At 64.8% G+C, this 57,002-nt stretch carries 52 protein-coding genes and 1 pseudogene (1 of these 53 running past the window's edge); 25 read left to right on the plus strand and 28 right to left on the minus strand.

The genetic code is table 11. From position 1 onward, the window contains the following. Both ACLFKU_RS32080 and ACLFKU_RS32085 read left to right on the plus strand, forming a co-directional pair. A partial coding sequence (locus ACLFKU_RS32080; protein WP_410851789.1) for a hypothetical protein occupies positions 1-384 on the plus strand: 384 nt, incomplete at its 5' end. Between the two features lie 160 nt (positions 385-544). Beyond that, positions 545-1,582 carry a glycosyltransferase family 2 protein gene (locus tag ACLFKU_RS32085; RefSeq protein ID WP_410851790.1) on the plus strand — a complete coding sequence of 346 codons (1,038 nt, stop codon included), beginning with the start codon at positions 545-547 and terminating at the stop codon, positions 1,580-1,582. Between the two features lie 146 nt (positions 1,583-1,728). Here ACLFKU_RS32085 and ACLFKU_RS32090 read toward each other — a convergent pair whose 3' ends face one another. From ACLFKU_RS32090 to ACLFKU_RS32185, 20 genes are all read right to left on the minus strand, one after another. Then, complete coding sequence (locus tag ACLFKU_RS32090) at positions 1,729-2,394, minus strand: class I SAM-dependent methyltransferase (protein WP_410851791.1); 666 nt, start codon at positions 2,392-2,394, stop codon at positions 1,729-1,731. Between the two features lie 73 nt (positions 2,395-2,467). Beyond that, complete coding sequence (locus ACLFKU_RS32095) at positions 2,468-3,775, minus strand: N,N-dimethylformamidase beta subunit family domain-containing protein (protein WP_410851792.1); 1,308 nt, start codon at positions 3,773-3,775, stop codon at positions 2,468-2,470. 760 nt (positions 3,776-4,535) lie between these two features. Beyond that, complete coding sequence (locus tag ACLFKU_RS32100) at positions 4,536-4,847, minus strand: DUF971 domain-containing protein (RefSeq protein WP_410851793.1); 312 nt, start codon at positions 4,845-4,847, stop codon at positions 4,536-4,538. Further along, entirely contained in the window at positions 4,844-5,839 is a 996-nt protein-coding gene (locus ACLFKU_RS32105; RefSeq protein ID WP_368585166.1) for a HEAT repeat domain-containing protein, read from the minus strand. Before ACLFKU_RS32105 ends, ACLFKU_RS32100 begins: the two co-directional genes overlap by 4 nt. Positions 5,840-5,868: 29 nt before the next feature. After that, positions 5,869-6,660 (minus strand): ABC transporter ATP-binding protein, encoded by a 792-nt coding sequence (locus ACLFKU_RS32110; protein WP_410851794.1) that lies wholly within the window; start codon positions 6,658-6,660, stop codon positions 5,869-5,871. After that, the gene (locus tag ACLFKU_RS32115) at positions 6,657-7,502 is read right to left on the minus strand and encodes an ABC transporter permease (protein ID WP_410851795.1); all 846 of its coding nucleotides are present in this window, start codon (positions 7,500-7,502) and stop codon (positions 6,657-6,659) included. The genes ACLFKU_RS32110 and ACLFKU_RS32115 overlap by 4 nt, the downstream gene beginning before the upstream one ends. Positions 7,503-7,537: 35 nt before the next feature. Continuing rightward, the gene (locus ACLFKU_RS32120) at positions 7,538-8,965 is read right to left on the minus strand and encodes an ABC transporter substrate-binding protein (RefSeq protein WP_410851796.1); all 1,428 of its coding nucleotides are present in this window, start codon (positions 8,963-8,965) and stop codon (positions 7,538-7,540) included. A gap of 55 nt (positions 8,966-9,020) precedes the next feature. After that, a complete protein-coding gene (locus ACLFKU_RS32125) occupies positions 9,021-9,266 on the minus strand; it encodes a ferredoxin family protein (protein WP_018433236.1) in 246 nt (81 codons plus the stop codon). 14 nt (positions 9,267-9,280) lie between these two features. Further along, complete coding sequence (locus ACLFKU_RS32130; protein WP_410851797.1) at positions 9,281-11,047, minus strand: fumarate reductase/succinate dehydrogenase flavoprotein subunit; 1,767 nt, start codon at positions 11,045-11,047, stop codon at positions 9,281-9,283. Continuing rightward, a complete protein-coding gene (locus ACLFKU_RS32135; RefSeq protein ID WP_410851798.1) occupies positions 11,047-11,835 on the minus strand; it encodes a GntR family transcriptional regulator in 789 nt (262 codons plus the stop codon). Before ACLFKU_RS32135 ends, ACLFKU_RS32130 begins: the two co-directional genes overlap by 1 nt. 106 nt (positions 11,836-11,941) lie before the next feature. Beyond that, positions 11,942-12,121: a hypothetical protein gene (locus tag ACLFKU_RS32140; RefSeq protein ID WP_410851799.1), complete on the minus strand. Its 180-nt coding sequence runs from the start codon at positions 12,119-12,121 to the stop codon at positions 11,942-11,944. A 94-nt stretch (positions 12,122-12,215) separates the two neighbouring features. Beyond that, entirely contained in the window at positions 12,216-14,225 is a 2,010-nt protein-coding gene (locus ACLFKU_RS32145) for a hydantoinase B/oxoprolinase family protein (protein ID WP_410851800.1), read from the minus strand. 30 nt (positions 14,226-14,255) lie between these two features. Next, positions 14,256-16,295, minus strand: coding sequence for a hydantoinase/oxoprolinase family protein (locus ACLFKU_RS32150; protein ID WP_410851801.1), 2,040 nt, complete (start codon positions 16,293-16,295; stop codon positions 14,256-14,258). A 116-nt stretch (positions 16,296-16,411) separates the two neighbouring features. After that, the gene (locus ACLFKU_RS32155) at positions 16,412-17,740 is read right to left on the minus strand and encodes an NAD(P)/FAD-dependent oxidoreductase (protein ID WP_410851802.1); all 1,329 of its coding nucleotides are present in this window, start codon (positions 17,738-17,740) and stop codon (positions 16,412-16,414) included. 55 nt (positions 17,741-17,795) lie between these two features. Then, positions 17,796-18,140, minus strand: a complete 345-nt coding sequence (locus ACLFKU_RS32160) for a cupin domain-containing protein (RefSeq protein WP_018435672.1) — start codon at positions 18,138-18,140, stop codon at positions 17,796-17,798. Further along, entirely contained in the window at positions 18,137-19,129 is a 993-nt protein-coding gene (locus ACLFKU_RS32165) for a M14 family metallopeptidase (RefSeq protein WP_410851803.1), read from the minus strand. Before ACLFKU_RS32165 ends, ACLFKU_RS32160 begins: the two co-directional genes overlap by 4 nt. Positions 19,130-19,131: 2 nt before the next feature. Continuing rightward, positions 19,132-20,610, minus strand: coding sequence for an NAD-dependent succinate-semialdehyde dehydrogenase (locus tag ACLFKU_RS32170; protein ID WP_410851804.1), 1,479 nt, complete (start codon positions 20,608-20,610; stop codon positions 19,132-19,134). Positions 20,611-20,699: 89 nt separating this feature from the next. Continuing rightward, positions 20,700-21,794, minus strand: coding sequence for a tartrate dehydrogenase (locus ACLFKU_RS32175; protein WP_410851805.1), 1,095 nt, complete (start codon positions 21,792-21,794; stop codon positions 20,700-20,702). Positions 21,795-21,888: 94 nt separating this feature from the next. Further along, a complete protein-coding gene (locus tag ACLFKU_RS32180; RefSeq protein WP_410851806.1) occupies positions 21,889-22,812 on the minus strand; it encodes a 2-hydroxyacid dehydrogenase in 924 nt (307 codons plus the stop codon). A gap of 6 nt (positions 22,813-22,818) precedes the next feature. After that, positions 22,819-23,700 carry a GNAT family N-acetyltransferase gene (locus ACLFKU_RS32185; RefSeq protein WP_410851807.1) on the minus strand — a complete coding sequence of 294 codons (882 nt, stop codon included), beginning with the start codon at positions 23,698-23,700 and terminating at the stop codon, positions 22,819-22,821. Positions 23,701-23,990: 290 nt separating this feature from the next. On the opposite strand from ACLFKU_RS32185, the gene ACLFKU_RS32190 reads away from it, so the two are divergent. From ACLFKU_RS32190 to ACLFKU_RS32240, 11 genes are all read left to right on the plus strand, one after another. Continuing rightward, positions 23,991-24,605: a cupin domain-containing protein gene (locus tag ACLFKU_RS32190; RefSeq protein WP_368585181.1), complete on the plus strand. Its 615-nt coding sequence runs from the start codon at positions 23,991-23,993 to the stop codon at positions 24,603-24,605. 433 nt (positions 24,606-25,038) lie between these two features. After that, on the plus strand, positions 25,039-26,532 hold the full coding sequence (locus ACLFKU_RS32195; protein WP_368585182.1) for an aldehyde dehydrogenase family protein: 1,494 nt from the start codon (positions 25,039-25,041) through the stop codon (positions 26,530-26,532). A gap of 106 nt (positions 26,533-26,638) precedes the next feature. After that, positions 26,639-27,307, plus strand: a complete 669-nt coding sequence (locus ACLFKU_RS32200) for a haloacid dehalogenase type II (RefSeq protein ID WP_368585183.1) — start codon at positions 26,639-26,641, stop codon at positions 27,305-27,307. 79 nt (positions 27,308-27,386) lie between these two features. Further along, positions 27,387-28,664 carry an NAD(P)/FAD-dependent oxidoreductase gene (locus ACLFKU_RS32205; RefSeq protein ID WP_410851808.1) on the plus strand — a complete coding sequence of 426 codons (1,278 nt, stop codon included), beginning with the start codon at positions 27,387-27,389 and terminating at the stop codon, positions 28,662-28,664. Between the two features lie 77 nt (positions 28,665-28,741). Then, positions 28,742-29,554, plus strand: a complete 813-nt coding sequence (locus ACLFKU_RS32210; protein WP_368585185.1) for a substrate-binding periplasmic protein — start codon at positions 28,742-28,744, stop codon at positions 29,552-29,554. A gap of 114 nt (positions 29,555-29,668) precedes the next feature. Continuing rightward, the gene (locus tag ACLFKU_RS32215; RefSeq protein ID WP_368585186.1) at positions 29,669-30,325 is read left to right on the plus strand and encodes an amino acid ABC transporter permease; all 657 of its coding nucleotides are present in this window, start codon (positions 29,669-29,671) and stop codon (positions 30,323-30,325) included. Between the two features lie 18 nt (positions 30,326-30,343). Further along, the gene (locus tag ACLFKU_RS32220) at positions 30,344-31,120 is read left to right on the plus strand and encodes an amino acid ABC transporter ATP-binding protein (protein ID WP_018435684.1); all 777 of its coding nucleotides are present in this window, start codon (positions 30,344-30,346) and stop codon (positions 31,118-31,120) included. Next, positions 31,117-31,428, plus strand: a complete 312-nt coding sequence (locus ACLFKU_RS32225) for a (2Fe-2S)-binding protein (protein WP_410851809.1) — start codon at positions 31,117-31,119, stop codon at positions 31,426-31,428. Before ACLFKU_RS32220 ends, ACLFKU_RS32225 begins: the two co-directional genes overlap by 4 nt. Further along, positions 31,407-32,783 (plus strand): FAD-dependent oxidoreductase, encoded by a 1,377-nt coding sequence (locus tag ACLFKU_RS32230; protein ID WP_410851810.1) that lies wholly within the window; start codon positions 31,407-31,409, stop codon positions 32,781-32,783. The genes ACLFKU_RS32225 and ACLFKU_RS32230 overlap by 22 nt, the downstream gene beginning before the upstream one ends. Continuing rightward, positions 32,780-33,952, plus strand: a complete 1,173-nt coding sequence (locus ACLFKU_RS32235) for an NAD(P)/FAD-dependent oxidoreductase (protein ID WP_410851811.1) — start codon at positions 32,780-32,782, stop codon at positions 33,950-33,952. Before ACLFKU_RS32230 ends, ACLFKU_RS32235 begins: the two co-directional genes overlap by 4 nt. Positions 33,953-33,963: 11 nt before the next feature. Next, on the plus strand, positions 33,964-34,368 hold the full coding sequence (locus ACLFKU_RS32240; protein ID WP_410851812.1) for a helix-turn-helix domain-containing protein: 405 nt from the start codon (positions 33,964-33,966) through the stop codon (positions 34,366-34,368). Between the two features lie 35 nt (positions 34,369-34,403). On the opposite strand, the gene ACLFKU_RS32245 is transcribed toward ACLFKU_RS32240, so the two are convergent. From ACLFKU_RS32245 to ACLFKU_RS32255, 3 genes are all read right to left on the minus strand, one after another. Continuing rightward, positions 34,404-34,907, minus strand: coding sequence for an Lrp/AsnC family transcriptional regulator (locus tag ACLFKU_RS32245; RefSeq protein ID WP_176110758.1), 504 nt, complete (start codon positions 34,905-34,907; stop codon positions 34,404-34,406). A gap of 88 nt (positions 34,908-34,995) precedes the next feature. After that, a complete protein-coding gene (locus tag ACLFKU_RS32250) occupies positions 34,996-36,396 on the minus strand; it encodes an aspartate aminotransferase family protein (RefSeq protein WP_410851813.1) in 1,401 nt (466 codons plus the stop codon). A 195-nt stretch (positions 36,397-36,591) separates the two neighbouring features. Beyond that, a complete protein-coding gene (locus ACLFKU_RS32255) occupies positions 36,592-37,482 on the minus strand; it encodes a GNAT family N-acetyltransferase (protein ID WP_410851814.1) in 891 nt (296 codons plus the stop codon). Between the two features lie 495 nt (positions 37,483-37,977). Here ACLFKU_RS32255 and ACLFKU_RS32260 point away from each other — a divergent pair, with 495 nt between their 5' ends. The 5 genes from ACLFKU_RS32260 (at position 37,978) to ACLFKU_RS32280 (ending at position 44,009) form a co-directional block, all read left to right on the plus strand. Then, complete coding sequence (locus ACLFKU_RS32260) at positions 37,978-39,558, plus strand: ABC transporter substrate-binding protein (protein WP_410851815.1); 1,581 nt, start codon at positions 37,978-37,980, stop codon at positions 39,556-39,558. A gap of 75 nt (positions 39,559-39,633) precedes the next feature. Beyond that, positions 39,634-40,587, plus strand: a complete 954-nt coding sequence (locus ACLFKU_RS32265) for an ABC transporter permease (RefSeq protein WP_152854452.1) — start codon at positions 39,634-39,636, stop codon at positions 40,585-40,587. Continuing rightward, positions 40,584-41,576, plus strand: a complete 993-nt coding sequence (locus ACLFKU_RS32270) for an ABC transporter permease (RefSeq protein ID WP_410851816.1) — start codon at positions 40,584-40,586, stop codon at positions 41,574-41,576. The genes ACLFKU_RS32265 and ACLFKU_RS32270 overlap by 4 nt, the downstream gene beginning before the upstream one ends. Then, positions 41,576-43,534, plus strand: a complete 1,959-nt coding sequence (locus ACLFKU_RS32275) for an ABC transporter ATP-binding protein (RefSeq protein ID WP_410851817.1) — start codon at positions 41,576-41,578, stop codon at positions 43,532-43,534. The genes ACLFKU_RS32270 and ACLFKU_RS32275 overlap by 1 nt, the downstream gene beginning before the upstream one ends. Before the next feature lie 94 nt (positions 43,535-43,628). Further along, complete coding sequence (locus ACLFKU_RS32280) at positions 43,629-44,009, plus strand: helix-turn-helix domain-containing protein (protein WP_368624218.1); 381 nt, start codon at positions 43,629-43,631, stop codon at positions 44,007-44,009. A gap of 15 nt (positions 44,010-44,024) precedes the next feature. Here ACLFKU_RS32280 and ACLFKU_RS32285 read toward each other — a convergent pair whose 3' ends face one another. Genes ACLFKU_RS32285 through ACLFKU_RS32300 form a run of 4 tightly spaced genes read right to left on the minus strand, consistent with a single transcriptional unit; the run spans position 44,025 to position 48,852 of the window. Next, positions 44,025-45,938 carry a HutD family protein gene (locus ACLFKU_RS32285; RefSeq protein WP_410851818.1) on the minus strand — a complete coding sequence of 638 codons (1,914 nt, stop codon included), beginning with the start codon at positions 45,936-45,938 and terminating at the stop codon, positions 44,025-44,027. Then, positions 45,935-46,867: an electron transfer flavoprotein subunit alpha/FixB family protein gene (locus ACLFKU_RS32290; protein WP_410851819.1), complete on the minus strand. Its 933-nt coding sequence runs from the start codon at positions 46,865-46,867 to the stop codon at positions 45,935-45,937. Before ACLFKU_RS32290 ends, ACLFKU_RS32285 begins: the two co-directional genes overlap by 4 nt. Beyond that, positions 46,864-47,643, minus strand: coding sequence for an electron transfer flavoprotein subunit beta/FixA family protein (locus ACLFKU_RS32295; protein ID WP_410851831.1), 780 nt, complete (start codon positions 47,641-47,643; stop codon positions 46,864-46,866). The genes ACLFKU_RS32290 and ACLFKU_RS32295 overlap by 4 nt, the downstream gene beginning before the upstream one ends. Positions 47,644-47,664: 21 nt before the next feature. Then, positions 47,665-48,852 carry an NAD(P)/FAD-dependent oxidoreductase gene (locus tag ACLFKU_RS32300; RefSeq protein ID WP_410851820.1) on the minus strand — a complete coding sequence of 396 codons (1,188 nt, stop codon included), beginning with the start codon at positions 48,850-48,852 and terminating at the stop codon, positions 47,665-47,667. 192 nt (positions 48,853-49,044) lie between these two features. Here ACLFKU_RS32300 and ACLFKU_RS32305 point away from each other — a divergent pair, with 192 nt between their 5' ends. After that, the gene (locus tag ACLFKU_RS32305; protein WP_410851821.1) at positions 49,045-50,010 is read left to right on the plus strand and encodes a LysR family transcriptional regulator; all 966 of its coding nucleotides are present in this window, start codon (positions 49,045-49,047) and stop codon (positions 50,008-50,010) included. 26 nt (positions 50,011-50,036) lie between these two features. Beyond that, a complete protein-coding gene (gene hutG, locus ACLFKU_RS32310; RefSeq protein WP_410851822.1) occupies positions 50,037-50,831 on the plus strand; it encodes an N-formylglutamate deformylase in 795 nt (264 codons plus the stop codon). Between the two features lie 250 nt (positions 50,832-51,081). Here the strand turns inward: hutG and ACLFKU_RS32315 are convergent, their stop codons facing one another. Then, positions 51,082-51,684 carry a helix-turn-helix domain-containing protein gene (locus ACLFKU_RS32315; protein WP_410851823.1) on the minus strand — a complete coding sequence of 201 codons (603 nt, stop codon included), beginning with the start codon at positions 51,682-51,684 and terminating at the stop codon, positions 51,082-51,084. Between the two features lie 150 nt (positions 51,685-51,834). Here ACLFKU_RS32315 and glnT point away from each other — a divergent pair. The 5 genes and pseudogenes from glnT to ACLFKU_RS32340 form a co-directional block, all read left to right on the plus strand. After that, positions 51,835-53,230: pseudogene (glnT, locus tag ACLFKU_RS32320) on the plus strand (type III glutamate--ammonia ligase). Between the two features lie 11 nt (positions 53,231-53,241). After that, a complete protein-coding gene (locus ACLFKU_RS32325; RefSeq protein WP_410851824.1) occupies positions 53,242-54,150 on the plus strand; it encodes a class II glutamine amidotransferase in 909 nt (302 codons plus the stop codon). Beyond that, a complete protein-coding gene (locus ACLFKU_RS32330; protein ID WP_410851825.1) occupies positions 54,138-54,827 on the plus strand; it encodes a protein glxC in 690 nt (229 codons plus the stop codon). The genes ACLFKU_RS32325 and ACLFKU_RS32330 overlap by 13 nt, the downstream gene beginning before the upstream one ends. Positions 54,828-54,854: 27 nt before the next feature. Then, positions 54,855-56,216 (plus strand): FMN-binding glutamate synthase family protein, encoded by a 1,362-nt coding sequence (locus ACLFKU_RS32335; protein WP_410851826.1) that lies wholly within the window; start codon positions 54,855-54,857, stop codon positions 56,214-56,216. Positions 56,217-56,244: 28 nt separating this feature from the next. Next, on the plus strand, positions 56,245-57,002 hold the 5' portion of the coding sequence (locus ACLFKU_RS32340) for an APC family permease (protein WP_368587659.1). It continues 676 nt past the right edge of the window; the window shows 758 of its 1,434 coding nt (coding positions 1-758); the start codon lies at positions 56,245-56,247; its stop codon lies off the right edge, out of view.

Genomic DNA, 57,002 nt, shown 5'->3' on the forward strand with positions numbered 1-57,002 from the left:
GAAACCCGCACCTTCGTCAGCTTCCATCGCCAGCGTCTGCTGCTTCATCCTGTTCTGCCTTCCTTATCCACTCCGCTCTATAACGCTCCGAGTAGCTATGCGGTGGACTTGATCAGCAATGCCTTAAATTGGCTTCGACCTGTTTTGCATATGTTCGGGCCGCGCCAGGACGGTCAGATTTCATCTGACCTGCGTGTAAAACCGCCGTGGTGTTGGCAGGATCTCACAGGATTCCTCGGCCTGTTTTGCCATCGGCAGTGCTGCATACGTCGCACGCCTATCCAGGACAAACCCGCACCATTCGATCGTTATATGTGGGGGCGCGCACCGAGACCACCAAATATCTGTCGACTCAGCGGGGCTTTGCCTCTATTACTTGGGTAGTCCGACTGCGAGGGCATCGTCGCAGGCAACCCGTCGATCTGGAAAATCTCCACCCTCGCTTTGGGGTGCGATACGGCATCGCCCGCGCTATTTCCGCCTATCCCGACTTCAGCAGAACGCTGTCCGACAATCTTTGCAAACTTGCGTCAGAACTATGACTATGAGCTTAAGGGTCAAAAATCTCGCATCGGCGGCACTTCAAAGCGGTTTCGACGACAAGGAGCCAGCCACCGCGAATCGTACGAGCATTTCCGCGTTGGCACCTTCTGTCACTGTCGTGATGGCCAACTTCAATGGAGAGAACTGGATCGGAGAGGCGATCAGGTCGGTCCAGAGACAAAGCCTCGCGGATTGGGAACTGATCGTTGTTGATGATGCGTCAACCGACGCCAGCACTGAGATTGTCCGCGCCGCTGCTGCTAATGACCCACGTATCGTTCTCCTCACATCTTCTTCCAACGCGGGACCCTCGGTCGCGCGCAACCGTGCGCTGGCATGTGCGCGAGGACGCTGGATCACGATCCTGGACAGTGATGATGTGTTTGCGGACGGACGCCTTCAGTCGATGCTCGCAAGGGCCGAATCGGACGGCGCGGGCATTGTAGCGGACGACTTGCTCATCATGAGCGAAAGCGGCTCGCTGACCGGGTATTCGCTGCTTGGCCTGCGGACCGCGAGGACCGTCGATGCCGTTGCGCTTGTCAAAGCGCCGCAACTCGGCTATCTGCAGCCCATGATCAGAACCGAAATGCTGTCAGAGCTTCGGTATGACGAGCGGGTCCGCTCGGCCGAAGACTTCGATCTTTTGTTGCGCGTGTTGGTCAGGCACGAAGCGGAAATGGTCGTCTATCCGGCTATGGGTTACCACTATCGCAGACGTGATGATTCGCTTTCCACGGACAAGTCAGCGGATCGACGGGCGCTTCGAGGCATGCTCGAAGCAAACGCGCGTTTCCGCGCATCGCACGCGCTGTCAGGAAGGTTAGCCCACGCGTGTGCGCATCGACAGCGAACCCTCGAAACCCAGCTTCGCTGGGTCGATGTCACCGAGGCAGTTCGTGAAAGGCGTTTCGCACAAGCCTTTCGGCACACAATGCATCACCCTTGGGTCCTCAGTTGCGCCGCGCGATTCCTTGCGAAGCATTTTCACTTTCTCGTACTCAGAAACAAACGCCGCGCCGTGACTTTGGGACTTTGAGCTGAGACGCGACGGATGCCGGCACGTCCGCAACGGATGGTGCGGGCGCCCTTTGGGGCGCGGGCGATGCCTGCGATTTTCCAGAACAGCGTGGCTCGAGGCGGCCGCTCAGGGGCGGCATTTGATCAGATGCACGCGTGCAAAATTTACCGCAACTTCAGCACGGCCACGTCCCATTTGAATCGCGTCGACGCGTGTGTGATACGGACACGATCGAGTTCGTCGAAGGCCGCCTTCAACCTGTTCCACGTCCGTATTCCGTCGTCGTGATACCAGATACTGACGATCAATAGCCCACCGGGCGCGAGACAGCGCGCGAGTCGACGAATCTGTTCCTCCGGTTCTTCCAGGTAATAAAGCATCTCGTTGAAGACGATAACGTCGAATATCTGCGAAGGCTCAAAGGTAGCGGCATCGGCGACGGCGAATTCCGCTCCATCGATATTCGCCTGGCGGGCCTGCTCAATGGCGACTTCGGAAAGATCGATGCCGAAATAGCTAGAAATCGAGGCGCCCGAAAGCCAACTTGCAAGAACGCCAGCGCCGCATCCAACGTCGAGCACTCGCGCGGCGGGTTTCAGGTGCTTGCAATACCCGGCGATCACGCTATAGCGGGCAATCTCCGGCGTCGTCCCCAGATAATCCCAGGTGCCCGAGCCGTACGCCTGATTCCACGTCGCATCCGAGATTGAGACGCTGTGAGCCGGCAGTATCCTGGCCCTGATCGCTGGGGGGACAAACCTTTTAACAGGCCACTTTATGGCTTTACCCAGGAATCCGTACACTCCTCTTCTATCTGTCGGATTAAGCATGGTCGGCTCTCATGTCAAACCAACTGACGCTACGTGGCTTCTTCAGGCCAGCACCCGATATCCCCGCGCGACTTTAGGTGCGCGGCAGAATCGTCATTAAGCCTGCTGTAACGGACTGTCTGTCGCGATTACTCGGATTGGCCAGCAAGCGTTCGAATACGTTGCTGGTGATACGGTCGACGACAGCATGACTTTCGGCCTGCGGATCCATGAGGACGCGAGCCCAATCTGTCGTGCCTGCGTTGAAGACGATGCCCGGCTGAACTCCTCTTCCAGCCGCCCGCTGCAGTACGCCAAATACGCCGCGTCCGCCGACGTCCCATCCATTCAGCGCGCTTGTCATGCCAAGCACGTGGAAACCATTGGGGTCCGGCGGCAAGCCGTCTACTTCGTAGCCCACCAGACGATCTTCGGCACCAAAAATGTCTCCGTTGTTCAACTCCGTACCGGCGAGCGCCCAGTGGCTCGCGTCCTCGACCCGGAATCCGGTTGCTGGGCGCTCGCGCCGGATCCAGCCACCACGCAGTAGACGCCATTCTCCCCACCAGCCGCCGCCATAACCATAACTGAGCCCGATCAGGTCGCTTTCGTCGTGACCGGGCCAATTTTCCGCGAGGCGAGTCACGCGCAGATCGGGAGCATCAGGGCTGCCGCGCGAAAATTCGATTGGCCGATAGCAGGTGTTTCCACTAAAGATCGCGTAGTGTCCGCCGTTTGCAATGAAGCTGGCCATCCTGTCACGCATGCGCCTGCTCCAGTATTCATGATGACCCACGCTAAGCACGCAGCGATACTGGGTTAGATCAAGCCGGTCACCATCATCGAGGTCCAGGTCGGAGTAGAAGTCGCAAGCAATGTTCTTCGCCTGCAGCCAGCGCACGAACTTCGCGTCCCAGTGTGGGAACTGTTGGCGCGGGGACCGAGGTTCATAGGGGTCGGCAGGCTCGCCGAACTGCGCCCCGAAGCCGCCACCTGGTCTTAGCAGGGTCACGGTCGTGACAGGTTTCTTACGTCGAACGGGATCGTGATAAAAACCGCCGCCGCCGATCGAGTTGTACGCTTGATACGTCGCGACAGGCACGATGTAAGCGACCGACGCCGATGGTCGCGGAGGGCGCGCGACCAACATTGCCATACTTCTGCTGTCCGGCGGCAGCCCGTATAGAGGCTCATGCGCGGCGCAGTTGCGCCCCAGCGGGCGCACGGGCTCGCCGTTGGCGCGCACCTCGTAAGCCACCGCGACATACACCCCCGACGTCGCATCGGCTCGACCGAAGCGAAACCGGAAGCTCGGCCACCGCCACGCAGCGTCGCAACGCGTTGCGGTTCGTCCGCGCGGCGAAGTCAGCACCCATTGGCCACTCACGCTGTCGCAATCCATCGCGCCGCGGTCCTCTACAAGGATGCCGCAGTGGAACTCGAGCGCTTCTCCGATGCCTTGCCGGTAGATTGCAACAGAAAAGCGGCGCCCTGGCTCGACGGCGAGTTCGAAAATGCCGCCGGCATCGTAGGCGGGCGCGAGCGGATATAACCTCATCGATCACTTTCTCCGATCCTTGACGAAGCTGCACGTGGACGAGATGGCGGGTCATAGTGGCAACCATGTCCCGCACCGGGGCAATTTGACGCGGGGTTACTCTCTGCGACGTGAATGCTTTGGGCGCCCTTTGGGTCTGTTCGGAATTGGCAAAATGATACCTCCCGCGCTCCGCTTTCAATTACACGGTATGCGACATAAGATACGCGGTATGCGCCGAGTGACATCGAAATGCTTGATCACAGGGCTGTTCAACGAGTCGGACTATCCGACGCTTGCCAGCATGTCGGAGAAATTCGCCGTCAGGCTCGCGGTGTTGCTATATTCTGACGCGTCGGGCTGCTCTCGGCCCGATGTGATGCGTTCGCCGTTCGCCCGGCGCCCACCTCCGCACACCTAATTGCTGGGCAGCGAATGTCCGAACGGACACAAATTCCTTTTCAATGAGCCACGGCATCCGGGCTAAGTGCAATCTGTCTGAGCAGATTCAACAGCAGATCGGGAGCGGCACCTTTCTGGCCGTGCGCTGCCGTTCGACGACCGACAAAGCTGTCGTCCGCCCGGACCGGACATTACTGCAAGGTTAAGCTCGCCGTGAGCGTTACTAGGATATGGGGAAGGCTGCTTGCAATTGCGCTGCCGGTTCGGGCAGCCCGGCCACATAGACCCACGGAAAGATGCCACGCTCATGTTTGTCGCTGAACACCAGTTGCATGCCGTAAGCGGCCGGGCGAATCTCCAGAATGACGATATCGGGCGACACGTCGAGCGCCGTTCCATCGAGCCGTCGCCGCCGGCATTCGGCGCAGGGGCACCCCATGCGCAGCGCGCGGGACGTAAGCCGTTGTGCCGGTCCCTCATCCCAATGCAGGGTTAGCGTCTCAGCGTCGAATTCGATCTGCCGCGGACTCTTCATGGTGTCACTGGCTCGAGCTGTTGCAGCGCAATTCTGGCCGCCTTGCGCACTTCGGGATCGCTGTCGCCCGACGCTTCGCGCAGTGCCGCCGCTGTCGATGGGTCGCGCAGTTCCCCGAGCGCGAGCGCCGCTTCCTTGCGCAGATTGCTGATCGCGTGCGCCAGCAGTGCTACGAGCGGCGGTGCCGCGGCACGGTCGCCCAACTGTCCCAACGCGCGCGCGGCACGCAGGCGCACCTGCCAGTAGTCGTCGTCGAGCGCGACGATCAACGCGTCGCGCGCCGATGCGACGCGCAGCTTGCCGAGTGTTGTCGCAGCCTCCTCACGGACTTGCCACACGGGATCACGCAGCGCTTGCAGCAACGCAAGCGGGGTGGCGCAATCGTCTCCCTGTGCAAAACCCAGCGCACCGATCGCCGCGCGGCGAATGTCGGCGCTGCTGTCGGATGCGGCGATACGGCCAAGCGGCGCGAGCGCGCGCGCATCCTTCAGCCATCCGAGCACGCCGACGGCTTCGATGCGCACACTGGGATCGTCGTCAGCAAGGGCTTGCAACGCAGGTGCGAACGCATTGGCGACACGGAGCTCGCGCAACGCGCGCAGTACCGCGGCCTTCACGAACGGTTCGGGTCGATCGAGCCATCCGCAGAGCACCGCGCCCGATGAGGCATCCTTTAGCTCCGACAGACTTAATGCTGCGGCCTGGCGCACCTCCCCATCGACGTCGGTCAGCGCATGACAAAGCGCTTCCACGATTTGCGGGTCTTCCCACGCGCCGAGCACGCGTGCGGCTTCACTGCGCACCGTGGCAGAATCGTCGTGTTTCAGCGCCGCGACAATGGGCTGCAGCGCGTCGGGGTCTTCCAGGTCGGCAAGTTCGATCAGTGCAATGCGCCGGACCGCCGCATCGGCATCCGACAGGCGCGGCAAGAATGCAACGGCTTCCGGTGCAAGCGTTTCGGGATCGTAGGTCAACAAGTTCGGGGCGGACATGAACGGTCGAATAATGGAATCGCGCGGCGTCACTTGGCGTCGCGCAACAGTGAAAGGCATTGGCGCTTGATGTCGACGAACACTGGGTCGAGTGTCGTATCGTCCGACCGGGGTCGAGCAAGCGGCACCGGAATATCCGCGACCACGCGGGCGGGCCGCTTCGATAGCATCAGGATGCGATCCGCGAGAAACAGCGCTTCTTCGATATCGTGCGTGACGAAGACAACCGTCGTGCGTACCTTTGTCCAGATATCGAGCAGCAGCGTCTGCATCATGCGGCGCGTTTGCGCGTCGAGCGCGCCGAACGGCTCGTCCATCAGCAGCACGCGTGGCCGGTTGATCAGCACGCGCGCGATTTCGACGCGCTGCTGCATGCCGCCGGACAGTTGCGCGGGGTAGTGCGAGTCGAACCCGCCAAGTCCAACGAGTTCGAGCAGTTCTGCGGCTTGCCTGCGCCGCTCGTTCGCGCCGACGCCCTTCATCTTGAGGCCGAACGCGACGTTGTCGATCACGCGCTTCCATGGAAACAGCGTGTGTTGCTGAAAGACGAGACCGCGCTCGGGATGCGGGCGTTCGACCGTTTCGTCATCGACGGCGATCGTGCCTTGTGTCGCTGCGATATGCCCCGCGATCGCGGCGAGCAAGGTCGACTTGCCGCAACCGGAAGGACCGAGCACGCAGACGAACTGGCCGGGCGCGATGTCGACGTCGAGTCCGTCGAGTGTCGCGATGCGCGCTTGCGGCGGTCCTACTTCGACAGAAAGCGCGCGCACGTTGACGCGGGCGGGCGCGTTCGCGATTTCGATAGCAACGCTGCTCATCGTTGCTTCTCCTGCAATCGGTACCACGGGGTGAGCGCAAAGCCCAGACGCTTGACGAGCGCGCTACTGCCCATGCCGAGCGCTCCGATCAACGCCATCCCGACGACGATGTCGGGGTAGTTCTGCAACGTGTACGACTCCCACGTGAAATATCCGATGCCATACTGGCCCGCGATCATCTCCGCCGTCACCAGACAGAACCACGCGGTGCCCATGCCGATCGCAAGGCCCGTGAATATAGCCGGCGCAGCGCCTGGCAGCACCACTTCCTTATAAAGCGCGAGCGATTTTGTGCCGAGACTGCGGGCAGTCGCGACGAGCCTCGGATCGACGGCTTCCACGCCATGCACCGTGTTGAGCAGAATCGGAAACAACGCACCGATGAACGTGATGAACATCATGCTGAGTTCCGACGACGGAAACATCAGGATCGCAAGCGGTATCCACGCGACGGCTGGGATCGGGCGCAGCATTTCGAGCGCAGGCAGCGCCGTATCTTCGACCGCGCGATAACGGCCAATCGCGAGGCCCAAACCGACACCCACGACCGCCGCCGCGCAAAAACCCGCGAGCACGCGCCAGATGCTCGCGGCCAGATGCATCGGCAGCTTCGGCGAATGCAGCAGCGACCACAGCGCGGGCAGCGCATCGGTCGGCGCGGGCACGTTGGCAAACGTGATGAAGCCCGTCGATAGCCGGAAGTGCACGGCAAGCTGCCAGAGCGCGACGCATACCGCCAGCGATGTCACGCGCCGCGTGCGGCGCAGGGTCGTAAGCGCGAGGAAAGGAGGGCGCCGGCGCGTCGATGTGCGGTTGCCCTGAAGTTCGAAGGTGGCGGCCATAGTTTGTCCCGATGCTGCGCGACGATGGAATGCGCCTAGCGCGACGCGAGGGCTTGTGCAGCGCCCGATTGCGCCGCGGCGTAATCGACCACCGATCCCGACACCTGTTGCGCGTAACGGTCGGCGCCCGCTCTTAGCAGGAATGCGGTGATCGCGCCGTGCGAATCCATCACGTACCACGCCTGGTTTGCAAACAGCTTCAGGCCGCTTGCGTGGTCATGAACGAACACGGCGCGTGGCTTTGCGCCCGACTGTGCGATCTTGCCGAGCGCCGCGAATGCTTCTTCCGGCGACGCGTAATTGCGGACCTTCTCTTCGTTGTCCAGCCACACCTGGGCCACGTCGTTGAAATCGCGGATCGGTTTTCCTGTGACGGCGTCGTTGGCGATGAGCGGCTGCCTCGCATAGTTCTTCAGCGCAGCGTCGTAGTCGAGGCCGGATTCCTTGAACGCTTCGCGAATGTAGCGGTCATCGATGAACGTGTTCGCGTTCAGATCGACATCCGTTTTCTTTAAAAGCTTGAGCGTTTCTATTGCGGTTGCCGTCGCCTGGCGATATTCGGGCTTCCATGTGAGGTCGCGTGTCTGGATACCGAGCGGACCATGATAGAGATAGTCGACGGGCGCTTCGATACCCGTCGTCTTCTGGATCAGCAGGCTGTACTTCTCCGGGTCCTGCGCGATGAGCCGGTTGGCATCGATGGCGGCGCGCAGATACGCGACGACCACTTCGGGGTACTTCTGCGCATAGGCCGCATCGACCAGTGCGCCGTGATAGGTCGGTGCGTGGCTTTGCGCGCCGTCGTAGATCTTGCGCGCGAAGCCCCGATAGGGGAACAGATCCGCGAACGGCACGAAGTCGGCGTGCGCGTCGATCTTTTTCGCCTTCAGCGCGCTGCCCGCAACCTCGGGCGCCTGCGTGATGATGTTCACGTCCGTGTCCGGGTTCCAGCCTTGCGCCTTGATCGCGCGCAATAGCATGCCATGCGATGTCGAGGCGAACGGCACGGAAATCGTTTTGCCCTTCAGGTCGGCGATGGAATGCAACGGCGAGCCTTCGGGCACGACGATGCCGTTGCCGCTTCCGTCGACGCTGCCCGACAGCACGGCGACGAAGATGCTCTTGCGGCCAGCCTTCTGGAACGCCGCGCCATTGAGCGCGCCGGGGAAGTCGGCCATCGCGCCGAAATCCAGCTTGCCGGCGACCATTTCGTTCGTCATGGGTGCGCCGGATGTGAAGTCTTTCCATTGCACGTCGTATGTCACGCCCTTGTACTTGCCCGCGTGCGGAAGATACTTGTCGAGCAGATGGAGTTCGCGAATCAATAGGCCGCCAGTCGCGCAGTTGATGGTCGTGTCCTGCGTGCCGATGGCGACGCGGATCGTTTCGGCCTCGACGGTGCCCGCGGCAAGGGCGAGCATGGCAGCGGCAAGGAAGCGGGGCAGGGCATGGCGGATGGTCATGAGGCGGCTCTTCGTTGGTCTCGGAAGGAACAGGCTGGATGCTCGCGGCGGCGCGCTAGCGCAGCAGATACGGAATATCGACTTTTACAGCGCCGGTGGGGCAGTCCTGCTCACACGGCATGCAGTACCAGCATTCGTCGAACTGCATGTAGGCCTTGCCTTTACTGATGTCGATCGCGAGCAGATCGAGCGGGCACACGTCGACGCAGACAGTGCAGCCCTTGTCGGCAATGCATCTGCTTTCGTCGATCGTGACGGGGGCCGAGCTTCGATGAAGAATGTCGTGCGGGGTATAAGACATCGCGGGCGCTCCTGTCAGGCGGTGACATCGGCGAGCGGCCGGGGTGCCGCGTGCGTGATGTCGTTGGCGTCGTGAATGCGCAGCTTGCTGTAGGAACCGCGTTCCTCGTCGTCGAGCGGCACGATGTACGGCTCCACGGCGCGCTTTTCGCTGACCATGCGGCCCGTTGCGTCCTTGCGCAGATGGGTATGGCAGAACCAATCGGTGTCGTTGCGCTGCGGATAGTCGACCCGATGGTGATACAGACCCCAGCGGCTTTCCGTACGGAACAGCGATGCACGTGCAGCCATCTCGGCGCAATCGCGGATCGCGCGTACTTCGGCGGCGCGCATCAGTTCGTGAGGATGCGACGCCTTGATCGCTGCGATGTCTTCGGCGATCTCGTCGAAGCGTTGCAGGCCGATTTCCATCTTGCGTGTCACCTTGGGCGGCTGCAGATAATCGTTGACCATGCGGCGCAGCTTGTATTCGACCTGTCCGGGCGCAAGGCCATGTTCGCGATCAAGAGGTGCGTAGACGCGCGCGCGCTCTGCGTCGATCTGCTCCTGATCGAGCGGCGCATGCTCGCGTCCCGCGACATACGCGGCCGCATTCTGTCCGGCAAACCAGCCGTACGTGAAGGCCCCCAGCATGTAGTTATGGGGCACGGCGGCCATATCGCCAGCGGCATAGAGCCCGCGCACGGTGGTTTCCGCCCGCTCGTTCACGAACACGCCCGAAGCGCTGTGTCCGCTGCAAAAGCCGATCTCGGAGATATGCATCTCGATCATCTGTTGCCGGTAGTCGGTACCGCGTCCCGCATGAAAGCGCCCACGGCTCGGTCGCTCGTTCGTATGCAGGATCTGCTCGATGGTCTGGATCGTTTCCTCGGCGAGATGATCGAGCTTGAGAAACACCGGGCCATTACCGCTCTGGAGTTCCTGATAGAACTCCCACATCATCTGCCCGCTCCAGTAATCGCATTCGATGAAGCGTTCGCCCTTGCCGTTCGCCGTGAAGCCGCCGAGCGGTCCGGTCACGTACGCGCATGCGGGGCCGTTGTAGTCCTTGATCAGCGGATTGATCTGGAAGCATTCGAGGTTCGCGAGCGCGGCCCCGGCGTGATAGGCCATCGCGTAGCCATCGCCCGCGTTGGTCGGATTCTCGTACGTGCCCATCAGATAGCCGGATGCGGGCAAGCCGAGCCTTCCGGCTGCGCCACACGACAGGATCACGGCCTTGGCTCGTACCACGTAGAAGTCGGCTGTGCGGCAATCGAAGCCCAGTACGCCGTTTACGTTGCCCTGTGCGTCGGTGAGAAGACGCGTCGCAACGATGCGATTGGTGATCGCGATCCGTGCACGTTTCAACTGCCGGTACAGCACTTTCTTGATGTCGTGGCCCTCGGGCATCGGCAATACATATGAACCCATGTGATGCACTTTCTTCACGGCATAGTCGCCCGTGCCGTCCTTTTCGAACTTGACGCCCCAGCGGTCGAGTTCTTCGATGGTCTTGAAGCTGTGCTTCGCATACGCATAGACGGCGGACTGATCGACGATGCCGTCGTTGGCGATCGTGATTTCGCGCGTGTATTGCTCGGGTGTCGCGTGGCCCGGGATGACGGCGTTGTTCAGTCCATCCATGCCCATGGAAATCGCGCCGCTGCGTTTGACGTTGGCCTTTTCGAGCAGCAGCACCTTGAGGTGCGGGTCGCTTTCCTTAGCCTTGACGGCGGCCATCGGACCCGCTGTTCCGCCGCCAACCACGACGATGTCGTATTCGAGTACGTGTGTATTCATCATGCTTTCCTTGTGGCCTGGCTTGTTGCGCCATTGCCCTGCTTTTCACGGTCGATCCGGAAGCGGTACTGGAACGCATCACCGCGGAAGTACAGATGTTCATAATCGATAGGCGTACCGTTCGCGTCGTGCGTCAGGCGGTCGATGCATAACGCCGGACTGCCTTCTTCCACCCGCAGCGCGTCGACCATCTCATCGTCGGCGAGAATTGCGTCGATCGCGATGTCGGCGTGGCCGAGCGGCACGCCGCAGTCGTTTTCCAGAATCAGGAAGATGTCGCGCGTGACGAGGTCGGCATTGGCGAGCCGTTGGCCGAGCGCTTCGGGAAGCCAAGTCAGCTCGAGCGAGATCGGCTCGCGATTGAGCAGACGCACGCGATGAATTTCGATGACGGGCGCGCCTTCTTCGATGCGAAGCCGGTCGGCCACTTGCCGATTCGCGCTGACGGTGCGGAAACTGCGCAACTGGTTGACGATTTCGTAGCCCATCGAAGACATGGCTTCGGCGAAACCCTGCAACGAGCTGATGTTCTGAAAGGCTTTCGGCTTCGATACGAACGTGCCTTTGCCATGCAACCTGAAGAGCAGGCCCTCTTTCTGCAGGTCGCCCAACGCCTGGCGCACGGTTATTCGGCTCACGCCGAACATCGCGCAGAGTTCGTGCTCGGAGGGCATCTGGCTGTGAGGCGCATAGGTGCCATCGAGGATGCGTGCGCGCAGGGTTTCCTTGATCTGCGCGTAGAGCGGCACCGATGTGACGGGGACAAGATTACCTGCGGCTTTCGACATGACTCAGCTTGTTATGACAAGATGAGTCGCAGTCTAGTGAGTGCCTGTTCGCAGTCCAACCAACAAATTCTGCTTTGCTTTTTCGACTGCGATCGACCGCGCACCCTTACCCGTTTTGCGCGACGAGCTCGCCTGCGCGCACGTCGAGCGACAGCTGTACCAGCGCCGTGATTGCGCCGAAGCGCTTGCTGAGCCCATCGAGCGACAGCGGCTGCGAACGCAGCGGCACGGCGGGTGCTTCGGCGCTCGCCGCGGCGCCGAAGAACGGATTGGCGGATTGCAGCATCGAATCACCTTGATTGACGTGGTCACGGCAGACGGCAGCCTGCTTGTGTTGATCCCCCGCACGCGGCGCCGCCAGCGAGGCGCGGCGCTTGCCGCTATGCGGCTCGCTGCGCTTCGAGCAATTGCGGATATTTGGCCGCGACCTCGCGGAAGATGTCGCTGATCGTCTGCCCGCCCGGTTCGAGACGGCCGTCGGCTTCCCATGCATCGAACGCGTCGAAGATCTTGTGCTTCAGGAAGTGCCGCCACACGACCGGCACGCCGGCCAGAATTTCCGTCAACACCGCGTAGCGCTCGCGCGTCCAGCGCGCTTCATAGGCGGTGCGCGCCGCGCCGTAGTCGAAGTGCGCGGCCGGCGTGCGCGGTGCGTTAGCTTCGAGTTCGGTGCGCCGCGCGGCGGTCGCTTGCGTATCCACTTCGCCCGCGCGCAGTACGACGCCGTACAGCGCCAGCGCATCCGCTTCGCTCAGATAGCCGCGCGTCACGTCGGTCGCGACCATCCGCGGATCGCGCTCGTACGGGTTGCCATAACCGCCGCCGCCGCAGCCTTCGAGGCGGATCACGTCGCCGGGGCCGCACACGACCAGATCGGTCACGCCAAGATTCTCTTCGTGCCCGGTGCCCGGATTGCGCGTGAAGCGCGACGTCGATCCCGCCTTGCCGCCGAGCACGCCCCACGACGCGAAGCGTGAGCGGTCGCGATTGCGCGCCGTCACCAGCGTGCCCGGCGAGAACACGCGGAACTCCATCACGGTGCCGAGTCCGCCGCGATAGCGTCCCGCGCCCGCGCTGCCCGGCACCATGCCGTACTTCAGAATGCGGATCGGCACCTCGGCTTCGTTGATCTCGACCGGCGTGTTGCGCAGGAACGCGACGTTGGCGCCTGACGCATCCGAGCCATCGCCGTTGATCATCCCGCCCGCGCCGCCGCCGACCGGACCGATTGCCGCGATCACGGTGCGTCCGTCGCTATCGACGGTGCGCACGTTCAGAATCGACATGCCGCCGGCCGGGCACGCGGGCAGCCGGTCCGGACAGACCATCGAGAACGCGCCGAACGTGACGTTCTGCGCGACCTTGCAGGTCAGACTGCGCATGCCGACCGCGGCGGGCGGCTGGCAGTTCATGATCGTGCCTTCCGGCAGCACACAGCGGGCGACCTTCAGCATGCCCGCGTTGAGCAGCAGATCCGGGTGCAGCGAATACAGCACGTAATTGAGCCCGACGAGCGCGAGCACGTGCCGCTCCTTGCCACCGGTCGGCATGTTCAGCGACGAATTGAGCTGCGGGTCGCTGCCGGTGAAATCGAGCACCAGCGATTCGCCTTGCACTTTCAGATTCAGCGCGACACGCAGCGGCTTGCCGTTGACCGAATCCTCGTCGGCGTACTCGGCGAAGAAGTATTCGCCATCCGGCATGCCGGCGACGATCGCCCGCGCCTGCTCTTCCGAGTAGTCGATCATCGCGTGCATGCCGGCCTTGAAATCGTCGATCCCGAAGCGCTCGATGATTTCCAGCACACGCCGCTCACCGGTCATCAGCATCGCGATTTGCGCCTTCAGGTCGCCGCGATTCTGCTCGGCCGCGCGTACGTTGATCGCCATGTGCTCGAGCAGCGTCTCGTCGAGCACGCCGGCGCGCACGATCCTGGTCGGCGCCCAGCGAATGCCCTCCTGATAGATCTCGGTCAGCGTGCGCGACAGCGACGCGGGCACCGCGCCACCCATGTCGGTGTTGTGGATGTGCCCGCCGACGTAGCAGACGATCTCGCCGTTGTAGAACACCGGCTTCCACATCATCACGTCGGGGGTGTGCGTGGCGACGTAACCGCTGTACGCGTCGTTGGTCATGCCGATGTCGCCCGGCTCGTAGTGATCGATCGCCTCGATCACCGAGCCGAAGTCGAGGCCCGGGTACCAGGTCGCGCCGAGCGTTTTCGGCGACGCGAACGTGAGCCCTGCGGGCGTCATGATCGTGCAGGAGAAATCTTCGGTTTCCTTGACGAAGGCCGAGTGCGCGGTGCGCATCAGCGTGTGGGCCATGCTTTCCGCAGCCGCGACGCAGTAATTGGCGAAGATCTGTAGAACGGATCGATTGAATGTCATGGTCTGAGTCCTTCGGATTTCACTCGCGCTTCACTGGGCCGACAGCAGCAGGTTGCCGTATTCGTCGACGACGGCTTCGAAGCCCGGCAGCACGCAGGTCGTCGTGTCGTCCTGCGCAATGATCGCGGGGCCGTGAAAGCGATGTGCGGCGAGCAGCATCGAGCGGTGGTACAGCGGCACCTTGCGCCAGGCCCCGTCCAGATACACGTCGATCAGCGCCTCGACGCGCGGTGCGCCTTCGCCGAGCGCGATCTTCGGCATCTCGGGCTTCGGTGTCGGCAGGCTGATCACGAGGCGCAGCGCCACGACCTGTACGGGCGAACTCGCGTCGCTGTGGCCATACAGCCGATGATGCTCGCGGTGGAACGCTGCGCCGATCGTCGCCATGTCGCCGTTGCGAATGGCTTGCGGATCCAGCGGGGTGTCGACTTCGAACGACTGGCCGCGGTAGCGCATGTCGGCCGAGACGAGCATTTCCGCGCCTGCGTCGGAGCCGGTTTCGTTGATGATCCACTCGCGCGCCCGCGCTTCGAGCGTCGCGAGGTCGCCGGCGAGTTTGTCGAGCGAAGCGGCGTCGAGCGGATAGTAGGTGGTGCGCACGAAGTCGTTCTTCGTGTCGGCGATCAGGCCGCCCAGCGCGCTCAGCACGCCCGGCGTGGTCGGCACGATCAGATGGCGCATGTTCAGCGCGCGCGCAAGGAAACCGCCGAGCATCGGGCCCGCGCCGCCGAACGGCATCAGCGAGAACGCGCGCGGATCGATGCCGAAGCGCGACACGATACGGCTCACGCCGCCGTACATGCCGGACACCGCGACGTCGATGATCGCGGCCGCCGTTTGATGCACGTCGATGCCGAGCCGCTGCGCGAGCGGTTCGATCGCGCGGCGGCTCGCTTCGACGTCGACCTGCACCGCGTTATAGCCGAGCGACGCACGGCCCAGCACGCCGATCACCGCGAACGCGTCGGTAATGGTCGGGCGCGTGCCGCCGCGGCCATAGCAGACCGGACCGGGGTTCGAGCCGGCGCTTTCCGGACCGACCTTCAATACGCCGAAATCGTCGACCCATGCGATCGAGCCGCCGCCATCGCCGATCGACGAAACCGACACCGACGGGATATGAATCTGGAAGTCGCCGATGTACTCGCCGGTCGCGTACTGCGGTTTGCCATCGACGATCAGTGCGACGTCCGCCGTCGTGCCGCCGATGTCGAGGCTCATGCAGTCCTTGATCCTGCACATGCCGGCCAGATACGACGCGCCGATCACGCCCGCGGCGGTGCCCGACAGGATCATCTGCACGCAATTGCTCTTGCCGTTCTCGGCGCTCATCACGCCGCCATTCGACTTCGTCACTTTCAGGTCCGCGCCGACGCCGCTTTCGGCCAGTGCGGCCTGCAAGCGCGTCAGGTATTGCGACACGCGCGGCTGCACGTAGCCGCCGATCGTCGCGGTGACCGTGCGCTCGTATTCGCGGATGATTGGCCACACTTCGTGCGAACACGATACGAAAAACCCGGGCGCGGCTTTCTCGATGATCGCCTTGACCTGCTGCTCGTGCGCGGGATTGCGATAAGAATGCAGCAGCGAAATCACGACGCCTTCGCATTGCGCCGCCTGCAGCGCTTCGAGCGCGGCGAGCACGCTCGCTTCGTCGATCGGCGCTTCTTCGGTGCCGTCGGCGCGCATGCGGCCATCGACGCCAAACACGCGATCGCGCGTGATAAGCGGTTCGGGGCGCCGCGACATCAGGTTGTACATGTCGGGGATCTTCAGGCGCGCGATGTCCAGCACGTCCTCGAAATGGCGCGTCGTGATCAGCGCGAGGCGCAAGCCCTTGCGTTGCACGACCGAGTTCACGCCGACCGTTGTGCCGTGCGTGAAGTACACGACTTCGTGCGGATCGATTCCGAAGCGTGTTTTCAGGCCTTGCATGCCGTCGATCACTTCGCTGCCCGGTGAATCCGGCCGCGAGAACACCTTCAGCGTGCGCGTGGTGCGCGTCTCGTCGTCCAGCACGGCGAAGTCCGTAAACGATCCGCCGATATCCACTCCAATTCTCAAGCCCATTGCCGTCCCTTTAGGTATGCCTCGCAGACCATTCGGGTCTGCGTCGCGTCAGCGACTCTGATTCCCACAGCGATTTGGTGAATGAAAAAGCAGCCTTTGCAGCGCACGCGGGGTCGTCACATCATCTCGGGACTCGCCAGCCGGGTTCCATCGCTAAAGCGCGTCAACCGGTAGGGCTGAATATCGATCCCGGTCGCGTGGTTGGTCACGATGCGGCTAACCAGCATGCCGGCGCCCGGTCCCAGTCCGAAGCCATGACCGCTGAACCCGGACGCGATCACGAGGCCGGGCGTGCTGTCCACACGCGACATCACCGGCACCAGATCGGGCGTCGTGTCGATCGCGCCGGCCCAAGCATGCGCGACACGCAGTCCCGACAGCTCGGGAAACACCGTCGCGACGTTTGCCAGCGCACGGGTCGGCCACTCGGCATCGGGCACAGGATTCAGAACCCGCGTTAGCTCGAACGGCGAGATGTCGTCGTTACGCCAGTCGGCACTCCCTTCGGGGCCGCCGAAGAACGGTTGCGCCATCCGGAACTTGAGCTTCTTGTTGAGTTTGCTGCGGAACATCTTGCGAAACTTGACCGCGTGCCGCAGGTTCTGCGGCGCGATTTCCATGCGTCCGTAGCCGGGGACCGCGATCGTATAGCCGCCGTCGAGCCGCCGCCTCATCGCAAAGTTCGGGCCGGAGAAGCAACCGTCTATCACGGCCGGCGCTTCGGCCGTGCGCAGCGCGGTGCCGATCACATTGACCGCCGGCAGATCGATGCCATGACGCCGGCAGAAGAGGGCACTCCACGCGCCGCCGGCCAGCACGACGCTGCTCGCGCCGATCAGGCCGCGCTCGGTCCATACACCGGAGACACGGCCCGCGCTGATATCGAGTCCGCGAACCGCGCAAGTCTGATGCACGCGCGCGCCGAGTCGTTGCGCGCCTCTTGCAATGGCGGGCGCCGCTTTCGACGGCTCCGCGCGTCCATCGGAATGCGACCACACGCCGCCTGCCCACTTCGCCTGACCATTGGGAACGCGCGCCGCCAGTTCGCGAGCCGACAGCAGCTGACTGTCGAAGCCGAGCGCACGGGCCCGGCCGAGCCATGTTTCCCATTGCGCGACGTCCGCGGACTGCTCGCTTCCGTACAGGATGCCGGCTCGCCTGAAGCCGATGTCTTCGCCGAGTTCGTCGCTCAACTCGCTCCAGCGCGCGAGGCTTTGCATCGCGAGCGGCAACTCGTGCAGATCGCGGTTCTGCTGACGCACCCAGCCCCAGTTGCGTCCCGATTGTTCGGCGCCAATGATGCCTTTCTCGAGCAGCACCACCGATACGCCGCGCCGCGCAAGCTCGTAAGCGGTGCTGACGCCGATAATGCCGCCGCCGATCACTGCGACGTCACAGCGAGCGGGGAATCCGTCGCTATTCGAAACTTCGTCGATTCTTAGCATGTTCGAGCAACCATGATGGATGAGAGCGGCGAATACCGGGTGCGTGTCGTTGCAGTCAAAAGATCACGTAGATCTTGCGCAGCGTTTCGTCGATGTTCCAAAGCCCTTCGGTGTTGGCTTCGAAAAACAGCGTGTCGCCGGCGGCGAAGCGGATCGTGTCTTCTCCGTCGGGTGTGAAGGTGCCGCTGCCCTTGATGAAATGCATGACCTCCGCCTGCTTGACGGAACGCCTGTAGGTGCCGGGCGAGCACTCGAACAGCCCGGTGTCGACCGCGTCATGACCCGGAATCACGTACTGGCGTCCCGCTACGCGTGACGGCTCGGTGCCGGGCAGGCCGGCGGTTCCCCAATCCTCGAGGGCGGTGACTTCCGCCGCTTGCCTGATTTGCTGAACTTTCATGTGGTTTGTTCCTGTTGGCGTGAGCGCAGGTCGATACGGCGTTCGATCCGGCCTAGCCGGACCACGGTGACGCCGGCGCGCAACTGGCGCAGCGACGGCATCACGAGCATGCAGTCGTCGTACGGCGTCGCGACCGGCTGGCCATCGGACCAGGCGATCACGGTGCCGGCGTGCTCGAAGGTTTCGAGCCCGGTGTAGGGCCCCGCGAAGCGGAAGTCCATGCTCTTTGCAACGACCGGTTCGGTCACGCGGACGATGCGCATTTCGTCGGGCAGCGGCCTAATCCAGCCGGACGGCAGATCCGCCGCGTCGACGATGCCCGACAGCAGCAGAAAACGCGCGGTGCAGTCGCGCGCGACCGTCACCGCGCTGGCTTCCCAATGCTGGCCGCATTCGATCAGCAGCGCGTTCTGCGCGCTCGCGTCGTCACCGAAGCCTTCGTAGTCGCGCATCCGGCGGCCTTCGGGATGGCCTTCGTCCTGGATCACGGTGGCGGGCGCGCCGAGCCGCTCGGCCAGTTCCGCACCTTTGCGCAGCGGGCCCGCGACGATCAGCGGCGCGCTTTTTTCATGCATCGAATGCAGATCGAGCAGCAGATCGACCGTGTCGATCACCGGCCGCATCGCGCGCGCACGATCGAGTTCGGACGAGCGCGTTGCCACGTCGTCGAGTTTCGCGGCGGTCCATACGCGGTTGAAGTCCTGATCGACGAAGCGCGCCTTGTCGGGCGTTGCCGGATCGAAGCGCGCGTAGGCGGCGACGTTCGCGAACGACAGCGTGAGCTTGCCGCGGCGCGGCCGCAACCCGCCGCGCAGCAACGCGTCGACGGTGATCGCGCCGCACACTTCGTTGCCGTGCGTGAGCGCGTTGATCATCACATGCGGTCCGGGTTGGCCGGAGTCGAACGTGTGCACGTATGCAATGCCGGTGTTGCCGTCGGCGTGCGCCGAGATGTCCGGGAATTCGACTTCGATCGGATAGGCTTGCATGTTTACTCCAGTCCTCCCTGACACAGATACTTGATCGACAGATAGTCATCCAGTCCGTACTTCGATCCTTCGCGACCATAGCCGGATTCCTTCACGCCGCCGAACGGCGCCGCCTCAGAAGCGAGCGTGCCTTCGTTGATGCCGACGAGGCCCGCTTCGAGCGCGCGCGATACGCGCTCGATCCGGCGCATGTTCTCGCTATAGAAATACGACGCGAGCCCGAACGGCGTGTCGTTCGCGGCCTGCACCGCCTCCTGCTCGCTGTCGAACGGGAACAGCGGCACGACCGGGCCGAAGGTTTCCTCGCCGCACAACGCCATCGACGCCGTGGCGTTGCCCAGCACCGTGGGCGCGTAGTAGTGCGGTCCCAACTCGGTGAGCCGCCGTCCGCCAGTCAGCACGAGCGCACCATTCGCGAGCGCGTCGTCGACATGACGCGCGATCTTGTCCACCGCCCGTTCGTTGATCATCGGCCCGATCTGCGAAGCGGGATCGCTCGCGGGGCCGACCCGCAGCTCGGCCACCTTCGCGCACAGCAGCGCGGAGAAGTGCTCGTAGACACCGCGCTGCACGTACACGCGGTTCGGGCACACGCAGGTCTGCCCGCCATTGCGAAACTTCGCGGCGAGCAGGCCATTGGCCGCGGCATCGAGGTCGGCGTCGTCGAATACGATGAAGGGCGCATTGCCGCCGAGTTCCAGAGAAAGCTTCTTCAGCGTGCCAGCCGATTCACGCGCGAGGTGCTTGCCGACGGGCGTCGATCCGGTGAACGTGATCTTGCGCACGCGGCTGTCGGCGAGCCATTCGCCGACCGTCTCCGCCGCGCCGGCGCGCGAGGCCGAGATCAGGTTGAGCACGCCGGCTGGCACGCCCGCCTCGTGCGCCAGCATCACCAGCGCGATGGCGGTGAGCGGCGTGTCTTCAGCGGGCTTCGCGACGACCGTGCAGCCTGCCGCGAGCGCCGGCGCGATCTTGCGCGCGATCATCGCGAGCGGAAAATTCCACGGCGTGATCGCGGCGACGATGCCGATCGGTTCCTTGATCGCACTCATGCGTTTGCCACGCTGCTGCTGTGGAATCAGATCGCCGTAGATGCGGGTGGCTTCGTCGGCGAACCACGCGACGTACGACGCGCCATAGCTGACCTCGCCGCGCCCTTCGACGAGCGGCTTGCCCTGTTCGAGCGAAATCAGCGCGCCGAGCGCGTCGCGATTCGCGACGATCAGCGCGTGCCAGCGGTGCAGCACGGCTGCGCGTTCGCTCGCGAGCCTTGCACGCCATGCGGGCAGCGCCCTGGCGGCGGCGTCGGTGGCGGCGCGCGCGTCGCTGGGACCGCTGTCGGCCACCTCGGCGATCAGCTTGCCGGTTGCCGGGTCGGTGACCGCGAAGCGGCGGCCGCTCGCGGCCGCGACCCACTCGCCGTTGATGAAGTTGTCCGTGCGGATCAGCGCGCGGGCCTGCTGTTCGAGATTCGTGCTCATATGAGGTCTCCAGTGCGGTTGGCGTGCGACGGCGGAGCGCCCGACACGCGCCGGGCAGTCCTGCCGTCTGCGCTGTCAGTGATCGGTGCCTATGGACGACGCTCGCTGGCGACGCGCGCGGCGATCGCCGCGCCGACTTCCGTAGTCGATGCGCTGCCGCCCAGGTCGCCCGTGCGCGGGCCATCCTTCAGCACCTGCGTGATCGCGGCGACGATCGAATCGTGCGCATCGCGCTCGACGCCCGCGCCGTCGCCGAGAAAGTCGAGCATCATCGCGGCCGACCAGATCATCGCGACCGGATTGGCGATGCCCTTGCCGGCGATGTCGGGCGCCGAGCCGTGGACCGGCTCGAACAGCGACGGAAAGCGCCGGTCAGGATTCAGGTTGCCTGATGGCGCAATGCCGATCGTTCCGGTGCACGCCGGACCGAGGTCGGAGAGGATGTCGCCGAACAAATTCGACGCAACCACCACGTCGAAACGGTCGGGGTTCAGCACGAAACGCGCGCACAGAATGTCGATGTGCTGACGGTCCATTTTGACGTCGGGGTAGCGCGCGGCCATTTCATCGGCGCGCGCATCCCACCACGGCATGCTGATCGCGATACCGTTGCTCTTCGTCGCAACCGTGATCTTCTTCGCGCGGCGCTGCGCCAGCTCGAACGCGAACTTCATCACGCGCTCGGTGCCGTGGCGCGTGAAGATCGACTGCTGCATCACGACTTCGCGCTCGGTGCCCTCGAACATCGTGCCGCCCACCGACGAATACTCGCCTTCGGTGTTCTCGCGCACGATCATGAAGTCGATGTCGCCGGGCTTGCGGTTGGCGAGCGGGCTCGGCACGCCGTCGAACAGACGCGCCGGCCGCAGGTTCACGTACTGGTCGAATTCGCGGCGGAACTTCAGCAGCGATCCCCACAGCGAAATATGGTCGGGCACCTTGTCGGGCCAGCCGACCGCGCCGAACAGAATCGCATCGCAGTCCTGCAACTGCTGCTTCCAGTCGTCCGGCATCATCTGGCCGTGTTGCGCGTAGTACTCGCACGACGCCCATTCGATATGGCGGTAGTCGATGCCGATGTCGAAGCGCTGGCAGGCGGCGTCCAGCACGCGCAGGCCTTCGGGCATCACTTCGGTGCCGATGCCGTCGCCGGGAATGACGGCAATGCGGTATTTGCGGATCATACGTGTCTCTCCTTGCGTTGATCGCGCGCTGTCTGCCGACACCGCGCGGATCGCCAATTGGGGGGGCGTTCTGGTGTCGGGCCGTGCATCGGTATCAGTAGCCGCGGGTCCGGTCGATCAGGCCGTTCATGCGCTCGCCGGCGCGATGCAGACGCAGGTTTTCCAGCACCGCATCGACAGCCGATTCGGGCCGCGTCGCGCTCGCGATATGCGGCGTGATGCGCACGCGCGCTTGCGCCCACAGCGGATGGTCCGCGGGGAGCGGCTCGGGGTCGGTGACGTCGAGCACCGCGCTATGAATCTGCCCGCTTTGCAGCGCGCCGAGCAGATCGCCGCTGACGAGTTGGGCTCCGCGCCCGACGTGCACCAGCGACGCGCCTCGTGGCAGCCTGTCGAATACCCGGCGGCACAGCAGCCCGCGCGTCGCGTCGGTCAGCGGCAGCAGGCAGATCAGCACGTCGGTGCGGGCCAGCATCGCATCGAGCCCCGCCTCGCCCGCGTAGCAGGCGACACCTTCGAGGTCGTGCTGCGAGCGGCTCCAGCCCGCGCATGCAAAGCCGAACAGCCGCAAAGGATGCATTACCGCGGTGCCGAGCATGCCCAGACCGAGCACACCGATGCGGCGCGACGCGGCGGCGCGCAGCGGCAACGGCTGCCAGGCGCGCGCCTGCTGTTGCGACGCGTAGTCGAACAGATCGCGGTGAATCGCCAGCACCGCCTCGGTCACATACTCGACCATGCCTTCGACGATGCCCGGTTCGAGCATGCGCACCACCGGCAGATGGGCTGGAATCTGCGAGAGATCCAGCTGGTCGACGCCCGCGCCGACCGAGAACACGACTTCGAGATTCGGCAGCGTGAGCGCGAGGTCGCCCGGCTGCCACGCGACCAGATAGCGCACGGCCGTGCGATCGCCGAGATCGGGCCAGACGCGGAAGCGGATCTCGGGCGCGAGCTGCGCGAAGCGCTCGGCCCATAGCGCGCCACGCACCGGATCGGCTTTGTAGAGGACGGTCATCGCCGTTTATGCCATCGCCTGATTGATGATGCCGTACGCGCGCCAGGTCGCGTCGGGGGCCGCCTCGCGCGCGTCGGCAGAAGCGTTGCGCACCATCTTTTCGACCGAATCGACGCGCGTCAGGCCGAGGCTCGTCAGCCAGTCGTTGATGCCGGCGTCACCCGGCACGTCGATCCGCACGAAATCGCCGGCATGCTGCGCGAGCCAGTACGAGATCAGCGCGTGGGCGCGCTGATCGTCGGCGGAGCGTTGCGCGACGACCGGCCCGATCGAGTAGCCGCGTCCGAACGGGCGGAACAGCGAGAAGCCGAGTACTTCGCCGTCGCGTTCGAGCACCACGGCTTGCGAGAATTCGAGCAGCGACGGAATCGTCGCGCTGCGCTCGAGGCCGCTCGCACGCGACGCGATTTCGATCAGGCGGGGCGTGTCCGCAGGCGTCGCCGCGCGCAGATGCTCGCCGGGCGGCGGCGCGACGGCGGCCACGCTGCCAGGCGTTCCCTGATACTGGGTGAGTCCGCCGCAGGCGACGAAGCCCAGCTTTTCGTAAAGCGGCTTGCCGGCGAGCGTTGCATGCAGGAAGGTCACGCGGTTGCCGAGTTCTTCTAGCACCAGTTCCATCAGCTTGCGGCCGATGCCGCGTCCCTGTTCGTCCGGCGACACGATCACGAGGCCCAGCGTGCCCCGGTCGGCGCCGAATTTCCAGCACAGCGCGGTGCCGATCACGGTGCCGTTGTCTTCGGCGACGAAGCCGCATCCGGCGTCGTACATGAAGCGCCAGTCCTCGGCGCGGTGCGGCCAACGCACCGCAACGGAGAGGCCATGCGCGGCCGCGATGTCATCGGACGTGAAACGGCGGTAGCGTGGTGATTTCTTCACTATTTTGGACACTGCAAACTCCTGCTGGCGGCGTGGTCAGCCTAGACTTTCGCATTCCCAGCGCTCGCTTCATAGGACGATCTTTTTGTTATTCGAGCGCGCGCGTGGTCGGGCTCGATCCGCGTCGGCCAGTCACGCGCAGCGCAACCGCGCAGGTATTTTGTCGTTCACTCCGATGGTGCTATATTCAATATAATGATGGAAATTGCACGACCGTTCGGTGTGGTGAAGCGGCCAAAGCTTCTTCGCATGCCACGGCGCGTGTCCGGCACAACAATCGCAACGTCATCGACAGGAAACCCATGCAGCGAACACAGATCAGCAGGAAACGCGCGGCCGACCCGGGTCACGGCGACGTCGGCACTCGTCTGCGCGCGCTGCGCGTCGCGCAGGGGCTGTCGATCAACGAGCTGGCGATGCGCGCGGGCGTATCGGTAGGCACGGTCAGCCAGGTCGAGCGCAACAAGGCCAATCCGTCGGTGCGGATTCTCGAACGCCTGCGCCAGGCGTTGGAGGTTCCGCTCACCGCGCTGCTCGAAGAAGACGACGCGGTCTCGGACCCGGTCACCGGCGATTTCGTGCGCAAGGCGGCCGAGCGGCCGCTGTTCGAAGTCGGCACGAACGGCATGCAGAAAGAATTGTTGTCGCCGCACGGCGATCACGATTTGCAGATGATGATCATCATGCTGCCGGCCGGTTCCCGTTCGGAGGAAGTGCTGGTCGGCATCGGCGAGAAGGCGGGGCTGGTGCTGGAAGGCACTGTCGTGCTGAACGTCGGCGACCGGCGCTCCGAACTGCGCGCGGGCGACAGCTTCCAGTTCAAGAGCACGGTGCCGCACAGTGTGCACAACGAAAGCAAGAAGACCGCGCGTTTGCTATGGATCATGAATACGCAGCCGCCCGTGATTCATCTTTGATCCGTCTGTAGTTCGAGCCGCGTGCCGTGTGGCGCGCGACTCTGTCCTTCCTCTCTTTCCCCCGATCGTTCCGATGCGTCGCGTCCGGTTCAGCTGGACCTCGGCTGACCTCGACGCCTTTCATTCCCTGTTGCCCTTTTCGGTTTTGCGTTGCACGAACGGCGGGACGCGCTCGCACGGGCCTGCCGCTTATGTGCGCCGGTGCCGCAGCGCCTTCTGCGCGGCAGGCAACCTATCGCAGCGCACAACGAACTTTTCATAAAGTTTATTTTTGACCACTAGTATTTCATTTGATGTTCATTAAAATGAACTTCATCCGATGTTCGTTCATTCGGTGGTCGCGAAGGCGAACAGCAGTGCCGGGTGGTGCCGGAATCATCAGTGCGTTGACGCACGCGGTCCCACAAACTTGAACCTACAGATCAGGCCAGGCATGTCCATTCCGTCACTCGATTTCGATCCTTCAACCGTTCAGTTGCCGCAGGGGCATTTCATTGGCGGTGCGTACTATTCGGCGGGCGAGGCGCAGATCGCCGTTCAACGGCCCTCGGATGGCGCTCTGCTCGGCCATGTGCCGGATGCGTCGGACGCGACCGTCGATTACGCAGTGAGCAATGCGCTTGCTGCATGGAAGACGAGCGGCTGGGGCACGCGTTCTCCGCGTGAACGCGCGAAGGTGCTGAGCCGCTGGGCCGAACTGATCGATCGCGATGCGGTGAGCCTCGCCCAACTCGAGACGGTCAGCTCGACGCGCCCGGTGGCGGAAAGCTACGCGTCCGACGTGCCGTTCACCGCCGAAGCGATCCGCTTTTTCGCGGAGCTGGCCGACAAGCTCGGTGGCGATATCGCGGCCACGCGTCGCGACAGTCTCGGCTTTATCGCATCGGAGCCGTACGGCGTGATCGGTGCGATCACACCATGGAATTTCCCGCTGTCGATGTGTTCATGGAAGTGCGGCCCCGCGCTCGCGGCGGGCAACGCGGTCGTGATGAAACCGTCGGAAATGACGCCTTATTCGACCCTGCGAATTGCGGAACTCGCGATCGAAGCCGGCGTGCCGCCCGGCATCTTCAACGTGGTGAACGGCCGTGGCGCGACGGCGGGCGCGGCGCTGACGCGTCACCCGGGCATCTCGAAGATGAGCTTCACGGGTTCGACCCGCACGGGCGCCGCGATCATGAGCGACGCCGCGATGCACGGCACCAAGCCCGTCACGCTGGAACTCGGCGGCAAGAGCCCGCAACTCGTGTTCGAGCATGTGCGGGACCTCGAACATACGGCGCGCTGCGTCGCCCGCGGCTTTACCGCCAACGGCGGGCAGGCCTGCGTGGCCGGTACGCGGCTGATCGTGCACGAGCGCATCGCCGAGCCGCTGATCGCCGCGATTGAACGGCAACTGCGGCCGATCAAGCCAGGTCCGCTGTGGGACAGCCGCACCGCTTATTCGCCGATCATCAGTGCGCCCCAGGCGCGGCGCATCGAAGCGCTGGTCGAGCAGAGCCGCGAGGGCGGCGCGGAAGTGATCTTCGGCGGCGGCTTTTACGAAGGCACCGCAGAAGGCTATTTCCACCGCCCCACACTGATCGCCAATGTGACTGCGGAGACACCCGCCGTGCGCGAGGAGCTGTTCGGCCCGGTGTTGACGGTACAGACATTCAAAGACGAGGAAGAGGGCATCGCGCTCGCCGCACATCCGATCTACGGTCTCGCGGCGGGTGTCCATAGCAGCGACATCGGCCAGGCGCTGCGGGCGATGCGCCGCATCGCGGCGGGCACGATCTGGATAAACCGCTACGGCCGCAGCGGCGACATGATCATTCCGACGGGCGGCTTCGGCCAATCCGGTATCGGCAAGGATCTCGGCCGCGAGGCAATGGTGGCCTGCATGCGGCACAAGAGTGTGCTGATCGATTTCGAAACGTTGTGAACAATCGCGTTACACCGGCTTTACGCAAGCAGCAACCGCATCGATTCAACCCGAAACTGAACCCCGAGCCTGCGAACAGGTTCGCCACGACGACAGGATGTTGACCATGATCGATTTCGAACCGAAGTACATCACTTTCGACTGCTATGGCACGCTGACCAACTTCCAGATGGGCCAGACCGCGCGGCAGCTTTACGGCGACAAGCTGGACAAGGCGAAGATGGACGAGTTCGTCGAATTCTTCCGTGGCTACCGCCTCGACGAAGTATTGGGCGCATGGAAACCCTACCGCGACGTGGTCGTGAACTCGGTGCGCCGCACCTGCGAACGCACCGGCGTGCCGTTCGACGAAGCGACCGCGCAGAAAATCTACGAAGCCGTGCCGACCTGGGGCCCGCACGCGGACGTGCCCGAAGGGCTGTCGCGACTGGCCAAGAAGTACAAGCTGGTGATCCTTTCGAACGCGTCGAACGACCAGATCCACAGCAACGTCGACAAGCTCGGTGCGCCGTTCCACAAGGTCTACACCGCGCAGCAGGCGCAGGCGTACAAGCCGCTGCAGAAAGCCTTCGAGTACATGTTCTCGCAACTGGACTGCAATCCCGAAGACGTGCTGCACGTGTCGTCGAGCTTCCGCTATGACCTGATGACCGCGTACGACATGGGCATCAAGCACAAGGCGTTCGTCAACCGTAGCCACGAGCCGCTGAACCCGTACTACGGCGTCAACGAAGTGTCGGGCATTCCGCAACTGGCGTCGCTGCTCGGTCTCTGATCGATAGCTTCGGCCCTATGGCGACATCGCTTCCCGTGCGCAAGTGAGCGGCGCACCCAACCGACAGGAATGCATCACGATGAAGCTCGACTCCTACTGGCTCGACACCGCGCCACGGTTTACCGGAGGCACCCAGAGCCCACTGCCGCAGCGGGTGGACGTGGCCGTGGTCGGCGGCGGCTTCACCGGACTGTCGGCGGCGTTGGAACTCGCCAAACGCGGCAAGTCGGTGATCGTGTTCGAGGCGGGCAGGCTCGCGGCGCAGGCATCGGGCCGTAACGGCGGCCATTGCAATACGGGCGTCGCGCAGGACTACGCCGCGTTGTCCGCGCGCATCGGCAGCGAGCGCGCGGCGGAGTTCTATCGCGCGTATGCGGGCGCCGTCGAGACGGTGAAATCGATCATCGCGGAAGAGCGGATCGACTGCGATTTGCGCCACTCCGGGAAGATCAAGCTCGCGGCGAAGCCACAGCATTTCGCGTCGCTTGCGAAGTCGTACGAGGTGTTGCGGCGCGAGGTCGATCCTGATGTCGAACTGGTGCCGCCCGAGCAGATCCGCAAGGAGATCGCGTCTGACAGCTTTTTCGGCGGTCTCGTGCAGCGCAACGGGATGCAGATGCACATGGGCAAATTCGGCGTGGGTCTCGGCGCGGCGGCGGCACGCCGCGGCGCGCTGATCTACGAGAACGCGCCGGTGACGAACCTGGAACCACTCGGCGGCAGCGCGTTCGACGTGCAGTGTCCGCTCGGCACGGTCCGCGCCGAACGCGTGCTGATCGCCACGGGCGCGTCGCAGGTCGGTCCGCTGCAATGGTTCCGGCGCCGCATCGCACCGGTCGGCAGCTTCATCGTCGCGACCGAGCCGCTCGGCAAGGACCGCCTCGATGCGTTGTTGCCGACGCGTCGCTCGTATGTGACGACGCTGAACATCGGCAACTATTTTCGGGCCACGCCTGACGAGCGTTTGCTGTTCGGCGGCCGCGCGCGCTTTGCGATGTCGAACCCGCGTTCGGACGAAAAGAGCGGGCGGATTCTGCGTGACGGGCTCGCCCGATATTTCCCGCAACTGGCCGATGTGCGCATCGATTACTGCTGGGGCGGCCTCGTCGACATGACGGCCGACCGCCTGCCGCGCGCGGGACAGCATGAAGGACTGTTTTATTCAATGGGCTACAGCGGTCACGGTGTGCAGATGTCCGTGCACATGGGTCGACTGATGGCCGACGTGATGTTCGGCGCCGCCGCGCGCAATCCGTGGCGAACGCTCGAATGGCCCGCGATTCCAGGACACTTCGGACGCGCGTGGTTTCTGCCGCTGGTCGGCGCGTATTACAGGTTGCAGGATGTACTGCATTGAACGGATCGACTGATCGCTACTGTCAGATGCCAGGGCAGCGCGCAGATTGAAAAACACTATTCCCAAAGGAAATCCCCATGTTGCGTTTCATGTTCCAGCCTGCTTCCGCCGTCCGTTTCAACACCGTGCAGCGCTTTGCCGCGGGCGCGGGCCTCGCGATGACGATGATGTTCGGCGCCGCCCACGCCGCCCACGCGGCCGAAGGAGCGACGCTGACTGCAGGCTCGCCGCCGTCGAGCGCACCGACCACGTTCATGAACGTCAAGACCCAGAAGATCGAAGGTCTGATGCCGGACGTCGTGAAGGAGATCGGCAAGCGCGAGGGCTTCAATGTGTCGTACGACGCGGTGCCGTTCTCGGCGCTGATCCAGTCGGTGGTATCGGGCAAGATCGACATCATCGTGGCCGGCATGACGCCGACGCCGAAGCGCGCCGAAGTGGTCGATTTCTCGCAGCCGGTTACGGCGTTCGGCGAAGGCATCATCGTGAAGGAGAGCAACAAGGCCGTCTATCACTCGGTGCAGGACATGAAGGGCATGACGGTCGGTGCGCCGACCGGCACCGACTATGGCGATCAGTTGAAGAAGCTCGGGATCTTCACCGAAGTGAAGATGTACGACAGCCCGGCCGACATGACGCGTGACGTCGCGCTTGGCCGCATCGTCGCAGGCTTCAACGACTATCCGATCCTGAAGGCCCAGGAGGCGGCGGGCGCGATGGCGGGAACGCGGGTCGAAGATGCCTATGTGCCGATGGAAAAGTTCGACATCGCGATAGCGGTGAAGAAGGGCAACAGTGCGCTGATGGCGAAGATCAACGACGCACTGACGAAGATGAAGGCCGACGGCACGCTCGACACGATCCTGAAGAAGTGGCACCTCACGAGCTGATTCGCTTCTCGTGACAGGAGGCGGGCCCGCCACGACACGGGACCCGCCCCGCGATGTTCGCCGCCCAGCGGCGCGGCGGACTGAACGAATGCAAACAGCAAGGGAAGGCACGACATGCGCTGGCAAGATATAGCCGACTTTGTACCGATTCTGCTGCAAGGCGCGATGATGAGCATCATCATCACGCTGGGTTGTCTGCTGTTGAGCACCGTGCTCGGCCTGGCCTGGGCGCTGTTGAAGATGTCGCGCTATCCGCACGTGGTACGCGGTGTGAGCGCGATGATCAACGTCGTGCGCGGTCTGCCGATGATCGTGCTGCTGTTCTACATCTACTTCGTGCTGCCGGATATCCACATCCAGGTATCGGCGTTGCAGGCAAGCATCATCGGGCTGGGTTTCGGTTACTCGACCTACGTCGCGGAAATCTTCCGCGCGGGTATCGAGGCGGTCGATCCGGGCCAGTACGAAGCCGCGCAGTCGATCGGCATGGGTCGCGTGAAGACGATGGTACGGGTGATCCTGCCGCAGGCGATCAAGGTGGCTCTGCCACCGTACAGCAACACGCTCGTGATGATGCTGAAGGACTCGTCGCTTGCATCGACGATCACGGTCGCCGAAATGACTCGCGAAGGCCAGTTGATCGCGTCGTCGACGTTTCAGAATCTGACGGTGTACACACTCGTCGCGCTCGGCTACCTGGCGATGAGCCTGCCGCTGATGAGCATGACCCGCAATCTGGAACGACGATTCGGTCGGCACAGGGCCAGGTAAGTGCGAAGCGAGGACGCGATGATCGAAATCACGAATGTGCACAAGAGTTTTGGCTCCGTACCTGTTCTCAAGGGCATTTCGCTCAACGTGAACCAGGGCGAAGTGGTCTGCCTGATCGGTGCGTCGGGCTCGGGAAAATCAACCCTGCTGCGATGCATTAACGCGCTGGAGTCCTACGACGAAGGCGAGATACGCCTGCTCGGCGAGCGCGTCGAGCAGCGCGCGCGCAACATCAACCAGTTGCGCACCCAGGTCGGCATGGTGTTTCAGCGCTTCAATCTGTTTCCGCACCGCACCGCGCTCGAGAACGTGATGGAAGGGCCCGTGCACGTCAAACGCCTTGCGCGTGCGCAAGCGCAACGCGAAGCGTCCGAACTGCTCGACAAAGTCGGGCTCGGCCACAAGCTGCACGCCTATCCTCATCAGCTTTCGGGAGGGCAGCAGCAACGGGTGGCGATTGCCCGCTCGCTCGCGATGAAGCCCAAGGCGATCCTGTTCGACGAGCCGACCTCGGCGCTCGATCCGGAACTGGTCGGCGAAGTGCTCGGCGTGATGCGCACCCTTGCGCGCGAAGGCATGACGATGCTGGTCGTCACGCATGAAATGGGCTTTGCGCGTGAAGTGGCGGACCGGGTGTGCTTTCTGCACGCGGGACTCATCATCGAGGAGGGCACCGCGCAGCAGGTGCTGGGTTCGCCGCGGGAGGCGCGTACCCGCGAATTCCTGCGCCACGTGCTGAGCAATCGCAGCGACGCTCACGTGTCACCGGACGGCATGGCGGGAGCCGCGGCATGAACGGCAGATTCGTACGCTTGGGCGAGACGGCTCGCGCCAAAGTCGAGCTGACGATCGACGGTGAGACCGTCGAAGCGCTGGCCGGCGACACGTTGCTCACCGCGATGCTGTGCTCGGTGCGGCATGTGCGGCGGTCCGAATTCGGTGCTGAAAAGCGCGCCGGCTTTTGCCTGATGGGCGCGTGCCAGGATTGCTGGGTATGGACCGCGGACGGCGAGCGGCTGCGCGCCTGCACCACCGTGGTCGAAGCAGGCACGCGCGTCGTCACGACGCAACCGGAGGGCCCATGGGCGAACCTCGCATCGTAATCGTCGGCGCCGGGCCCGCAGGGGTGCGCTGCGCGGAGACATTGCTGGCGGCCGGCATCCGCCCGATCGTCGTCGATGAAGGTCGGCGCGATGGCGGGCAGATCTACCGGCGCCAGCCCGACGGCTTCACGCGGCCGTACGCGAAGCTGTACGGCACTGAAGCCGCGCGCGCGGAGGACCTGCATCGCAGCTTCGAGCGACTGCGCGCGCAGATCGATTACCGTCCTCAGACGCTCGCGTGGAACGTTGCGCAAGGCAAGCTGCATATCGTGCACGAAGGACACGCGAGTTCGTTGGGCTACGACGCGCTGATCCTGTGCCCCGGCGCGACGGACCGGCTCATGCCGGTCAAAGGCTGGCAGTTCGCCGGGACCTACAGCCTCGGTGCCGCCCAGATCGCACTGAAGTCGCAGGCCTGCGCGATTGGCCGCCAGGTCGTATTCATCGGGACCGGCCCACTGCTGTATCTGGTTGCGAACCAGTATGTGCAGGCGGGCGCCAAGGTAGCAGCGGTACTCGACACGTCGACGACCGGTGCGCGGCTGCGTGCGCTGCCCAAATTGCTGGCGCGCGTCGACGTGTTGCGCAAGGGCCGCGCGCTCGTGGCGGCATTGAAGCGCTCGGGCGTGCGGGTCGAAAACGGCATCGAGCCGCTCGAAATTGTCGGCACGCCGGACGACGGCGTGCTTGGCGTCCGCTTTCGCGATGCGCGCGGCAACGTCGCGCAGATCGATTGCGACGCGGTGGGGCTCGGCTATCACCTGCGTCCGGAAACCCAGTTGGCCGACCTTGCGCGCTGCGCGTTCCGTTTTGATGCGCCGACGCGGCAATGGGTGCCGCAAATCGATGAACTCGGACGTGCTACCGAAAAGGGCGTCTACATCGCCGGTGATGGTGCGCGCGTGCTCGGCGCGGATGGCGCGGAGATCGCCGGACGGCTCGCAGCCTACGCTGCACTGAGCGATCTCGGGCGTGCGGTGCCGGCCGCGACGCTCGCCACGTTGACGCGCGAACAGCGCAAAATGGAGCGCTTCCGGCGCGGTCTCGCTGAAGCGTTTGCGTGGCCTGGCGGGCAGGCGGCCCGTCTGTCCGACGATACGATCGTTTGCCGGTGCGAAGGCATCACCGCCGGCGAACTGCGCCGCGTGGTGCGCGACGAAGGCGCGCAGGAAGCGAACCGCGCCAAAGCGTTCAGCCGCGTCGGCATGGGACGCTGCCAGGGACGTTACTGCGGCCATGCGGGCGCCGAGGTGATCGCGGCGGCCGCGCACGTGCCGCTCGAGCAGGTTGGCAGGCTTCGCGGGCAGGCACCCGTGAAGCCGCTGGCCATCGCAACCGTGGAGGATACCGAATGAACCGCGCACAAGCCGATGTGCTGATCGTGGGCGGCGGGTTCATGGGTGCCTCCGCCGCATTTTTTCTGAGGCAACGGGGCCGCTCGGTGATCCTGCTCGAGCGCCAGCTCGTTGGTCAGCAGGCGAGCGGTACCAACTTCGGCAACGTGCGCCGGCAAGGGCGCTTTCTGCCGCAACTGCCGCTTGCGAACCGTTCGCGCGAAATCTGGGGGCGTCTGCCCGAACTGATCCAGCACGACGCCGAGTTTCTGATGTCCGGCCATGTGCGCGTCTGTTATCGCGAAGAGCAGGCCGATCAGTTCGAAACGTATGCGAAGGAGGCCGCGCACTACGGTCTCAAGCTCGATCTGCTGCGCGGCGACGCGCTGCGCGCACGGTTTCCGTTTCTCGGTGCCGAGGTGCTGGCGGGCTCGTACTCGCAAATGGACGGGCACGCGAATCCGCGGCTCGCGGCGCCCGCGTTTGCTCGTGCGGCGGCGCGGCTCGGCGCGCAGATCGTCGAAAACTGCGATGTCGTGACAGTCGAAAAAGAGGGCGCCGAGTTTCGCGCGACGAGCGCAGAGGGCCGTACCTTCCATGCCCCGGTGCTGCTGATCACAGCGGGCGCGTGGGGCAATCTGCTCTCGGAGCAGTTTGGCGAAGCGGTGCCGATCGCCGTCAACGGCCCGCAAATGGCTGTGACCGAACCTGTGCCGTATGCGATCCAGCCGGTGGTCGGCGTGTCGTCGCCGCAAATCGAGGAGGTCGTGTACTTCCGCCAGGTCGCGCGCGGCAATATCGTGATCGGCGGCTGCGCGCGTGCGCCGGCGTATCTCGACGAACGCCGCGCGAAAGTCCTGCCGCAAAGCACGTTGCTGCAGTTCAGGCAGTTGCAGCGCGTCGCGCCGATGCTGCGCAGGCTGAACATCATCCGGGTATGGAGCGGCGTCGAAGGCTATATGCCCGACGACCGGCCGATCATGGGCGCGAGCGGTACGACGAGCGGCCTGTTCTATGCGTTCGGTTTTTGCGGCGCGGGGTTCCAGCTGGGGCCGGGCGTCGGCGACACGATGGCTGAACTGATCGACACGGGCGCGACCAGCACGCCGCTCGAGCCGTTCGACATCCGCCGCTTCGCGGCCGGCCGGGGCGCTTCGCCGGCGGCTCCTGCCGCGTCGCGCGTTGTGTGAGCGGAGCGTCGATGCTGAGCCCGAGCCGAACCTCGTCGTCATCATCGGCGCCCGATCTCGCGGGCGCGAACCGCCATGCGCCACGTGTGCCGGATCGAGTGAGCCGCGCCGTCGAGCGCGCGGTCAACTTCATCGATGCATGTTTCGCCGAGCCGATCAGCCTGGCCGAAATGGCCGCCGTCGCGGAGCTGAGCATTTCGAGGTTTGCGGTGCGCTTCAGCGCGGAGATTGGCGTGTCGCCGCAGCAATACGTGAGGCTGGTGCGGGTACGGCATGCGCAACGCCTGCTGCGGCGAGGCATGCCGCCGTCGATCGTCGCGGCCGAGGTGGGCTTCTTCGATCAAAGCCATCTATGCCGGCATTTCAAGCGCGTGCTTGGCAGAACGCCGGGTGAGTGGCTGAGCACCAACGGCTGATTGCAACCTGAAAGCTCACCGGGCCCGCGACCGTTTCATTGATGCCGTTGCGAGAACAGTGTTTCCAGCGGGTATTCGGATTTCACGAATGGCGTCTTGATGATCACGTAGCTGAAATACTTCTCGATGCCGATGTCGCGCTCCAACAGTCCTTCGATCACACTCTGATAGTGATTGACGCTGCGCGTGACGAACTTCAGCAGATAATCGTATCCGCCGCTCGCCAGATGGCATTCGATGATCTCCTCCACGGGGCGGATCGCCGCCTCGAACTTGGCGAAGTCCTCGCGGCGATGGTCGGCAAGCGTGACCTCGGTGAACACGATCTGCACGTCGCCGAGTTTCTGCAGCTGGATGTGTGCGCCGTAGCCGACGATATAGCCGGCCTTTTCAAGCCTTTTCACGCGAATCAGACAGGGGCTCGGCGAGAGCCCCACGGCGTCAGCAAGCTCGACGTTCGTGATGCGGCCTTTTTTCTGCAGTTGCGAAAGAATACGCAGGTCGATCCGGTCCAGCTTCGTGTCGCCGCTTGTCGTCATGTATCGGTCTGCCCGTCGAAGGTTCTGCTTTTCGCTGCATCGCGCTTCGCGTGAGTCAAGCGACGCGCAGGCCGATGTTATCACGCGCTCAGGCGGCTGCGCGGCTCGCGCCGCGCAACGCGGCACGCACCTCCGCATGGTCGAGCACTTCGTCGAGCGTGCGCCGCAAACGGCCGAACAGCTGGTCGAATTCCGCCTCGCCGAAGCAAAGCGCGGGCGCGAAACCGAGGATGCTGTCGCCGAACGCGCGGAACACGAGCCGGTTGCGGTAGGCCGCTTCGGCGATCCGGTCCGGCAGCTTCAGCGACGCATCGAAGCGTGCGCGCGAACCCTTGTCGGCGACGAGTTCGAGCGCGCCGAGCAGGCCCCGATGACGCGAGTCGCCGACCAACGGATGATCGAGCAGCGCGTCGAGTCCGGCGGCAAAACGCGGCGCCTGCGCAATACCGTTAGCGAGCAGACCACCCTCCTGATAGAGACGCAGCACTTCGAGGCCGATCGCGGCGCTGACCGGATGCGCGGAGTAGGTCTGGCCGTGACCGACCACTGCGGTATCGCGCGCATCGCCCGCGATGCCCTGGTAGATTTCGTCGGACATCAGCACCGCGCCCATCGGCGCATAGCCCGAGGTCAGCCCCTTCGCCACCGTCATCAGATCCGGCTCGACCTGTTCCGCCTCGCATGCGAACAATGGGCCGGTACGACCGAAGCCCGTGATGACTTCGTCGGCGACGAACAGAATGTCGAGACGGCGGCACGCGTCGCGCATCGCCTTCAGCCAGCCGACCGGCGGCACGATCACGCCGCCCGACCCCTGGATCGGCTCGCAGAAGAACGCGGCGACGTTCTCCGCGCCGAGTGAGGCCACCTTCGCTTCGAGCGCGGCGACCGACGCGGCGATCAGTGCCTGCGCGTTGTCGCCTTGCGGCTGACGGTATGCATAGGGCGACGGCAGGTGGTGCTGGTGCGGCAGCGGCAGATCGAAGTTGCGGTGAAACGCGGGCAGCGCGGTGAGCCCCGCGCCGACGCTCGACGATCCGTGATAACCGCGCTCGAGCGCGATCATCTGCTTTTTCGCCGGACGCCCCGTCGCGTTGAAGTAATGCGTGATGAAGCGGACAGCCGAGTCGATCGCATCGGAGCCGCCGAGCGTGAAGTAGACGTGCTGCAGCGAAGCGGGGGAGAGCGCAACCAGCTTTTCGGCCAGTTCGATGGCGGGTTCCGACGAGAAGTGGAAGTAGGTGGTCGCGTAGGGCAGCTTCGTCATCTGCCGCGTCGCCGCCTCGACGATGCTCTGCTGGCCGTAGCCGACGTTCACGCACCACAGGCCCGCAAACGCGTCGAGCAGTTCGTTGCCGTCGATGTCGCGCAGATAAGCGCCGTGTCCGGATTCGAGTACGGTGGTGCCCCGCGCTTCGTGCGCGCGGTAGTTGATGACCGGGTGAATCAGATGCTTGCGGTCGGCGTCGATGAGCGATGTTCTTGACATGGTGGTATTTCCCCGCAGGTTGCGATCAGGTGAGCGGCACCCCTTGATAGTAGCGAGAGCCGCATGCGAGCCGTTCCGCCAAAAAAATGCGCAAAGAGCGCAAGCGCAGCGTTTTCTACCCCACAGACGGCATTTTCTGCCGCGCGTGCTTAATAGCGACGCAAACGCGAGTTCAGCCGAGCGTTCGTGGCCGCGTCAGGTCAGCGACTGCGTGATCACCGCATACTGACGTAGCGGGCCGTCGCCGCGGCTGGGCTCGGAACGGGGTTGCGCGGATGCGATCCGCCGCATCCTGACGACCGTCTCCGTGGGTGCGAGGCCGAGGCCGGTTAGCCACGTTCGCAGGCCTTGCCCGTGCGGCACGTCGATGCGGACCAGCGCGCCTTCGTTCAGCGCGAGCCAATGACGGATCAGCGCTTTGGCGTGCACGGCGCCCGGGCTCGCGCCGGCGACCACGGGGCCGATCAGGAAACCGCGCCCGAAGCGACGGAACATCGAGAAGCCGAGTAGTTCGCCGTCCCGATCAAGCGCGATACCGTCGGCGAGGTCGAGCAGTGGCGGCAGCACGTGGCTGCGGTCGAGACCGCTCGCGCGCGATGCCAGCTCGACGAGTTGCACGGCGTCGCTCGCGCCGAGCGGGCGCAGCCGCTCGTTGGCGGCCAGCGCGACGAGCGGCGGACGGAACGCCGCGCCCTGCATCTGGTCGAGTGCGCCGCAGGCCTCGAAGCCGAGCGCGTCGCACATGGGCTGGGCAGCGTCGGTCGCATAGAGCGTGATGTCGCGCGTGCCGATCTCGTCGAGTGCGTAAGCGAGCAGTGTGCGGCCGATACCCAGGCCGCGATGCTCCTGCGCGACGATCAGCATCCCGAGCGTCGCCTGATCCGCGCCGAACTTCCAGCACACGACGGTGCCGACCAATGCGCCTGCCGTCTCGGCGACGAAACCGATTCCCGTGTGCGCGGAGAATCCCCAGTCTTCACGGCGATGCGGCCAGCCGATCGCGGCGGACAGGCGTTGTGCGGCGGGCAGGTCGTTGGCGGTCAGGCGTCGGTAGGTGACAAGTGCGTGCGTGGTTGAATCGGGCACGGGGTGCTCCGTGATTTGTCGGCCGTGCCGCGACTGTTGCACGTTGCTCGCGCGTTGACTAGTACGAACTTCTCATCGTCGTGCGTGCCGCGCCCGGCGAGGCGCCGCTGCGCCCGTGCCGGGCATGCCACGCGAAATGTGTGGTTCGGTCGTGCAGATTGCGTGCGGCGTGCTGAAACGGCCAATTTTGTCGGTGCAATCCGCGGTGCGCTCGCCGCTACGATGATGTGCATGCACCGACGCCTCGCTTCGAAGATCGCACACGGCGCCGGGCTCGCGCGTCAGGGTCAACGCCAGGAGCGGCAAATCATGCTGTTTGGACCACCCAAAACCATGTTTTCGAATGGTCGAATCCAGCGATACGCGATCAACGCCATTTTTTGCGGTGCTTAAATCGATTCATGCAGTGCCGCCGCGCCGCGACCAGCACGCGGAGCGCCGTCGAACACCAATGCTGGATATCCCGCGTTCAATCACCAGTGAGGAGCAGTTCGCATGTACGACGACGAAATCAAAACGGGCGGTTTCAGCCGCCGCGACATGATGCGTTTGCTGGCTGCCGGCGGCTTGCTCGCCACCGGCGCGGGAGGCTTGCTGGCGGGCGCTCGCCCGGCGCTTGCGGCAGCCGCGCCGAAGAAAGGCGGCAAGATCCGGGTCGCCTACGACTCATCGTCGACCGCGGATACGCTCGACCCGGCCAAGGGATCGGCAGGTGCAGACTACATCCGCTTCTTCATGTTTTACAGCGGCCTGACGCAACTCGACAGTTCGCTGACGCCGCGGATGAACCTCGCCGAAGCGGTGGACACGAGCGATGCGAAGGTGTGGGTGATCAAGCTGCGCAAGAGCGCGACCTTCCACGATGGCAAGCCGCTTGCGCCCGCCGATGTCGTCTACTCGCTGATGCGTCATAAGAATCCGGCGACTGCTTCGAAGGTGAAGACGCTGGCCGATCAGTTCGTGGAAGCGAAGCAGACCGGCCCCAACGAAGTCACACTGACGCTCGCGTCGCCCAACGCGGACTTGCCGGTGATTCTCGCCACGCCGCAATTCGTGATCATCAAGGACGGCACGACGGACTTCACGACGGCCGTCGGCACCGGCCCGTACAAGGTGAAGACGTTCAAGCCCGGCGTCTCGACAGTCGGCGTGCGCAATGACAACTTCTGGAAGACGGGCGGCGGCCCCTACCTCGACCAGATCGAGCTGATCGGTATCGGCGACGACGCGGCGCGCATCAATGCGCTGCTGTCCGGCGATGTCCACCTGATCAACGCGGTCGATCCGCGCTCGACGCAGCGCATTGCCGCGACGCCGGGCTATGAGGTGCGCGAGACCAAGTCGGGTCTCTATACCGATCTGATCATGCGACGCGACAATCCGCTGACCGGCAACCCCGATTTCGTGCAGGGCATGAAGTATCTGTTCGATCGTGACCAGGTCCGCACGGCGGTGTTCCGCGGCTATGCGGTGGTCGGCAACGATCAGCCGATTCCACCCAGCCACCGTTACTTCAATGCGTCGCTGCCGCAGCGGCCGCACGATCCGGACAAGGCGAAGTTCTACTTCCAGAAAGCCGGAGCGATCGGGACGGCGTTGCCGCCGATCTATGCGACGACCGACGCGAACGGCTCGATCGAAATGGGCGTGCTGCTGCAGCAGTCCGCCGCGAAGATCGGCGTGAACCTGAACATCAACCGCGTGCCGGCCGACGGTTACTGGTCGAACCACTGGATGAAGCATCCGCTCGGGTTCGGCAGCGTCAATCCCCGCTCGAGCGCCGACGTGCTGTTCACGCAGTTCTTTAAGTCGGACGCGCCGTGGAACGAGTCGGGCTGGAACAACCCGAAGTTCGACCAGCTGCTGGTCGCCGCGCGCTCGGAAACCGACGATGCGAAGCGCAAGCAGATGTACGGCGACATGCAGGTGCTGGTAGCGGAGCAGGGCAGCATCGGCATTCCGACCTTCCTGAGCCTGCTCGATGCGAACGATAAGCGCCTGCAAGGGCTTCAACCCATACCTACCGGCGCGATGATGGGCTTCAGCTTCGCCGAGTACGTGTGGTGGAACGCGTAATACGCGCAAGCGCGCGCACGCGCCGGGCGTCGCCCCGGCGCGTGCCCCAAAGCCTCAACCGAGGAGGTCATGCCTATGAACGGGAATATCGCCCAGTTGATCGGCCGGCGCATTGGCGTCACCGCGCTGACGCTGGTGATCGTCTCGATCATCATCTTCGTGATCACCAATCTGTTGCCCGGCGATGCCGCGCAGGCCGCACTCGGCCAGTCGGCGACGGCCGAAACGGTCGCGGCGCTGCGCCAGCAGTTCGGTCTCGACCAGCCGGCTTACCTGCGGTACTTCCATTGGCTCGTCGGTCTGCTGCACGCGAACTTCGGCGTGTCGCTATCGAATAATCTGCCGGTCTCCGAGCTGATCGAAGGGCGCTTGCCGAAGTCGCTGACCCTCGCGGCGATCACCACCGCGGTGTCGGTGCCGATCGCGGTGTCGGCGGGCATCCTGGCGGCGGTCAAGCGCGACTCGCTGATCGACCGCATCGTGAGCCTCGGTACGCTGTCGCTGGTCGCCACGCCCGAGTTCCTGATCGCGACGCTCGCGGTGCTGGTGCTGGCCGTCAAGCTGCACTGGCTGTCCGCGCTGTCGTACAGCGGCGACATTGAGAGCCTGCACGACTTTCTGCGCGCGTATGCAATGCCGGTCGTAACCCTCTGCGCAGTCGTGATTGCGCAGATGGCCCGCATGACCCGCGCCGCGGTGATCGAGCAGCTCAGTTCGTCGTACGTGGAAATGGCGATGCTGAAGGGCGCGAGCCCCGCGCGCGTGGTACTGCGCCACGCACTGCCGAATGCGATCGGCCCGATCGCCAACGCGATCGCGCTGAGCCTGTCTTATCTGCTGGGCGGCGTGATCGTCGTCGAGACCATCTTCAACTATCCGGGCCTCGCGAGCCTGATGGTCGACGCGGTGAGCAACCGCGACTTCCCGCTCGTGCAGGCCTGCACGCTGCTGTTCTGCCTCGGCTACCTGATGCTCGTGCTGCTAGCCGACCTGTGCGCCATCATCTCGAACCCGAGGCTGCGGACATGACGACTCTTCGACCTTCTTCCGATTCGTCTCACCCACTCGGCGCGCTCGAGCCGGTGCAGCGCAGCAGCATGCTGCCGCAGGGCGCGGAGCCACCACGGTCATGGCGTGGCGGCGGCGCTCCGGCGCCGCGGCCAGTGCACCGTCGCAGCGTCGCGCAGCGCATGAATCTGTCGACCGGCGGCTGGATCGGTCTCGCGATGGTGAGTTGCGCGCTGTTCGTCGCGGCGTTCGCGCCGTGGATAGCGCCGCACCCGGTTGGCGCGATCATCACGCCCGACGTCTTCGCTGGCTTCAGCGCGAAGCTGCCGCTCGGCTCCGACTACCTGGGCCGCGACATGCTGACCCGCATCATCTACGGCATGCGGCTGACGGTCGTGCTGGCGCTCGCCGCGGCGCTGCTCGCGGCGCTCACCGGAACGATGCTGGGCTTGCTCGCGGCCGTCGCCGGCCGCCATATCGACGAAACCATGAGCCGGCTGCTCGATGCGGTCACCTCGATTCCGTCGAAGATGTTCGCGCTGATGATCGTCGCCGCGTTCGGCTCGTCGCTGCCGTTGCTGATCGCGACAGCGGCCATCAGCTACATGCCGGGCTCGTACCGGATCGCCCGCTCGCTCGCGGTCAATATCGGCACGCTCGAATATGTGCAGGTCGCCCGGGCGCGCGGAGAAAGCGCGCTTTACATCGCGTGCTTCGAGATGCTGCCGAACATGATCCACCCGATGCTCGCCGACACCGGGCTGCGTTTCACCTTCGTCGTGCTGCTGCTGAGCAGCCTGAGCTTTCTCGGCCTGGGCGTGCAGCCGCCGTATGCCGATCTCGGTTCGCTGGTGCGCGAGAACATCGCCGGTCTCGGTGAAGGCGTGCCCGTGGTGATCCTGCCCGCGATCGCAATCGCGGTGCTGACGGTCGGCGTGAACCTGCTGATCGACGGACTGCCGCATCGTGGGCGCCGCAAGCACATGCCCGATGCCGATGGAGGTCATTGATGAAGGGACACCTGTTCAGACGTGCTCACGCGGACTTTACGGCCGCCTCGCAGACCGCGTCGTTACCTTCGTCCAATCTGGTCGAAGTGCGGGGCCTGCGCGTGGTGGGAAGCCGCCCCGGCGAGCCTGATACGACGATCGTGCACGACATCGACTTCGAGATTGCGCGCGGCGAGGTGCTCGCCTTGATAGGCGAATCGGGCTCGGGCAAGACCACGATCGCGCTGTCGCTGATGGGCCATGCTCGCAGCGGCTGCCGCATCGCCGGCGGCTCGATCCGGGTCGGCGACACTGACGTGCTCGGACTCTCGCCGAAACAGCTCGAAGGATTGCGCGGCCGCAAAGTTGCGTATATCGCGCAAAGCGCGGCGGCCGCGTTCAACCCGGCACGCTCGATCATGGACCAGGTGATCGAAAGCGCGCTGATTCACGGCACGCTCAGCAAGCGCGCCGCGCAGGCAAAAGCGGTTGAACTGTTCCGCGCGCTCGCGCTGCCGGACGCGCAGAAGATCGGCCAGCGTTACCCGCACCAGGTGTCGGGCGGCCAGTTGCAGCGGCTGATGGCGGCGATGGCGCTGATCACCGACCCCGCCCTCGTGATCCTCGACGAGCCGACCACGGCGCTCGACGTCACGACGCAGATCGACGTGCTGCAAGCGTTTCGCGGCGTGATCCGGCAATGCGGAATGACCGCCGTCTATGTGTCGCACGATCTGGCGGTGGTCGCGCAGATGGCCGATCGGATCGTGGTGCTCAGCAACGGTGAGATTCGCGAAACGGGCCGCACCGAGCAGATTCTGCATACGCCGGCCCATCCATATACGCAGAGCCTGATTGCCGCGGTAACGCTAGTCGCTCCCGCTGGATCGACCGCGGCCGCGCTGGACGCGTCGCAATGCAATGCTGGGCCGCTGCTCGAACTGCGCGGGCTGACGGCCGGCTACGGCGGCACCGACGCGCACGGCTGGCCGCACAAGGTCATTCTGCGCGACGTCGACCTCGCGATCGGCCGTGGCCAGACGGTGGGCGTGATCGGCGAATCGGGTTCGGGCAAGACCACGCTCGCGAAGGTGATCGCGGGGCTGGTGCCGATGGCGCGCGGCAAGCTGCTGCTCGATGGTGAGCCGCTTGCCGCCAACCTGAACCGTCGCAGCCGCGAACAGTTTCGCTGTATCCAGATCGTGTTCCAGAACGCCGACACGGCGCTCAACCCGACCCATACCGTCGAGCGCACGCTGGCGCGCCCGTTGAAGTTCTATCACGGTATGAAGGGCGAGGCGGCGCGGCGTCGCGTCGCCGAACTGCTTGGCCTGGTGCGCCTGCCAGCCGAACTGGCGCTGCGTCGCACCGGGGAGTTGTCGGGCGGGCAAAAACAGCGCGTGAATCTCGCGCGGGCGCTGGCCGCCGAACCCAAGCTGATCCTTTGCGACGAAGTCACTTCCGCGCTCGATACGGTGGTCGGCGCAGCCATTCTCGAACTGCTGCGCGATCTGCAGAAAAAGCTCGGCGTGTCGTATCTGTTCATCACGCACGACATCGCCAAGGTGCGCGCGATCAGCGACGACATCGTCGTGCTGTACGCAGGGCACCGCGTCGAGGCGGGTAACCGCGACGCGTTGTCGGCGCCGCCGTACCACCCGTATTCACATCTGCTGGTGTCGTCCGCGCCGGAACTTCGCGCCGGCTGGCTCGAAGAAGCGGGCGAGCGCTGTCATCAGACGCTGCCGCCGATCGGCGAGCCGGCCAATGAGCCGCAGCTATGCACGTTTCTCGCACGTTGTCCGATGCGCATCGATGGGGTCTGCAACCGCACGCCGCCGGCCGCGCGCACGCTCGAGAGCGGCGCGCAGGTGCTGTGCCATCGCAGCGAAGCGGAACTGCAGCAGTACCAGAACGGACCGCCGGACGGCGCTACTGCGGCTGGTGGGCTCGCGCAGTCCGTCACGCTGCGCGTCTGATGGCCAACTCGCGCTTCGCGATGACGGCATCCGCCGTGTCGAATCGGTGTCGTCGGAGCGGCGCGCATGATTTTGTGGCCCGAAGGGATACGACATGACTGGAATCTTCGACTACACCGCCAGCGGCACGACCGTGGTGATGTCGCGTGCGATCAGGCGGGCCGTGGCTTTTATCGAAAGCTCGTTCGCGCAGCCCGTCAGTCTTGCGACGCTCGCGGCGACGGCGGGCTTGAGTGTGTCGCGCTTTGCGACGCTGTTCCGCAAAGAAGTGGGAATCTCGCCGCATCGTTATGTGTGTTTGGTGCGGATCCAACACGCCAAGCGGCTATTGCGCGACGGCGTCCCGCCGTGTGAGGTCGCGACCGAGGTCGGGTTTTTCGATCAGAGTCACCTTGGCCGACATTTCCGGCGCGCGGTCGGCGTGACGCCGGGGCATTTCGTCGCTTCGCCGGAGGCGGTCAGCGCGTGCCGATAAGGTCCTGGACAGAAGCTAAGGAGCGAACGCCGAGCTAGCGGAGTCGTCGATCCGCAGCAGACGGCCCGCGTTGGCGATCACGATGAACGTGCCGACGTTGTGCAGGATCGCTGCCCACACTGCGCCGAGCATGCCGGTCGCGGCGAGCGCGATCACCGCGAGCGTCCACGCGAGGCCGATCGCCGCATTGGTCGTCGCCGTGCGCCGGCATTGCCGGCCGAGGCGGATGCAGGTCGGAATCCGCCGCAGATCGTCGCCCAGCAGCACGATGTCGGCCGACGCGATCGCAATGTCGACGCCGCGCTCGCCCATCGCGATGCTCGTCGAGCCGGCCTTGATCGCCAGCACGTCGTTCAGTCCGTCGCCGACGACGAGCGGATGCAGGCCCGCGCCGATCTCGCGCATCACGTAATCGAGCTTGTCGTGCGGCAGCGCCTGCGCGACCACCGTCTCGATACCCGTCTCGGCCGCGACTTTGCCGGCGACGCGCTCGAGGTCGCCCGTCAGAAGCGTCTGCCGCGCGAGGCCCAGCGTCCGCAGCTCGGCGAGCGCTTCGCGCGCGTCGGGCCGCAACGTGTCGGCAAAACCGAACCACGCGAGCAGCCGCCCGCCGAGCACGAGTCCGACGAGCGGCCCGTCGAAACCGTCAGGCGCCGGCGGCAAGTCACCGGCATGGTCGGCCAGCAGTGTGGGCCGGCCGAGTACCGCCGTGCCGGCCGGCGTGTCGGCGATGACGCCGAGCCCGCGCAATTCCCGCGTGCGTTCGAACGGCGCAACAGCGGCGCTCGTGAGGCCGGACGCAACGGCATCACGGACGAGCGCGCGGCTCGCAGGATGCGCGCTGCTTTCGCCGAGCCGCGCGGCCAGCGCACGCGCCTGCGCGGCGTCGACACCGGGCTGCAGCCACACCTGCCGGACCTCCAATTCCGCGCGGGTGAGCGTGCCCGTCTTGTCGATCACGAGCGAATCGACTTCGGCGATCTTGTCGAGGAACGCGGCATTGCGAAACAGGATGCCGTGCCGCGCGCCGACCGCGATCCCGGCAATGGCCGTGGACGGCGCGGCGAGCACCAGCGCGCACGGGCACGCGGCCACGATGACCGCGAGCATCGCCGATGCATTGGCGGACGTGAACCAGACGATCGCGGCGATCAGCAGGACGAGCGCGAGATACGCGCCCATATGCCGCTCGAGCACCTGCGTGACGGGCGGTTTGGCCTGCTCCGCATGCTGCATCAGCGCGATGATCTTGCCGAGCGTCGAATCCTTGCCGGCGTGAGTGACCTGGATGCGCAGCACGCCGTCGAGATTCAGTGCGCCGCCATAAACGGCGCTGCGGTCGATTTCCTCGCGTCGTCCGTCGATCCAGATGCCTGTCATCGGCTGCAGCGACACGCCGTTGAGCAGCGCGCTCGTCACGCCCCATTGTCCTTCGACGCACAAGACGAGCTGCGTCGAAGCTGCGGTGATCCGCAGCGAGTGCGAGGCGACATTGACGCGGGCCTGGCAAGCGCCGCGCCGCGTCATCACGTTCAGTACCTCGACCGGTCGGGCGGGCACGCTCGCCCAGATCAGCAGATCGCCGGAGAACTGCACGGGCTGTCCCGGGCGCGCGAACCACGCGCCATCCTGCGAATGCAGATTGAGCGCGCCGTCATCGAGCAACAGCAGCGTGCGATCGAGTCCCGGAAATTGCGAGAACCTGGCGGGACCATTCAGTGCGGCGAGGCTGACGCGCCACTCGATGCCGCCATCGTCGCTCGCGCGTTTGGCGATGGTGCGCGTGATGCCGCCGCCGTTCGCCCACGTTTCGGGCGCGAGTTGCGCGCCGTCGAAGAAATGAATCGAGTGCTGCGAGGGTGGCTTCCCGAAGCTCGCCGAGGCACGGAGCGGGGCGCCGCGTTGATCCGGATGCGTGAAGTCCGTCATGAGGTGCCCCGTGCGCCGACGTACGCTTCCAGGTCGCGCATCGTCTCGAACAAATCGCCGACGAACCCGATGTCGGCGACGGAAAAGATCGGTGCGTCGGGGTCCTTATTGACGGCGACGATGAGCTTCGAGTCCTTCATGCCGGCCAGATGCTGAATCGCGCCGGAGATGCCGAAGGCCAGGTAAGCATCGGGCGCGACCGTTTTGCCGGTCTGTCCGACCTGTGCGGCGTTGGGCGCGTAACCGGCATCGACGGCGGCGCGCGAGGCGCCGAGAGCGGCGCCGATGCGCTCGGCCAGGGTGCCGAGCCGCGCCATGTTTTCTTGCGACGCGAGGCCCCGGCCGCCTGCCACGACGACGCGCGCAGTCGATAGATCGTGGCCCGCCTGCTGCGTCGCCTGTCGTTCCACGAGGCTTGTCTTTTCAAACGCAGGCACGGCATCGAGCGTCACGATCGACGCGTTCCCGCCCGCACGTTCGACCGGCGCAAACGACGACGCGCGAAACGTCGCGAACGTGAGCGCCGTTTCGCTTGCCACGGTCGCCAGCACGCTGCCCGCATACAGCCCACGCACGAAACAGCCATCGTTCGCGAGTCCGAGCGCGTCAGGCACGAACGCGCTGCCGGTCAACGCGGCCGCGCGCGGAAACGCGCCGCGCGCCAGCGGCCGATGGGCGGCGGCAATCAGCGAATAGCCGGTGCACACGCTGCGCAATTGAGCGGCGAGACTTTCCGGCGTCGCCACGCCGTCGTAGCGGCTGCTCAGCACGCGTGCTACGCCGGGGATCTGCGCGGCCTCGTTGGCGGTCTCGGCATCGAACGTAAGCACGTCGAGCGGCGCGCCTCGCTGAGAGACAGCGCCGATTACGCGCAGCGTGGCGTCGCTGATCGAGCCGTGATCCGATTCAGCCAGTACCAGAGTTTTCATACGATGGCTCCTGCGCGGTCGAACACGCGATGCGCCGCGAGCGCATCGAGCAAAGCCGCGGTATTCGCGACCTTCACGCCCGCCTGCCGCGCGGGCGGATCGCGCAGCTCGACGATCCGGCTTTGCGGCGTGAGCGTGACGCCGAGCGTGGCCGCGTCGAGGGTCGCGACAGGCTTCTGCCTGGCCTTCACGATGTTCGGCAAGCTCACGCGCCGAGGCTCGGCCAGGCGCAGGTCCGCGCTGACGACCGCCGCGCCGTCGAGCTGCCATGTCGCGGTGCCCGAGTCGTCGCCGCAGGTCACGCGCCAGCCGGAGCCGTGGGCGACGATGGCGCTCGCGTCGAGCGCCTGCGGCCAGTCGAGCAGGCCCGCGAGCATCGCGGCGACGCCGCCCGTATCGTCGTCGATGGCCTGCTTGCCGCAGATCACGAGGCCGAATGCATCGCCGTGCGCCGACAGATACGCGCGCAGCAGGCGCGCGACAGCCAGCGAGTCCAGCGACGTGGCAGCCGCGCCCGTATCGAGCAGGACCGCGTTGTCCGCGCCCATCGCGAGCGCCGTGCGCAGCACGTCCTGGCTATTGGCCTGCCCGCAGGTGATGACGGTCACCTGCGAGGCGTGACCCGCTTCCTTCAGTTGCAACGCCTTTTCCAGCGCGCACTCGTCGAAGGGATTGAGCGACATCTTCAGGCCGTTCGTGTCGATCGCGCCGCCGGCGCCGACTCGCACGCGCACGTTCGGATCGACCACGCGTTTGACGGGGACGAGAACCTTGATGGACATGATCGTCTCCATGAATCAGGACACCGCGCCCGAGCCGTACTTGCCGACCAGCAGCGCGCCCGTCGCGAAGCGTTCGAGCGCATAGGGCGCGAGCGACACATCGGTCGGCTGACCGAGCGCATGCTGCGCGAGCAGCCTGCCGATGCCCGGCGAGAGCTTGAAGCCGTGTCCGGAGAAGCCAAAGCCGACCACCAGTCCTTCGACATCGCCGACCCCGCCCAGCACCGGGTTCCAGTCGGGCGTGACGTCATAGACGCCCGTCCACGACGACGCGAGCCCCGCCGTCTCGTAGGCGGGAAACCGCTCGGCGACCTGCGCGCCGACTTCGACGACATAGTCGAGGGAGATCTCGCCCTGCTCGGTCTCCGGCGCATTGAGCGTTTCGCCGACCACGCCTTCGGACACCAGCATCTGGCTGCCGCCGTAGCTGCGGAAATACAGCATGCCTGGCGAACCGAGGTCCTTGAACGCCGGCATGCCGAAGGTGTACGCGCCCGTCTCGCATTCGAGGGCGAGCACGGTATGGCGCTCGGGTTTCACGGGCAGCGGCACGCCGATCCAGGCGGCCAGCTCGGGCGTCCAGATGTTCTGCGTGCTGACGAGGGTGCCGCAGCTGAAGCGGCCCGCGCTCGTCTCGACGCCGGTCACGCGGCGACCTTCGCGGATCACGCCCGTCACGCTCACGCCTTCCATGATCTTCACGCCGCGGCGGCGCGCCGACCTGGCGAAGCTCGTCGCGACGAGATAGGCGTCGGCGAAGCCGGCCTCGGGCTCGAATCCGATCAGCGCCGCGTCGTCGAACTGCGCGATCGGCAGGCGCTCGCGCGCTTCGGCGCGGTTCATCAATTGCACTTCGATGCCCATCTCCTGCTGCGCGGCGAGCGACGCGCGCAGTGGTTCGAGCTTGTCGCCTTCGGGCGCGCAGATCAGATAGCCGCATTTGACGAGCCCGCACGACGCTTCGTCGTCGCCGACATACTCGGCGAAGTTGTTGAACGCCGACCACGACGAGCGCGCGAGCTCGACGTTCTGGCGAACCGAATAGTGCGTGCGAAGCAGGCCGGATGATTGCGAAGTCGTGCCGGCGCCGATCGTGTCGCGCTCGAGGACCAGCACGCTTTTCGCGCCGGCGGCGGCGAGATGGTGCGCGACCGAGGCGCCGATCACGCCGGCGCCGATCACGATGAAGTCATAGTGGCTCATGGGAGCGTTCCGATTTTCCTGTAGGGGCGATGGAACGGATTCTAGAAAGCCGAAACGCGGGGGAATTTTGTATTAGGCAAACTTATGGCGTGGGTCCGACATTGCTCATCATGAGCGTGGGCGAATTTTGAGCAAGCAGCATTCGACATCGTCGCGCGGCATGCGCTGGGCGCCGCGGACACTGGAGTCATGATGAGACGAACTCAACCGCCAATCGATCTGCGCGCGCTGCAGGCCTTCATCGCCGTGTGCGAGACCGGCTCGATGACGGGCGCGGCCAGGCAGTTGGGCGTGAGCCAGAGTGCGATCAGCCAGGCGGTCTCGGCGCTCGAGCGCGATCAGGGCATGACGCTGTTCGACCGCGAGAGCCGGCCGCCGCGGCCCAATATTGCCGGGCGCGCGTTGCTCGAGCTCGCCGGGCCGCTGCTCGAACACGCGCAGATGGTCAGCACGCGCATCGGCGACGCGTCGCACGCGGGCACGCTGCCGGTGCGGCTCGGTTGTGTCGATTCGTTCGCGGCCACGGTCGGGCCGGAGCTGATTCGCGCGGTGTCGAATTCGGCCCGGCAGATCGCGTTGTGGTCGGGTCTCACGCCGGGGCTGTCGAAGCAGCTGCACGAGCGGGAACTCGATCTCGCCGTCTGCACGCAGACGACGCTGAACGATGCGCGCATCGTCGAAGTGCCGCTCTTTTCGGAAGCGTTCGTCGCGGTCGTCGCGCGCAGCCATCTGGCCGGCCGCGCGCAGTTCGACTGGCGCACGCTCAAGACGGAGCTGCCGCTGATTCGCTACACGGCGCGCTCGGTGATCGGCCAGCAGGTCGAGCGCTTCGCGCGGCATCTCGGCATTGACAGTCCGCGCCGCTACGAATTCGACGCGACCGATCCGCTGCTGAGTCTGGTGGCGGCGCGGCTCGGCTTTGCGATATCGACGCCGCTGTGCCTGTGGCAAGCACGACATTATCTCGACGAGATCGCGGTGTTGCCGCTGCCGTCCGGGCGGCTCGGACGGCGCGATTTCTTCCTGCTGCACCGGCAGGGCGAGTGGGACGATTTCGCGAGCGAAATCGTCACCTTGACGCGCACGGTCATCGATCGCTCGATCCAGCCGGCGCTGGCGCGTGCGTTGCCGCAGCTTCCCGCCGACGCATTGCTCTAGTCGCGTCGTTTTCATGGAGAACGTCTTTGGACGATCTATATACGTTGCAAAGCGGCGAGGCGCCGCTGCTGATCTCGATTCCACATCTGGGCAGCCGGATTCCCGCCGAACTTCAGCCGCTCTATACGGAACAGGCGCTCACGGTTGCCGATACCGACTGGCATCTCGACCGTCTGTACGATTTCGCCGCGGAATTGGGAGCGACGGTGCTTGGCGCGAAGCTGTCGCGCTATGTGATCGACCTGAACCGGCCGCCGAACGACGAGAGCCTGTATCCGGGGCAAACTACGACCGGCCTGTGCCCGGCTGAGACGTTTCGCGGCGAGCCGGTCTACCGCGCTGGCTGCGAGCCTAACGCGCAGGACAAAGCGCGGCGCGTGACGGACTACTGGCAGCCTTATCACGACCGGCTGCGCGCGGAACTCGCGCGTCTGCGCGAGCGTCACGCTCACGTCGTGCTGTGGGAGGCGCATTCGATCGCGAGCGTGCTGCCGCGCCTGTTCGACGGCAAGCTGCCGGACCTGAACCTCGGCACGCAGGACGGCCGCACGGCTGCACCCGCCTTGCAGGCAGCCGCCGTTGCCGCCGCCGCAGCGAGCTCGTTCAGCTGGGTCGCGAACGGACGCTTCAAGGGCGGCTATATCACGCGTCACTTCGGCGCGCCGCACGACGGTGTGCACGCGCTCCAGCTCGAGATGTGCCAGTCGACCTACATGAGCGAGCGCGCGCCGTTTGCCTATGACGAGGTGCGTGCGGCACGCGTGCAGCCGGTATTGCGCGCGATGATCGAGGACGTGCTGCGCGCCTTGGCGACTTTATAAGTTGTGTTGATACACCGTCGTAACCCGCCTGGCCGTTTCAGTGCAGCTTTGCACCGCATTCACGATTCGGGCGCACCGCAGGCAAGCAGAAGCAGGAGAAGCCGGGAGAGGGGGCAAGACCGCGGTGCGCCGCCAGTGTTTATTGACAGGAACTTTTGATTCTCACTGATAAACATGGCGCGGACGTTGCATGACAGTGGGACAGTTGCCCGGAATGCGGCCGCGAGGTCGGAGCCGAGGTGGAGGCCGCTCACTCGGCGGCGGACTGAGCGTAGACGAAGATCGAAAGAAACTGGATCGGCGTCTTGATCAGGCGTTCTGGGCCATGCGGGATATCGCCGCGGAACGTGAGCGTATCGCCGGGATGCAGGATGTAGGTTTGCTGGCCGTGGCGGTACTCGATCACGCCCTTGAGCATGTGGATGAACTCGGTGCCCGGGTGCTCGAAGACGGGGAAGCGCTCCGACTCGTCGTCCATCGTGATGAGGAACGGTTCGAAGAGCTTGCGCGGGCCCTGATCGTACGCGAGCAGATGGTAGGTGTGGCCGCGCTGCGTGCCCTTGCGGACGACCTCCATGCCGGCGCCTTTCTTGACCAGTTGGGCGCCGCCTTGCGGGACGTCGAAGTTGCGAAACAGCGCCGACATCGACACGCCGAGCGCCATGGCGATGCGGTGGAGCACGTCGAGCCCGGCCGAGGTTTGCGCGTTCTCGATCTTCGAGAGCATTCCGCGGCTGATGCCGGCCTGCTCGGCGACCTGCGCGATGGTCAGTTCGTGAGACTGGCGCAGCTCGCGGATCGTCGTGCCGAGATGGCGTTCGAGCGGTGATTTGTTGTCGTCCGCGGTTTGCATGGATGACCTCGGAAAAAGGAAGCAAGGTTAGCAGATCGCACTGGTTTGCCGGCCTTTGAAGCGGGCCTTGAAAGCGGGAACGCGTGCGCGCAGGGAGTTTCCTGGTGGGAAATATTTTTGCATGTTAATAAATTGTTGCAAGGAGTGGCAATGAACCTGAACGATGCGAGCAAGCTGCCGGTCACCGTCAACGAGCTCGGGAGCGTGCCGCGCTTCGACACGGCACAAGACGCACAGGCCTGGCTCACGCAACAGGGCGTGAAATACGTGCTGGCGCAGTTCGTCGATATTCACGGCGTGGCGAAGGCAAAGTCGGTGCCGGTCGCGCATCTGAAAAGCGTGCTCACCGCGGGGGCGGGTTTCGCCGGCTTTGCGATCTGGGGTGTCGGGATCGAGCCGAACGGGCCGGACTTCATGGCTGTCGGCGATCTGTCGACGCTCACGCCGGTGCCCTGGCAGCCCGGCATTGCGCGCATCGCGTGCGATGGCCATGTCGACGGCAAGCCTTGGCAGTTCGATTCGCGCGTGACGCTGAAGAAACAGGTCGCGCGCATGACCGGGCGCGGCTGGACGCTCTACACGGGGCTCGAACCCGAGTTCTCGCTGCTGCGCCGCTCGGCGTCGGGCCTGCTCGAGCCATGCGATCCGAGCGATACGCTCGCGAAGCCATGCTACGACTACAAAGGCCTCTCGCGCACCCGCGTGTTCCTGGAAAAGCTCACCGAATCGATGCGCGCGGTGGGCATCGACGTCTATCAGATCGACCACGAGGATGCGAACGGCCAGTTCGAGATCAACTACACGTACACGGATTGCCTGACTTCGTGCGACCACTACGTGTTCTTCAAGATGGCCGCGTCCGAGATCGCCAACGAGTTCGGCATGATTTGCTCGTTCATGGCCAAGCCGTTTGCGAATCGTCCCGGCAACGGCATGCACATGCACATGTCGATCGGCCACGGCGAGCGCAATCTGTTCGCCGACAAGGGCGATCCGCTCGGCATGGGCCTCTCGAAGCTCGGCTACCAGTTCACGGCCGGCTTGCTCGCCCATGCGCCGGCGCTCGCGGCGCTGTGCAATCCCACCGTCAACTCGTACAAGCGGCTGGTAGTGGGCCGTTCTCTGACGGGCGCGACCTGGGCGCCTGCCTATATCAGCTACGGCGACAACAATCGTTCGACGATGGTGCGCATGCCGGGCGAGCGCATCGAATTGCGCCTGCCGGACGGCTCGTGCAATCCGTATCTGGCGACCGCCGCCGTGATCGCGGCCGGGCTCGACGGCATCGAGCGCGAATTGTCGCCGGGCGCCCCCCGCCAACGAAAACCTCTACGACTGGACCCCGCGGCAATTGCGCGAGCACGGCATCGGCGTGCTGCCGCAGAACCTCGAACAGGCGCTCGACGCGCTCGAAGCGGACCGCCTGATCTGCGATGCGCTCGGCCCGGTCGCCGATGAATTCCTCAAGTTAAAGCGCATGGAATGGCTCGAATACATGCGCCACGTATCGGATTGGGAGCTAAAGAGCTACCTCGAATTTTTCTAAGGAGACGCACTATGTGTGGAATCGTAGGGCTGCTGGTCAAGACGCCGGCACTACGTGAACGGCTCGGCGAACTGATGGTGCCGATGCTGATCGGCATGACCGAGCGCGGCCCCGACTCGGCCGGGCTGGCCGTGTTCGGCACGGCGGTCGACGCGCACCAGCGCAAGCTCAGCCTCTACTCGGGCTTTACCGACGAGGGCGAGCGTTTCGCCTGGCAACCGCTCGTCGACGCGTTGAACGCCGCGATGGATGTCACGCCGCGCATCGAAGCGAAGGGCAATCATGCCGTGCTGACGCTGCAAGGCAGCGTCGAGAACGTGAAGCGCTGGCTCGGCGAGCATTATCCGAAGCTCTATCTACTGTCCACGGGCCGCTCGATCGACCTCTACAAGGACATCGGCTCGCCCGCGCAGGTTGCTCAACGCTACGGCTTCGCGAACCTGAAGGGCTCGCACCTGGTCGGGCATACGCGCATGGCGACCGAATCGGCGGTCACGCCGGATCGCGCGCATCCGTTCACGGCGGGCGAGGACTTCTGCCTAGTGCACAACGGCTCGCTGTCGAATGCGCACGGCGTGCGGCGCAAGCTCGAACCCGAGGGCATTCACTTCGATACCGACAACGATACGGAAGCGGCCTGCCGCTTTCTCGAATGGCGCCTGCGCGAAGGCGACACGTTGCCGGACGCGCTGCAAAAAGGCTTCGAAGAGCTCGACGGCTTCTACACCTTTCTGATGGGCACGACGACCGAGCTCGCGCTGATCCGCGATCCGTTCGCCTGCAAGCCCGCCGTGGTCGCGGAGAACGACGAGTACGTGGCGATTGCCTCGGAGTTCCGTTCGCTCGCGCATCTGCCCGATATCAAGAACGCGAAGGTCTTCGAACCCGCACCTGAGGAGATGTATGTATGGAAAGCGTGACATTCGACCTTGAACGCTCGCCGGTCAGGGCGCTGAACCAGTACCTGCACGGCGATGCCGCTGAGCTTACCGGTCAGCGCATCACGGTGAGTTCGCCCAACGGCGCGCACAACATCGCGGTCGGCGTCGATGCCGACGTCAGCATCACGATCGAGGGCCATGCCGGCTACTACGCGGGCGGCATGAACCAGCACGCGAAGATCGTCATCGAGGGCAGCGCGGGCACCGGGGTCGCCGAAAACATGATGAGTGGCAAGGTGCACGTGAAGGGCTTTGCGTCGAACGGCGCGGGTGCTTCGGCGCATGGCGGGCTGCTCGTCATCCACGGCGACGCGGGCCTGCGTTGCGGGATTTCGCTGAAGGGGGGCGACATCGTCGTCGGCGGATCGGTGGGCAGCTTCTCGGCGTTCATGGCGCAAGCGGGCCGCATGGTGATCTGCGGCGATGCGGGCGACGCGCTCGGCGACTCGCTCTACGAAGCGGTGCTGTATGTGAAGGGTGAAGTGAAATCGCTCGGCGCGGACGCGCAGTTCGAGCCGATGAGCGATGCGGACGTCATGGCCGTCGCCGCGCTGCTCGATGCGGCCGGACTGCAGCACGATCCGCGCGCGTTCAAACGCATCGCCTCGGCTCGCACGCTCTACCACTGGAACGCCGACGCGGACCAGGAATATTGAACACCCAAGATCATCGAGAAGGTCCCCATGGAAAAGCCCGTTCATTTCGCCCGCTTGCAGCAGGAAGAGTCGCAAGGCTACGACCGCAAGACGATCGACTACATCCACATGGCCGCGCAGCGCGGTCTCTATGAAATCCGCGGCCTTGGCGCCAAGCGGCGCGTGCCGCACTTCGACGATCTGCTGTTCCTCGGCGCGTCGCTGTCGCGCTATCCGCTCGAAGGGTATCGCGAGAAGTGCGTCACCAAAACGGTGCTTGGCACACGATTTGCAAGCAAACCCGTCGTGCTCGACATCCCGATCACGATTGCGGGCATGAGCTTCGGCGCGCTCTCGGCGAACGTGAAGGAGGCGCTGGGCCGTGCGGCGACGGCAGCCGGCACCTCGACGACGACGGGCGACGGCGGCATGACGCAGGAAGAGCGTCGCTCGTCGAAGACGCTGGTCTACCAGTGCCTGCCGTCGCGCTATGGCTTCAACCCGGACGACGTGCGCCGCGCCGATGCGATCGAAATCGTGATCGGCCAGGGCGCGAAGCCGGGCGGCGGGGGGATGCTGCTGGGGCAGAAAGTGAACCCGCGGGTCGCCGCGATGCGCACGCTGCCCGCGGGCGTGGACCAGCGTTCGGCGAGCCGTCATCCGGACTGGACCGGCCCGGATGACCTCGCGATCAAGATTCAGGAGCTGCGCGAAATCACCGATTGGGAAAAACCGATCTACGTGAAGGTCGGCGCGACCCGCACGTTCAACGACGTGAAGCTGGCGGTGCATGCCGGCGCGGATGTGGTGGTGATCGATGGGATGCAGGGCGGCACCGCGGCGACGCAAACGTGCTTCATCGAGAACGTCGGCATTCCGACGCTGGCCGCGGTGCGGCAGGCTGTCGACGCGCTCGAGGACCTGAACATGAAAGGGCAGGTGCAGCTGATCGTGTCGGGCGGCATTCGCACCGGGGCCGACGTGGCGAAGGCGCTCGCGCTCGGCGCCGACGCCGTGGCGATCGGGCAGGGCGTGCTGATGGCGCTCGGCTGCAACAGCGACACCTATTTCAAGGATGGCGCGCTGCATTCGGCCACCGCCGATTACGCGGCGCTCAACACGTCGCCGGGTTTTTGCCACCACTGCCACACGGGCAAGTGCCCGGTCGGCGTGACGACCCAGGACGCCATGCTCGAGCAGCGCGTGCAGCCGGAGGAAGGCTCGCGCCGGGTACGCAACTACCTGAAGACGCTGAACATGGAACTGACGACGATCGCACGCGCCTGCGGCAAGCAGAACGTGCATCACCTGGAGCCGGAGGATCTCGTGGCGCTGACGGTGGAGGCGGCCGCGATGGCGCGCGTGCCGCTCGCCGGCACCTCGTGGATACCAGGACTAGCGAATTACTGAACCACCAACGTAAGCAGGAGAGCCCAGCATGAGCGCAACACCGCAACCTACCGCTGTTCCTTCGCAGTCCGCCGATCTTCGATCGTCGAGCCTGGGCTTCATGGAGACGATCGGCCAGTCTCTCGCCAACATCTCTCCGACTCTAACGCCGTCGATCAACGTCGTGGCCGTCGCGGCACTCGCGGGTGCGGGCAGCTGGCTGGTCTACGGGCTGTCGACGCTCGGGCTCATGTTCGTCAGTCTCAACATCGCCGTGCTGGCCAGCCGGTTCGCCGCAGCCGGATCGTTCTTCATCTTCATCTCGCGCTCGCTCGGGCCAATGGCGGGCGGCATCGCCGGATGGGGGCTGATTGCCGCCTACACGGGTACGGCGATGGGCGTGCTCGCCGGCGAGGCCATCTTCGTGCAGAACGCGTTCACGCCGTTCGGCATCGCCGTTCCGACCTGGCTGATCTACGTGGTGAGCGCGGGGTTGGCCTGGTTCCTGTCGTCGCGCGACATCAAGCTGTCCTCGCGCCTGAGCCTCGCGATCGAGGCCGCCTCGATCACGATCGTCGGCGGCGTATTGCTGGTGGTCTTCTATCAGCATCCCGAGCGCATCGTCGATCATGCGCAGCTGTCGCTGCAGGGCACGACGCCCAAAGGGATGGCGGAGGCGATGGTGCTCGGCATCTTCTCGTTCGTCGGCTTCGAGAGCGCCGCGTCGCTCGGCAAGGAAACCAGGGACCCGCTGAAGGCGATTCCTCGCGCCATCATCTGGAGCATGGTGCTGGCCGGCGCCTTCTT

It is taken from the genome of Paraburkholderia sp. EG304, from assembly GCF_046543485.1.
Lineage (GTDB): Bacteria > Pseudomonadota > Gammaproteobacteria > Burkholderiales > Burkholderiaceae > Paraburkholderia > Paraburkholderia youngii.

Bases quoted from the DNA above. Each gene is read 5' to 3' on its own strand.
- ACLFKU_RS32085 (WP_410851790.1), top strand. From the start codon at position 545: ATGAGCTTAAGGGTCAAAAATCTCGCATCGGCGGCACTTCAAAGCGGT.
- ACLFKU_RS32090 (WP_410851791.1), bottom strand. From the start codon at position 2,394: ATGCTTAATCCGACAGATAGAAGAGGAGTGTACGGATTCCTGGGTAAA.
- ACLFKU_RS32095 (WP_410851792.1), bottom strand. From the start codon at position 3,775: ATGGATTGCGACAGCGTGAGTGGCCAATGGGTGCTGACTTCGCCGCGC.
- ACLFKU_RS32100 (WP_410851793.1), bottom strand. From the start codon at position 4,847: ATGAAGAGTCCGCGGCAGATCGAATTCGACGCTGAGACGCTAACCCTG.
- ACLFKU_RS32105 (WP_368585166.1), bottom strand. From the start codon at position 5,839: ATGTCCGCCCCGAACTTGTTGACCTACGATCCCGAAACGCTTGCACCG.
- ACLFKU_RS32110 (WP_410851794.1), bottom strand. From the start codon at position 6,660: ATGAGCAGCGTTGCTATCGAAATCGCGAACGCGCCCGCCCGCGTCAAC.
- ACLFKU_RS32115 (WP_410851795.1), bottom strand. From the start codon at position 7,502: ATGGCCGCCACCTTCGAACTTCAGGGCAACCGCACATCGACGCGCCGG.
- ACLFKU_RS32120 (WP_410851796.1), bottom strand. From the start codon at position 8,965: ATGACCATCCGCCATGCCCTGCCCCGCTTCCTTGCCGCTGCCATGCTC.
- ACLFKU_RS32125 (WP_018433236.1), bottom strand. From the start codon at position 9,266: ATGTCTTATACCCCGCACGACATTCTTCATCGAAGCTCGGCCCCCGTC.
- ACLFKU_RS32130 (WP_410851797.1), bottom strand. From the start codon at position 11,047: ATGAATACACACGTACTCGAATACGACATCGTCGTGGTTGGCGGCGGA.
- ACLFKU_RS32135 (WP_410851798.1), bottom strand. From the start codon at position 11,835: ATGTCGAAAGCCGCAGGTAATCTTGTCCCCGTCACATCGGTGCCGCTC.
- ACLFKU_RS32140 (WP_410851799.1), bottom strand. From the start codon at position 12,121: ATGCTGCAATCCGCCAATCCGTTCTTCGGCGCCGCGGCGAGCGCCGAA.
- ACLFKU_RS32145 (WP_410851800.1), bottom strand. From the start codon at position 14,225: ATGACATTCAATCGATCCGTTCTACAGATCTTCGCCAATTACTGCGTC.
- ACLFKU_RS32150 (WP_410851801.1), bottom strand. From the start codon at position 16,295: ATGGGCTTGAGAATTGGAGTGGATATCGGCGGATCGTTTACGGACTTC.
- ACLFKU_RS32155 (WP_410851802.1), bottom strand. From the start codon at position 17,740: ATGCTAAGAATCGACGAAGTTTCGAATAGCGACGGATTCCCCGCTCGC.
- ACLFKU_RS32160 (WP_018435672.1), bottom strand. From the start codon at position 18,140: ATGAAAGTTCAGCAAATCAGGCAAGCGGCGGAAGTCACCGCCCTCGAG.
- ACLFKU_RS32165 (WP_410851803.1), bottom strand. From the start codon at position 19,129: ATGCAAGCCTATCCGATCGAAGTCGAATTCCCGGACATCTCGGCGCAC.
- ACLFKU_RS32170 (WP_410851804.1), bottom strand. From the start codon at position 20,610: ATGAGCACGAATCTCGAACAGCAGGCCCGCGCGCTGATCCGCACGGAC.
- ACLFKU_RS32175 (WP_410851805.1), bottom strand. From the start codon at position 21,794: ATGATCCGCAAATACCGCATTGCCGTCATTCCCGGCGACGGCATCGGC.
- ACLFKU_RS32180 (WP_410851806.1), bottom strand. From the start codon at position 22,812: ATGACCGTCCTCTACAAAGCCGATCCGGTGCGTGGCGCGCTATGGGCC.
- ACLFKU_RS32190 (WP_368585181.1), top strand. From the start codon at position 23,991: ATGCAGCGAACACAGATCAGCAGGAAACGCGCGGCCGACCCGGGTCAC.
- ACLFKU_RS32195 (WP_368585182.1), top strand. From the start codon at position 25,039: ATGTCCATTCCGTCACTCGATTTCGATCCTTCAACCGTTCAGTTGCCG.
- ACLFKU_RS32200 (WP_368585183.1), top strand. From the start codon at position 26,639: ATGATCGATTTCGAACCGAAGTACATCACTTTCGACTGCTATGGCACG.
- ACLFKU_RS32205 (WP_410851808.1), top strand. From the start codon at position 27,387: ATGAAGCTCGACTCCTACTGGCTCGACACCGCGCCACGGTTTACCGGA.
- ACLFKU_RS32210 (WP_368585185.1), top strand. From the start codon at position 28,742: ATGTTGCGTTTCATGTTCCAGCCTGCTTCCGCCGTCCGTTTCAACACC.
- ACLFKU_RS32215 (WP_368585186.1), top strand. From the start codon at position 29,669: ATGCGCTGGCAAGATATAGCCGACTTTGTACCGATTCTGCTGCAAGGC.
- ACLFKU_RS32220 (WP_018435684.1), top strand. From the start codon at position 30,344: ATGATCGAAATCACGAATGTGCACAAGAGTTTTGGCTCCGTACCTGTT.
- ACLFKU_RS32225 (WP_410851809.1), top strand. From the start codon at position 31,117: ATGAACGGCAGATTCGTACGCTTGGGCGAGACGGCTCGCGCCAAAGTC.
- ACLFKU_RS32230 (WP_410851810.1), top strand. From the start codon at position 31,407: ATGGGCGAACCTCGCATCGTAATCGTCGGCGCCGGGCCCGCAGGGGTG.
- ACLFKU_RS32235 (WP_410851811.1), top strand. From the start codon at position 32,780: ATGAACCGCGCACAAGCCGATGTGCTGATCGTGGGCGGCGGGTTCATG.
- ACLFKU_RS32240 (WP_410851812.1), top strand. From the start codon at position 33,964: ATGCTGAGCCCGAGCCGAACCTCGTCGTCATCATCGGCGCCCGATCTC.
- ACLFKU_RS32245 (WP_176110758.1), bottom strand. From the start codon at position 34,907: ATGACGACAAGCGGCGACACGAAGCTGGACCGGATCGACCTGCGTATT.
- ACLFKU_RS32250 (WP_410851813.1), bottom strand. From the start codon at position 36,396: ATGTCAAGAACATCGCTCATCGACGCCGACCGCAAGCATCTGATTCAC.
- ACLFKU_RS32260 (WP_410851815.1), top strand. From the start codon at position 37,978: ATGTACGACGACGAAATCAAAACGGGCGGTTTCAGCCGCCGCGACATG.
- ACLFKU_RS32265 (WP_152854452.1), top strand. From the start codon at position 39,634: ATGAACGGGAATATCGCCCAGTTGATCGGCCGGCGCATTGGCGTCACC.
- ACLFKU_RS32270 (WP_410851816.1), top strand. From the start codon at position 40,584: ATGACGACTCTTCGACCTTCTTCCGATTCGTCTCACCCACTCGGCGCG.
- ACLFKU_RS32275 (WP_410851817.1), top strand. From the start codon at position 41,576: ATGAAGGGACACCTGTTCAGACGTGCTCACGCGGACTTTACGGCCGCC.
- ACLFKU_RS32280 (WP_368624218.1), top strand. From the start codon at position 43,629: ATGACTGGAATCTTCGACTACACCGCCAGCGGCACGACCGTGGTGATG.
- ACLFKU_RS32285 (WP_410851818.1), bottom strand. From the start codon at position 45,938: ATGACGGACTTCACGCATCCGGATCAACGCGGCGCCCCGCTCCGTGCC.
- ACLFKU_RS32290 (WP_410851819.1), bottom strand. From the start codon at position 46,867: ATGAAAACTCTGGTACTGGCTGAATCGGATCACGGCTCGATCAGCGAC.
- ACLFKU_RS32300 (WP_410851820.1), bottom strand. From the start codon at position 48,852: ATGAGCCACTATGACTTCATCGTGATCGGCGCCGGCGTGATCGGCGCC.
- ACLFKU_RS32305 (WP_410851821.1), top strand. From the start codon at position 49,045: ATGAGACGAACTCAACCGCCAATCGATCTGCGCGCGCTGCAGGCCTTC.
- ACLFKU_RS32315 (WP_410851823.1), bottom strand. From the start codon at position 51,684: ATGCAAACCGCGGACGACAACAAATCACCGCTCGAACGCCATCTCGGC.
- ACLFKU_RS32325 (WP_410851824.1), top strand. From the start codon at position 53,242: ATGTGTGGAATCGTAGGGCTGCTGGTCAAGACGCCGGCACTACGTGAA.
- ACLFKU_RS32330 (WP_410851825.1), top strand. From the start codon at position 54,138: ATGGAAAGCGTGACATTCGACCTTGAACGCTCGCCGGTCAGGGCGCTG.
- ACLFKU_RS32335 (WP_410851826.1), top strand. From the start codon at position 54,855: ATGGAAAAGCCCGTTCATTTCGCCCGCTTGCAGCAGGAAGAGTCGCAA.